This is a genomic window from Streptomyces pilosus, from assembly GCF_014649835.1.
Classification (GTDB): domain Bacteria; phylum Actinomycetota; class Actinomycetes; order Streptomycetales; family Streptomycetaceae; genus Streptomyces; species Streptomyces pilosus.
In genome coordinates this window covers 113,178-170,028 of the sequence record NZ_BMTU01000005.1, presented here as the reverse complement: position 1 = coordinate 170,028, position 56,851 = coordinate 113,178, and the positions used below count along the sequence as shown (strand labels likewise).

Below are 56,851 nucleotides of genomic sequence, written 5' to 3'. Positions count from 1 at the left end.
AGCAGCTCCAGGGAGAGCACGTGACGGGAGAAGGAGCCGGAGACGTGGTGGTTCTTGCCGTGGATGTCGGCGCCGATCGCCCCGCCGACGGTCACGTAGCGGGTGCCGGGCGTCACCGGCACGAACCAGCCCAGCGGCAGCAGCACCTCCATCAGCCGGTGCAGGGAGACGCCCGCGTCGCACAGCACGGTGCCGCCGTCGGCGTCGATCGCGTGGACGTGGTCCAGGCCGGTCATGTCGAGCACCGCGCCGCCCGCGTTCTGCGCCGCGTCCCCGTACGCCCGCCCCAGGCCCCGCGCGATGCCTCCGCGGGCCCCGCACTCCCGGACGGCCAGGGCGGCCTCCTCGTACGTCCGGGGGCGGATCAGCCGGGCGGTGGTGGGAGCGGTGCGGCCCCATCCCGTGACGGAAACCGTGTCGGCAGACATGACGGCGACCGTATCGCCCCCTTGTGACGCATTGGTTTTGAAACGTCATCGCCGTCCCTGAAACGGGTGATTAATGGGATGTCGCACCGGCAGGGCGGAATTCCGGCCCGCCGAGGGTGAACAGTGGGTCCACATGGACGACCACCACGACCTGCCGCACCCCCGCGGTCTCCGCGGCCTGGACCACCGGATCGTCGCCGCGCTCAGGGCCCGCGGCGCGGACCCGCGCGTGGCCGGGGCCGCGCGGGCCCTGTCCTGGGCGGGGGAGCACGGGGCGCTGTGGCTCGCGGCCGGCCTCACCGGAGCGGCCGTGGACCGGCCGCGGCGCGGTGCCTGGCTGCGCGGCACCGCGCTCACCGCGGGCGCCCACGCCGTCAGCATGGGGGTGAAGCGGATCGTGCGCAGACCCCGCCCCCGCCACGTGGAACCCCTGGTCGGCACCGTCGGCCGGCACTCCTTCCCCAGCTCGCACGCCACCTCCGCGGCGGCCGCCGCCGTCGCCTTCGGCGCGCTGGGCGCCCGCGCGGTGCCCCCGCTGGCCGCGGCCGTGTGCGTCTCCCGGCTGGTGGCCGGCGTCCACTACCCCTCGGACGTGGCGGCCGGCGCCGTCCTGGGCGCGCTCACCGCGCGGCTCGGCGCCCGCTGGATGGCGGGAGGTCCCGCGTGACCGGCACCGCCCTCCTGCGCGACCGCACCGGTCAGCGGCAGGCGCCGCCGCCCTCCGGCGGCGGTCTCCTCACGGGGCTGCTCAGGACCGCGCGCCCCAAGCAGTGGGTCAAGAACGTCCTGGTGGTCGCAGCGCCGGCCGCCGCCGGCGAGCTGTTCTCCGCCGGCGCCCCGGCCCGCCTCGCCCTGGTCTTCGTCCTCTTCACCGCCTGCGCCGCCGCCGTCTACCTGGTCAACGACGCCCGGGACGCCGAGGCCGACCGCGCCCACCCCACCAAGTGCCGCCGCCCGGTCGCCGCCGGCCAGGTCCCGGTGCCGGTCGCCTACACCGCCGGCGTCGTCCTCGGTGTCCTCGCGCCGGTCGCCGCGGCCCGGCTGTGCCCGCCGGAGGTCGCCGCGCTGCTGACCGCCTACCTGGTCATGCAGCTGGCGTACTGCGTCAGCCTCAAGCACGTCCTCGTCGTCGACCTCGTCGTCGTCACCACCGGTTTCGTGATGCGCGCGGTGGCCGGCGGGCTCGCCCTCGGCATCCCGCTCTCGCGCTGGTTCCTGATCACCACCGGGTTCGGCGCGCTGTTCATGGTCGCGGCCAAGCGCTACTCCGAGGCCGTCCAGCTGGCCGGGAAGGAGGGCGCCACACGCGCGTTGCTCACCGAGTACACCACCGGCTACCTGCGCTTCGTGTGGCAGCTCGCCGCCGCCGTGGCCGTCATCGGCTACTGCCTGTGGGCCCTGGAGGACGGCGGGGTGCCGCACACCGGCCTGCTGCCCTGGCGGCAGCTGTCCGTGGTCGCCTTCGTCCTCGCCGTCCTGCGCTACGCCGTCTTCGCCGACCGGGGGAGCGCCGGCGAACCGGAGGACGTGGTCCTCGGCGACCGCGCGCTCGCCGTCATCGGCGTGGTGTGGGCGGCGATGTACGCGCTCGCGGTGGCCGACTGGTGAGGGACCGACTGCGCCGGCACCGCCGGGAACTCGTCGGTTTCGCCACCGCCGGTCTGCTCGCCTACGCCGTCGACCTCGGCCTCTTCGTGTACCTGCGCGGCCCGGGCGGGCTCGACCCGCTGACCGCCAAGGCCCTGTCCTTCGTCGCCGGCTGCGCGGTCGCCTACGCGGGCAACGCGCACGGCACGTACCGCGCCACACGGGTGCGCGGCGCCCGTCCCCTCGCGATGTTCTTCGCGGTCAACCTCGCCGGTGCCGCCGTGCAGCTGCTGTGCCTGGCCGTCAGCCACTACGGGCTCGGTCTCACCTCGCGGCGCGCGGACATCGTGTCCGGTGCCGTGGTCGGCATGGCACTGGCCACCGGTGTCCGGTTCTGGGGCACGAGAACATTGGTCTTCCGCAATGCGGGCAGAGTCCGCTCATGGACTGGCTGAAAAGGCTCCCGGTCGTGGGGCCGTGGGTGACCAGGGCGATGCTCACCCACGCGTGGCGGTCGTTCGAGCGTCTGGACCGCGTGCACTGGACGCGGCTGGCGGCGGCGATGACGTTCCGCAGTTTCGTCGCGCTGTTCCCGCTGCTCACCTTCGCGGCCGCGATCGGCGCCGCCACCCTCGGCCAGGACCAGCAGAAGGCCCTCCAGGACAAGATCACCGAGCAGGTGCCCGGCATCTCCGACCAGATCGGCGACCTGGTGCAGAACGCCGGCACCGTCGGCCTCATCGCCGGTGCCGCCCTGCTGTTCACCGGCGTCAGCTGGGCCGGCGCCATGCGCGACTGCCTGCGCGCGGTGTGGGAGCTGCCCGAGGAGGACGAGAACCCCTTCCTGCGCAAGGGCAAGGACACCGGTGTCCTCGTCGGGCTCGGGGGCGCGCTCCTGCTCACCCTGGTCGCCTCCGCCGTCGCCTCCGCCCTGGTCGGCCGGATCAGCGACGCCATCGGTCTGGAGGAGGGCGGCTGGGGCGGCGTCGTCCTGCACGTCACGGCGTTCGCCGTCGCCGTGGGCGCCGACTTCCTGCTCCTGCTGTACGTCCTCAGCCTGCTGCCCGGCGTCGAACCCACCCGGCGCCGGCTGACCGTCGCCGCGCTCACCGGCGGGGTCGGCTTCGAACTGCTGAAGCTGCTGCTCAGCGGTTATGTGCAGGGCGTGGCCGCGAAGAGCATGTACGGCGCCTTCGGTGTCCCCGTGGCCCTGCTGCTGTGGATCAACTTCACCACGAAGCTGGTCCTGTTCTGCGCCGCCTGGACGGCGACGCCCGGCAAACGGGACGAGGGCCCGGAGGGCGCCGCGGTCACGGACGCGGGCGACGGCGCACCAGGTCCGGCAGCGGCCAGCGCCGGTTGACCAGGAACCCGCCGCCCGCGAGCAGCAGGAGCACCCCGCCCGTGATGCCCAGCGCGGTCCCGATGCCGTCGGTCCCGCCGCCCGCCGGGGCGCTCGCCACCGGCTTCGACCCGGCCACCACACCCCCGGCCTCACCCGGGGAGGCGGACGGACCCGGCTGCGCACCCGCCTGGACGGCGCTCTTCGGCGGCACCAGCTCACCGACCGGTTCGACCTTGCCGGCCGCCCGGAAGCCCCAGTCGAGGAGCCGCGCGGTCTCCTTGTAGACCTCGTTGGACTCGTCCTTCTGCGGGTTCATCACGGTGACCAGCAGCACCTTGCCGTTCCGCTCGGCGACACCGGTGAAGGTGGCGCCGGCGTTGGTGGTGTTGCCGTTCTTCACGCCAGCTATGCCCTGGTAGACGGGGACGTCGGAGTCGCCGCTCAGCAGCCGGTTGGTGTTCTGGATCTCGAAGGACCCCCGGACCTTCTTGCCCTTCTTGTTCTTCTTCGTCTCCCCCGGGAACTTCGCCCGGACCGTCGAGGCGTACTCCCGGAAGTCCTTCTTCTGCAGCCCCGAGCGGGCGATCAGCGTCAGGTCGTACGCGGACGACACCTGTCCGTCGGCGTCGTAGCCGTCCGGGCTGACCACCTGCGTGTCGAACGCCTGGAGTTCGCCGGCGTGCGCGTTCATGTCCCGGACGGTGTTCTCGACGCCCCCGTTCATCGCCGTCAGCACGTGCACGGCGTCGTTGCCGGAGCGGAGGAAGACACCCAGCCACAGTTCGTGGACGGTGTACGTCTCCTCCTCCTTGATCCCGACCATGCTGGAACCGGAGCCGACCCCGGCCAGGTCGGAGACCTCCACCTTGTGCTGCGTCGTCTTGGGCCACTTCGGCAGCAGCGTGTCGGCGAACAGCATCTTCAGGGTGCTCGCCGGGGCCAGCCGCCAGTGCGCGTTGTGCGCGGCGAGGACCTCACCGGACTCCGCGTCGGCGACGATCCAGGACCGGGCCGACAGCTCCTTCGGCAGCACCGGCACCCCGCTCGCCAGGTTGACCTGCGTGCCCGGCTGCCCGAGCCGCGCGCCGCCCACCGTGGACATCCCGGCGGGGGGTGTGACCGACGGTGTCGGCGAGGGCTTCGGGGCCGCCAGGGCGACGGGCGCGGTCAGCGCGGTGGACAGCAGGACCGTGGCAGCGACCAGCAGGGAGCGCCGGACGGTGTTCTTGGGTGCGGGCACGGTCGGAAACGTACATGCCACGCCCGAGGATGTCCCGCCCCGGTCCCCACCCCGGGAAAGGAACCGGACAGGGGCCGGTGATACTGGACGCATGCCGTGCTCATCCGGGGGACAACCCCTGGTCCCCCGGCCGCCCGCGGGAGCCCGGTGCCGCGACGAAAGGTCCTGTTCGGTGAAGCTCAGCCGCCCCGTCTCCTGGTTCCTGCTCGCCTTCGGGGTGTGGAGCTGGATCATCTGGATCACTTTCGTCAAGAACCTGGTCAAGGACAGCAGCGGGCTCGCGTTCGAAAACGGGAATCCGACGGCGTACTTCTTCGTTCATCTGACGCTGGCCGTCGTCTCCTTCGTATGGGGGACGGTCATCGGGGGCATCGGGTTGCGCGGACTGCGCGCATTGAGCCGGACGTCACGGACGACGTCGTAACGAAAAGCAGGGGAACACCGCACCGTGGCCATCGTCGTCTTCGTACTCGTCGCGCTCCTGGTCCTGGCCGTCCTGGTCACGGGCAACTGGTACCTGTGGCGACGCCTGTTCCGGGACACCACACAGGGCCCGGGCGCGGTGCGCCGCGCCGGCGCGGTGGTGATCGTCACGGGCTGGGCGCTGACCGTCGGCGCGTTCGTCACCTCGCGGTCCGACGTGCCCTTCTGGCTCAAGCAGCTGCTGGCCTGGCCGGGGTACCTGTGGCTGGCGCTGAGCCTGTACCTGCTGCTGGCGGTGCTCGCGGGTGAGCTGGTGCGGCCGGTGCTGCGCGGAGTCCTCCAGCGGCGGGACCGGTCCGCGGAGACGACGGCGGCCCCGGCGGCCCCGGCGGCCCCGGCGGAGGCGCGGGCGGACGTGCCGGCGGAGCCGGAGACCGTACCGCCGGACCGGGGTGCGGGCGCCGCGCGGGACGCCGGACCGGGTGGCGGCGGAGCGTCCGCGGCGCCGGAGGCCCCGGCGGCCGGGCCCTCGCGCCGGCTCTTCGTCTCCCGGGTCGTCGGCGGGGCCGCCGCCGCGGCGGCCGTGGCGACGGTCGGCCACGGGACGTACGGGGTGCTGCGCGGTCCGGGCGTGAAGCGGGTCACCGTGCCGCTGGCCAAGCTGCCCCGGGCGGCGCACGGTTACCGCATCGCGGTGGTCAGCGACATCCACCTCGGGCCGGTGCTGGGGCGGGGGTTCGCGCAGAAGGTCGTCGACACGATCAACTCGACCCAGCCGGACCTGATCGCGGTGGTCGGCGACCTGGTGGACGGCAGCGTGAAGGACCTCGGACCGGCCGCGGCGCCGCTGGCGCAGCTCAGGGCACGGCACGGGTCGTTCTTCGTCACCGGCAACCACGAGTACTTCTCGGGCGCCGAGCAGTGGGTCGAGGAGGTCCGGCGGCTGGGGCTGACCCCGCTGGAGAACGCGCGCAGGGAGCTGCCGCACTTCGACCTGGCCGGGGTCAACGACGTGGCCGGCGAGGACGAGGGGCAGGGGCCGGACTACGCACGGGCGTTGGGCGACCGGGACCGGGGACGGGCCAGTGTGCTGCTGGCGCACCAGCCCGTGCAGATCCACGAGGCCGTGGAGTACGGGGTGGACCTGCAGCTGTCCGGTCACACGCACGGGGGCCAGCTGTGGCCCGCGAACCTGCTCGCCGGTGCCGCGAATCCGACGCTGGCGGGTCTCGACCGGTACGGGGACACGCAGTTGTACGTCAGCCGCGGTGCGGGGGCGTGGGGGCCGCCCACCCGGGTGGGCGCGCCGTCGGACATCACGGTGATCGAGCTCGCGTCGCGGGAGGCGTGAGAGGCGCCGGCCGGCGCCGGGGCGGCGGGGGCCCCGCTCCCGTGCCGGTCCGGTGCGGGACAGCCGGTGCGGGACCGGGACCGTGCGGGCCCGGTCCTGTCCGGCTTCACCGCCCCGGCCCGCCCGGGGCGCCGTCGTGTCCGGGTCGGGGCGCTGTCGCGCGGGCCCGGGGAAGTCCGGGCTCGTCGTCCCCGTCCGCCGGGGCCGTCGCCGGGTCCGGTGCCCGGTGGTTCGGGAGGGTCACCGTGACGGCCAGGCCCTCGCCCGGTGCCGTGGTCACCGCCACCTCGCCGCCGTGCGCCCGCACGACCCCCTGCACGATCGCCATGCCCAGCCCGCTGCCCGCGCCCCCGCCCACCCGGAAGAAGCGGTCGAAGACCCGGGCGGCGTCCTCGGGCGCGAGCCCCGGCCCCTGATCCGTCACGGACAGCCGGACCTCCCCGTCGCCCCGGGCCACCTCCAGCAGCACCGGCACGTCCGCCGGGGTGTGCGTGCGCACGTTGCCGAGCAGGTTGCCCAGGACCTGCCGGAGCCCCGCCTCGTCCGCGTGCACCAGCACCGAGCCGCCGGCGTCCACGGTCACCGGACGGCCCGGCTGCTGCACCCGTACGTCCTCCGCCGCCTCCCGCACCAGCCGGCACACGTCGACGTTCCGCAGCCGCAGTTCGGGGCGCTGGTCCAGCCGGGCCAGCACCAGCAGCTCGTCGACCAGCCGGGCCATCCGCTCGGACTCCGTCATCATCCGGTCCCAGGCCCGCTTGCGCTCCACCGGCTCCCGCAGCATCCCCCGGTCGTACAGCTGGAGGTAACCGCGTATCGCGGCCAGCGGTGTGCGCAGCTCGTGCGAGGCGTCGGCGACGAACCGGCGCAGCTGGGCCGCGCTGCGCTCGCGCGTGCGGTACGCCGACTCCACCTGCTGGAGCATCGAGTTGAGCGCGAGCCGCAGCTGCTCCACCTCGAGGATCGGGTCCCGGCTGGAGGGCACCCGCCGAGTCAGGTCGCCCTCCGCGATCGCCGACGACGTCTCCACCATGTCCTCCAGCGGCCGCATCCGGCGCCGCACACTGAACATGGTGAGACAGGCCAGCAGCGACAGCAGCAGCGTGCCGATCGCCAGGTCGAACTTGACCGCCTTGGCGACCACGTCGTGCACCGCCTCGGTGGAGGCGGCGATCATGACGTACGTGCCGTCCGCGAGCCGGGTGGCGGTGACCCGGTAGGCGGAGCCGCGCACGGTGACGTCGCGCGGCTCCGGGTCCCGCAGCAGCGTCCGCACGTCGCCCACCGCGTCCGCCAGGGCCCGCTGGGAGTCGGTCGGCGCGAAACCGAGGATGCCGACGGGCTCGCCCCGGGCGTCCACGGCGGCGAAGATCGAGTCGGGGTCGGCCTCCCCCTTCCAGTCCGGGTCCACCCGGTCGCGGAAGAAGCTCAGCACGCTCAGTGAGTCGATCTGCCGCAGCGTCAGCTCCGAGCCGCCCAGCGAGTCCCGGGTCCGGGTCAGCTCGGCGTCGATCTGGTCGAGCAGGTAGTAGCGCATGCCCAGCACGCTCACCACGGTGGCGGCGACGATGCCCAGCGCCAGCAGCACCACGTTGGCCAGGGTCAGTTGGCCGCGCAGCGAGTGAACGCCCCGCATCCGGCCCGGCTTCCGTGCGGGAAGCCTCACGTCAGCCCGTACCCGACCCCGCGCCGGGTGGTGATCACCGGCGGGCCCAGGGTGTCGAGTTTGCGCCGCAGGTAGCTGATGTAGGTCTCGACGACGGTCGACTCGGCGGGCGCGTGCTCGTACTGCCAGACGTGGCGCAGGAGTTGCTCCTTGGGCACGATCCGGCCGCCGTTGCGCACCAGGAAGCGCAGCAGCGCGTACTCGGTGGGGGTGAGTTCCACCGAGCGGCCCGCGCGGCGCACCGAGTACGTCGTCTCGTCCAGTTCGAGGTCGCCGTGGCGCAGCGGCGCCCGCTGCGGGAGCACGTCGGCGGGGCGGGTGCGGCGCAGCACGGCGGTGATCCGGGCGACCACCTCGTCGATGTTGAACGGCTTGGTGATGTAGTCGTCGCCGAAGCCGAGCGCGCCGACGATCTCGGCGGGCGCGTCCCGTGCGGTGAGGAAGACCAGCGCCAGCTCCGGCCGCCGGGCGCGCAGTTCGCGGCCGAGGGCGCGGCCGTCCCCGTCGGGCAGCATCACGTCGAGCAGGGCGGCGTCGGGGCGGGTGTGCTCGGTCAGCGCGAGCGCCTCGCGGACCGTGCCCGCGGTCATGACCTCGAAGCGGTGGTAGCGCAGGGCGATGGCGAGGACGTCCGCGATGCTCTCCTCGTCCTCCACGACCAGCACGGTGCCGGGAGCTGTCGTCATGCCCCCAGTATCGGCGCGGCCGCCCGCCGCCGTACGGGTTGCCGCCTTGGAGTTCCTTGAGAGTCCGGCGCCGGTCGTGTCGCCGGACGGGCCCCGCCGTCGATTCTGCTGCCAGGACCTGGGGGACCGACCGATTCGACGAAGGAGCTGGAACGTGGCGGCATTGGCACGCTGGTGCTATCGGCATCGGCTGGTGGTCCTGTTGCTGTGGGTGGGGGCGCTGCTCGGACTGGGGGTCTCGGCGAGCAGCGCGGGCACGAACTACGCGGAGGTGTTCTCCCTCCCGGACACCGACTCCAAGCGCGCGTACGACCTGATGGAGCGGGCGTTCCCGGACCGCGCGGGCGACACCGACACCGTGGTGTGGAAGGTCGAGGAGGGATCGGTCCGCGACGACTCCGTACGGTCCCGGATCGAGCCGGCGCTGGCGGAGATCGGACGCATGGAGGGCGTCGGCGACGTCGCCGGCCCGTACGGCGAGCGGGGCGCCGCGCAGGTCAGCGAGGACGGGCGGATCGCCTACGCCCAGGTCACGTTCGCCGAACAGGCGGACGCCGTGCCGAAGGAGCTGGTGCGGGACGTCGTCGACACCGCGCAGGGCGCCGCACGCGACGGGCTCCAGGTGGAACTGGGCGGCCAGGCCATCACGCGCGTGCAGGAGCCGCCGACGGGCACGGCCGAGCTGGTCGGCATCCTGGCCGCCGCCGTCGTGCTGTTCGTGGCCTTCGGATCGCTGTTCGCGATGCTGCTGCCGATCGTGGTCGCCGTCTTCGGCGTCGGCACCGGCATGTTCGGCACCCAGCTGATGGGCCACGTCACCGACGTCCCCGAACTCGCCTCCCTGCTCGCCACGCTGATCGGCCTCGGCGTGGGCATCGACTACGCGCTGTTCATCGTCACCCGGCACCGGCGCGGCATCCTGCGCGGCGCCGACCCGGAGGAGGCGGCGGTCACCGCCCTCGACACCTCCGGCCGGGCGGTGCTGTTCGCGGGCGGCACCGTGTGCATCGCGCTCGCCGGGATGCTGGTGACGAACCTGCGCTTCCTGGACGGTGTGGTCATCGGCACCTCGCTGACCGTCGTGCTGAGCGTGCTGGCCGCCGTCACCCTGCTGCCCGCGCTGCTCGGGCTGCTGGGCCACCGGGTGCTCAGCCGCCGCCAGCGCCGCCGGCTGGCGGCGCGGGGCCCGCAGGCCGAGGAGGTGAGCGGTCTCGCCGCGCGCTGGTCCGCCACCGTCGAACGCCGTCCGCGGTCCGTCGCCGTGCTGGCCGTCGTGCTGATGGCCGCGCTCGCGCTGCCGCTGCTGTCCCTGCGGCTGGGCACCGTGGACCAGGGCAACGACGACGCCTCCCTGACCACCCGGCAGGCCTACGACCTGCTCGCCGAGGGCTTCGGGCCCGGGTTCAACGGACCGCTCCAGGTGGTCGTGGACGGCGAGGCGTCCGACGCGCTGGTGACGGCGGTGCGGGAGACCGAGGGCGTCGCCCAGGTCGCCGCGGTGCCGCCCGCCAACGGTGTGAGCGTCATCCAGGTGATCCCCGAGACGTCACCGCAGGACGTGGAGACGGACCGGCTCATCGACGCGCTGCGCGAGGACGTCATCCCGGAGGCGGGTGTCGAGGCGCACGTCGGGGGCGTGACCGCGGTGTCGAAGGACTTCGCGTCGGTGACCGGCGACCGGCTGCCGCTGTTCATCGCCACGATCATCGGCCTGGGCTTCCTGCTCCTGCTGCTGGCGTTCCGTTCCGTCGTGGTGCCGCTGACGGCCGCCCTGATGAACCTGCTCGCGGCGGCGGCGTCCTTCGGCGTCCTCGTGGCGGTCTTCCAGTGGGGCATCGGCCTGGACGTGCTGGGCCTCGGCCAGGAGGGCCCCATCGCGTCCTTCCTGCCGATCATCATGCTGTCGCTGCTGTTCGGCCTCTCCATGGACTACCAGGTGTTCCTGGTGAGCCGGATGCACGAGGAGTGGGTGCACACCCGGGACAACGCCCGCGCGGTGCGCGTCGGCCTCGCGGAGACCAGCCGGGTCATCAACTCCGCCGCCCTGATCATGGTCTGCGTCTTCCTCGCCTTCGTGCTCAGCGGCGACTACGGAGCGGCCATGGCGGGCGTGGGCCTGGCCGCGGCGGTCGCGCTGGACGCGTTCATCCTGCGCACCGCGCTGGTCCCGGCCGTGATGCACCTGCTCGGCCGCGCCAACTGGTGGCTGCCGGCCGGACTCGACAAGCGGCTGCCGCACCTGGCGGTGGAACCCCGGGAGGACGCCGCCGCGCAGCCCGGCGCCGGGACACCGGCGGGGGAACCCGGCGGGCGCGACGGCGGCTCCTCGGTCGTCCACGGGTTCGTCCGCACCGTCGACGGCGAGCCCGTCGAGGGCGCGGACGTCACCCTGCTGACCTCGGGGGGCCGCAGGCTGGACCGGGTGGTCTCGCTCGCCGACGGCGCGTACATCGTCTCCGTACCGGCACCGGGCACCTACCTGCTCGCGGCCGCGGCGGACCCGCACGGCTCCCGCGCGACCCGCGTGACGGTGACGGACGGGCCGCTGGTGCACGACGTGGAGCTGGCGCCCGGTGAGGTGGACGCCGTCAGCTGACGGTGCCGGGGCGCTCGTCGTCGACGGGCGCCCCCTTCTCCGCGGGCGCCGCCTTCTCGGGCGCCTCCTGCCTCGCGGGGTCGGGAAGTGCCTTCGTCATCCCGGGCAGGAACTCCGTGAACAGTTCGTGCACCTCCCGGACCAGGGGCCGCAGCACCCGGAACCGGGCCAGGGCGACACCCCGCGCCGTGATCCGGGCCCCCCGCTCGGCGAGCCGGTAGCTGCGCTCGCGGCCCTCGGTCCGGTCGAAGATCCAGTACAGGCACAGCCCCATCTGCGACAGCCACATCAGCTCCGGCAGGATGTCGCGCAGCTCCTCGGGGACCTTGGTCCTCGTCCCGGCCAGCACCGCGCGGTGCACGCTGATCGCCTCCTGGCGGGCGTGCTCCGACTCGGGGGAGAAGGGGCTGAGCGGGCTGTCCGGGTCGGCGGCGTTCTTGAAGAACTGCACGGCGAACTCGTGGTACGGGGTGGCGATGTCCAGCCACGCCTTCAGCACGCCCGCGAGCCGGGCCTCCAGGTCGGTCTCCCGGGCCAGGACCTCCCGGGTCGCCACCTGGTGCTCGGCGGCGATCCGGTCGTAGAAGCCCTGGATCAGGTGCTCCTTGCCCTCGAAGTAGTAGTAGGCGTTGCCGACGGAGACCCCGGCCTCCTGGGCGATGGCCCGCATGGTCGTCCTGTCGTAGCCGCGCTCCTGGAACAGCCGCATGGCCGTCTGGAGGATGAGGGCGCGGGTCTGCTCGGACTTGCTGAGAGTGGCGCCGTCGTCGGGGCCGTCGTTCTTCGCGGGCACGGGAAGAGAGCCTAACGCCAGGGGAGGACGCCCCACGGCGCGGTGCGGGTGCCGGCGGCACAGCCGGGCGGGGTGCGGCTCCGGGGTCGCGCGGGTCCGCGCCCCTGGCGGCGGACCGGTGCCGGACGCGAGGTGGGAGGGGACTGCGGCACGGATCAGCCGCGGCCCGGGCCCCGCCTCAGTCGGCCTTGCGGGGCTGCCCGGCCTCCAGGATCCCGGCCACGTCCAGGGTGACCTTGGCGCCGATGGAGTCGGGGAGGGTGACCTGCTGGCCGGGGGAGTGGAAGCGGTGGGTGGCGTACTCGTTGCCGACCGGGTCGGTCAGGACGTGAACGCGCTGGTGCTCGCGGTCCACGACGACGTAGACGGGGACCTTGGCCTCGGCATAGGAGGCGACCTTGATCTTGAGATCGGTCTTCCAGTTGCTGGAGGTGACCTCCAGGACGAGGCGGAAGCAGGCCGGGTCGTAGGAGTTGTTCTCGATGAGGTGATCGTGGAAGTCCGCGTCCACCACCGCGAGATCAGGGATTGCGTAGTCCTCGGTGCCGGACGGCAGCCAGAGGCCGATACCCTGGACCACCTTCGCATCCGGGCCGTGCAAGCCGGCGGCGGCGAACGGCAACATGAGGTCGGTCAGGACTACGGCGTGCGGGCCGTCCGGGGGCGGGGTCACGAGGAGCTGGTCTCCGATGATCTCGACGCGGTAGCCCGGAAGGCGGTCCATGAGAAGGTTCGCCTCCGCGATCAGCGGACGCTCGTCGTGGGACCGGTCGACGTGGGGCCGCTCGACGGATGCTGCGGACATCGCGTGCCTCCTGGGGGCTGGTGTCGAGACCATCATCGTAGGGCGGATGCCGCTCCCGCGTCCGTCCCGGGCCCGTTCACCCCATCGGGTGGCATATGCCAGAGGGCCCCGTCTCCAGCGGAAACGGGGCCCTCGCGGGTACTGCGGCGTACCTCAGTAGCGGCGCGTGATCAGCGCACGCTTCACCTCGGCGATCGCCTTCGTGACCTCGATGCCGCGCGGGCAGGCGTCCGTGCAGTTGAAGGTCGTGCGGCAGCGCCAGACGCCGTCGCGGTCGTTGAGGATCTCCAGGCGCTGCTCCCCGGCCTCGTCACGCGAGTCGAAGATGAAGCGGTGCGCGTTGACGATCGCGGCCGGGCCGAAGTACTGCCCGTCGTTCCAGAACACCGGGCACGACGACGTGCACGCGGCGCACAGGATGCACTTGGTCGTGTCGTCGAAGCGCTCGCGGTCCTCGGCGGACTGCAGCCGCTCGCGCGTCGGCTCGTTGGTCTCCTTCGTGATCAGGAAGGGCATCACGTCCCGGTACGCCTGGAAGAACGGCTCCATGTCCACGACCAGGTCCTTGAGGACCGTCAGGCCCTTGATGGCCTCGATCGTGATCGGCTTCTCCGGGTTGATGTCCTTGATCAGCGTCTTGCACGCCAGGCGGTTCTTGCCGTTGATCCGCATGGCGTCGGAGCCGCAGATGCCGTGGGCGCAGGAACGGCGGAACGTCAGGGTGCCGTCCAGATCCCACTTGATCTTGTGCAGACCGTCGAGGACGCGCTCCTTGGGGTCGATCTCCATCTGGAAGTCTTCCCAGGTCGCCTCCGCCGAGACCTCCGGGTTGAACCGGCGGATCCGGAAGGTGACGGTGATGTAGGGGGAGTCGGCGGCGCCGGGCTCGGGGGAACCGGCCGCGTCCGCCTTGTCCAGAACAGGGGTAGCCATCAGTACTTACGCTCCATCGGCTGGTAGCGGGTCTGGACGACCGGCTTGTAGTCCAGACGGACGGTCTCGGTGCCGTCGGCGCCGACCTCGCGGTACGCCATCGTGTGGCGCATGAAGTTGACGTCGTCGCGGTTCGGGTAGTCCTCGCGGTAGTGACCGCCGCGGGACTCCTTGCGGGCCAGTGCCGAGACGGCCATGACCTCGGCCAGGTCGAGCAGGTTGCCCAGCTCGACAGCCTCCAGCAGGTCGGTGTTGAACCGCTTGCCCTTGTCCTGGATGGCGACGTTCTTGTAGCGCTCGCGCAGCTCGGCGATCTTCTCGACCGCCGTCTTGATCGTCTGCTCGGTGCGGAACACCATGACGTTGGCGTCCATGGTCTCCTGCAGCTCGCGGCGGAGCTCGGCCACCCGCTCGCTGCCGGTGGAGGAGCGCAGCCGCTCGATCTGCCCGACGACGAGGGACTCCGGGTTCTCCGGCAGCTCGACGAAGTCCGCGCTCTGCGAGTACTCCGCCGCCGCGATGCCCGCCCGCTTGCCGAACACGTTGATGTCCAGCAGCGAGTTGGTGCCCAGACGGTTGGCGCCGTGCACCGACACGCACGCGACCTCGCCGGCCGCGTACAGGCCGGGGACGACGGTGGTGTTGTCCGCCAGCACCTCGCCCTGGACGTTGGTCGGGATGCCGCCCATCGCGTAGTGGGCGGTGGGCTGGATCGGGATCGGGTCCGTGTAGGGCTCGATGCCGAGGTAGGTCCGCGCGAACTCCGTGATGTCGGGCAGCTTGGCGTCCAGCTGCTCCGGCGGGAGGTGGGTGAGGTCCAGGAAGACGTGGTCGCCCTCGGGGCCGCAGCCGCGGCCCTCGCGGATCTCCGTGTAGATGGAGCGCGAGACGACGTCGCGCGAGGCGAGGTCCTTCATGACGGGCGCGTACTTCTCCATGAAGCGCTCGCCGTCCTTGTTGCGCAGGATGCCGCCCTCACCGCGGGCACCCTCGGTGAGCAGGATGCCCATCCGCCAGATGCCGGTCGGGTGGAACTGGAAGAACTCCATGTCCTCCAGCGGCAGCCCGCGACGGTAGACGGCCGCCTGGCCGTCACCGGTCAGCGTGTGCGCGTTCGACGTCACCTTGAAGAACTTGCCGGTGCCGCCGGACGCGTAGATCACGGCCTTCGCCTGGAAGACGTGGATCTCGCCGGTGGCCAGCTCGTAGGCGACCACGCCGGCGGACTTCTTGACGCCGTCGACCTCGGTGATCAGCTGGTCCAGGACGTAGAACTCGTTGAAGAACTCCACGCCCTCCTTGACGCAGTTCTGGTACAGCGTCTGGAGGATCATGTGGCCGGTGCGGTCGGCCGCGTAGCAGGAGCGGCGGACCGGGGCCTCGCCGTGGTTGCGGCTGTGACCGCCGAAGCGGCGCTGGTCGATGGTGCCGTTCGGGGTCCGGTTGAACGGCAGGCCCATCTTCTCCAGGTCGAGGACCGAGTCGATGGCCTCCTTCGCCAGGATCTCGGCGGCGTCCTGGTCGACCAGGTAGTCACCGCCCTTGACCGTGTCGAAGGTGTGCCACTCCCAGTTGTCCTCCTCCACGTTGGCCAGCGCGGCGGCCATGCCGCCCTGCGCGGCGCCCGTGTGGGAGCGGGTGGGGTAGAGCTTGGTCAGGACGGCGGTGCGGCTGCGCTTCGTCGACTCGATGGCCGCGCGCATGCCCGCGCCGCCGGCGCCGACGATGACGGTGTCGTACTTGTGGATCTTCATATCTCTCGCAGCCCCGTGCCTAGCGGATGTTCGGGTCGAAGGTGAAGATCACCAGCGTGCCCAGCAGGATGGTGAACACCGTGGCGGTGTAGAGCAGGCCCTTGAGCCACAGCCGGGTGTTCGGCCGCTCCGCGTAGTCGTTGATGACCGTGCGCAGGCCGTTGGCGCCGTGCAGCATCGCCAGCCACAGCATCAGCAGGTCCCAGACCTGCCAGAACGGCGAGGCCCAGCGGCCGGCCACGAAGGCGAAGCCGATCTTGGAGACGCCGCCGTCCAGCACCAGCTGGATCAGCAGGTGGCCGATGACGAGGACGACCAGGACGACGCCGGACAGGCGCATGAACAGCCAGGCGGCCAGCTCGAAGTTGCCCCGGGTGCTCTTCGGGGTCTTCTTCGTCCGCTTCCGCGGCGGCTCGATGACCGGCGCCGGGTTGTCGACGGAGTAGAGCGAGGCGCCCTCGACGGGGCCGACGCCCGAGGCGTTGGTTTCAGTGGTGGACATGGGCGTCAGCTCCCGAACAGTTCACGAGCGGCGTGGCCGAGGACGGGGTAGATCGCCCCGAGCATCAGCACGGCCCACAGGGCGACGACGGTCCAGAGCATCTGCTTCTGGTAGCGGGCGCCCTTGACCCAGAAGTCGACGGCGATGACACGCAGGCCGTTGAGCGCGTGGAAGAGGATCGCGGCGACGAGGCCGTACTCCAGCAGCGCGACGATCGGCGTCTTGTACGTGGCCACGACGGTGTCGTAGGCCTCGGGGGACACGCGCACGAGAGCGGTGTCCAGCACGTGAACGAACAGGAAGAAGAAAATGAGGACGCCGGTGACTCGGTGAGCCACCCAGGACCACATTCCTTCCCGGCCGCGGTACAGCGTTCCAGCCGGCACGGAAATTTCCTCCGGGAGCGGGGGTCGGGGCCGCGCCGGCTTTCCTTGTCGGTCGGGCCCGGCCGGGTACGGTCCACCGGCCCCCAGCATGGTAGCGACGAGTGTCCGTGGTGCTTACAGGGGGCCTGCCGGTGTGATCAAACTTGCACTCGAAGGGGTGCGGAGCGCCGCTCCCGGAGGCGGCGGGCGCGGTCGGGGAGCGCCGGCGGCGGCCCGGGGCGGCGGGCGCGGTCAGTGGCCGGGCACGGCGCGGTGAGGGCTGTTCGCGCAGTTCCCCGCGTCCCCGAGCATGGTCTCCAGCCGCCCTCTGGCCAGCCGGCGGAGCTGCTCCGCGGCGACCACCCGCTCGTCCTCGGGATCGTTCGCCAATCGTGACCGGATGTCCTCCAGGACGCGGTCCAGGGTTTCCTCCTCGGGCACGCCGTCCAGGGAGATGACGAACACGTGTCCGAACTTGGTCTCGTAGGCCGCGTGGGCCGCGCTCAGGGCGGTGTGGGCGGCCGTGTAGGTGCCCTCGGGGAGGGCGGGCAGGGATTCCGCCGTCAGGGCCTCGGCGAGCTCCTTGGCGGAGAGGTCGTACGCGGCCTCGTCCGCGGCCGCCAGGAGGGAGGCGGTATCCGGATAGGGGCGGTGGCCGGCGACGCGCAGCGCCCAGCGCAGGCTGTGCAGACAGGCCAGCAGGTCGCGCTCGGCGTCCTGGGCGGGTGCGGCGTTGAACCGCTCCAGCGGGGACGGGGTGCCGGGCGCGCCGCGGGCCTGCACGGGTATGGCGACTCGGCCGGGGAGGTCTGGGAGACGGTGCACGGGCAGCGTGGTCCTCGTGGGCGTCGCGTGTGTGTCGGTGGAAGATGCTGTGAGAGTTGTGACGACACGTTACCGAGTACGCCCGCGACGTGTCCGATCGGTACCCGATGTTCACCCGCACGGTGGGGTTTGGGGCCGGCTCGTGGACGCCTCTCACCCGAACGGGTCGTACGTTGGCGGAGTGAGTCAGCACAGGCAGCGCAGGCAGAGTCAGCACCGGCGTCGCTCGGTGGCGGGGGCGGCACGGGGGCGGCGGGTGCCGGTCGCGGCGGTCGCCGCGGGCGTGCTGGTGGCCGCGTCCGGCCTGGGCATCGGGCTGTGGGCGACCTCGGGCGACGGCGGCCCCTCCGCGGACTCGGCGGCGGCGTCCTCCACCCGGAGCCCGAGCCCCACCCGCTCCTACCCGCTGTCGCAGGCGCCGCGCACCATACCCGCGGTCCGCGAGCACACGGCGGAGCGCGGCCCGGGCTGGCGTCCGGCGCGCGGGCACCGGGTGGTCGTGGCCGATCCGGCGCTGGCCGACGAGGGCCGGCTGATAGCCGGCGAGCTGGGACTGACGTACGCGGGGGAGCGGGACGACGAGCGGGACGGGGACCTGCGGCTGGAGCTGAACCGCGACGCGGGCGCGAACCCCGAGTCGTACACGATGACCGTACGGGGCGGACGGGTGACCGTGGCCGCCCCCGCGGAGGCGGGCGTCTTCTACGGCACCCGCACGCTCAAGCAGGAGACGAAGGGCGCCGGCACCGCCCCCGAGGGCGTGGTGCGCGACGAGCCGGCCAAGCAGCGGCGCGGGTTGATGCTGGACATCGCGCGCAAGCACTACAGCGCCGACTGGATCGAGGACCGGGTCCGCGAACTCGGCGACCTGAAGTTCAACGAGCTCGGCCTGCACTTCTCCGACGACCAGGGCTTCCGCATCGAGTCCGGCACGCACCCGGAGATCGTCTCCGCGCAGCACCTGACCAAGGCGCAGGTGAAGAGGATCGTCGACCTGGCGGCGAGCCGGCACATCACCGTCGTCCCCGAGATCGACTCGCCCGGGCACCTCGGCGCGGTCCTCGCCGCCCACCCCGACCTCCAGCTCCGCGACGCGAGCGGCCGTGCCGTGCGCGGCGCGATCGACATCTCGAAGCCGGCGTCCGCGGAGATCGTCGACGACCTGCTGGAGGAGTACGCCGGGCTCTTCCCCGGCGGGCGGTGGCACCTCGGCGGCGACGAGTACCAGGCCCTGGTGGTGTCCGACCCCGAGGCGTCGTTCCCGGGCCTGGCCGCCGCCGCACGGAAGAAGTACGGCTCCGGCGCGACCGTCGAGGACCTGACCACGGGGTGGCTGAACGACCGGGCCGCCACCGTCCGTGCCCTCGACCGGGTGCCCCGCGCCTGGAACGACGGGTTCTTCCGGGGCGGTTCGGTGCGGGCCGCCGAGGACATCGAGGTCGCCTACTGGACCGGCAAGGAGATCGGCGCCCGGCAGCCGGCCGAGTACCTGGCCGAGGGCCGCCAGGTGATCAACTACAACGACGAGTTCCTCTACTACGTGCTCGGCGAGCCGCTGACCTTCGTGTACCCGACGGGAGAGCGGATCTACGAGCAGTGGACGCCGCTGGTGCTGCGCGGCACCACCCCCGTCCCGGAGCGGTACGACGACCGGATCCTCGGCGGCTCCTTCGCCATCTGGGGCGACCTGCCCCGCTCCCAGACCCAGGAGCAGATCGCGGCCGGCATCCGGATGCCGCTGCGGGCGACGGTGCAGAAGCTGTGGGACCCGGACGAACCCGAGCTGTCCTGGGCGGAGTTCCGCGGGCTGGCGGACCAGCTGGACTGACCCCGGTGCTCCCGCGCGCCCCCGGACGGGGCCGCGGATTGCCGGATATGCCTGCGAACCCCCGTACGACTGTGGTGGTGTTTCGGGTGATCGGAACCGACGCACCGGGGGGAACACCAGCACATGGGCTACTGGGGGTATTTCGTCGTGGGCCGCGGGGAGCGGCCGCTCGCCGAGCTGGACGCGCTGGCCGGCGCGGCCGACGGCATGACCCTGCGCACCTCCGCGCCGGACGGGTGGCAGGTGTGGGAGTACCCGGGCGGTGGGGGCGACATCGGCAACATGAACGACCTGGCCGGCGAGACCGGGGCGCCCGCGCTGTTCGGGTACGTCATGGACAGCGACTGCGTGGTCGTGGAGGCGGCGTCGCCGGAGAGCGGGGCGTGGACGACCTGCCTGGCGCGGACCGCCATGGCCGGTTACCTCGAAGGGCAGCAGGAGGGGCTGACCGTCGACGACTACTTCCTGGAGCCCGCGGACGCCGCCGAGCGGGCGGTCTTCTGGGCCGAGGAGGCGGGGCACACGGTGTCCGCGGCGGAACTCGCCGAGGTGCTGGCCGCCGACCCCGACCCCGTGGCCGAAAACCTCTTCTTCCGTCTCCTCGACCGGCTCGGTGTGGTGCCCGAGTGACACTCCCGGCCCGTCGCACGCAGTAAGGGGAAATGCGGGCTCCGTGAGGCGTGAGGCCCGTACAGGGCCTCATCGGGGGGCCTGTGACGACCCGCAGAGGGAGGCGTGGATGAGCCTGGTGGAGTTGATCGCGCAGGCCGACGAGCGCGGGCTGACCGTGAGCGGGTTGGCTTGTTTGGATCGGTGCGTGCCGTTGCTCGGTGGCGACGACGAGGCGGTACGCCCGCTGTGGGCGAGCCTCGCGGAGGACGCCGCCCCCGGCGACTGGGCCGAGCGGCTGGAGCAGACGCGCGTCAGGCTGGACGCGACGGCCGACGGCGCGCGGGACTGCGTGGCGGAAGCGCGGCGGATGCTCGCCACCGCCCCCGCGGAGCGCTCCGGTGCCGGGCTGCGGGAGTGGGCCGACGCCTGCTCCCTCGGCGCGCTGCGCATCCACCGGCTGCTGGACGGCGCCGTCGCCGGTGACGCCGGGCTCGCGGACGCCTGCCGTGAGGGTCCCGCGGACGGCCTGTCACCGCTCCTCGCCGCCGAACTGCGCCGCCAGACCGCTGTCCTGGAACTGATGTCCGCCCATGGTCCGGCGGGACTGCGCGGCGCGCTGGAGGTGTCGACGGAGGGCCGGCGGGTGCTCCGCGCCGCGGTGTCCCGCCGCAGCCGCAGGGACGGCTGAGGCGCGGCGGGACCGTCACGGCCGGCAGGTCCTGTGACCGTGCCGGGGTGGTCCTGCACCCGTGGGGTCACCTCCCGGAATCCGGGTGACGAAACGGTTCGCCGCAGCGCTCTTGAAGATGTGACGACTGCGACGACTGTGACGACACAGCAGGAGACCAGGCCCTCGGCCGCGACGAAGCCGGTCCGCTGGGCGGCGGACGCGGTGGCGGCGATGCGCGAGGGGGCGCGGCTGCGCCTCGACTACTCGGCGCGCAGCCTGTGGAGCGTCGACCGGATGATCGAGGACATCCGCCGGGAGGCCGCCCCGTACGCCGCCGTGGAACTGGTGCTGCGCGGATTCGGCGCCTACGCGGGGGAGGTGATCGCCCGTCAGGCCGGAGCCGAGTGGTGGGCCTCCGGCGGCGACCACTGGATCCGCACCCCGGACGGGCGCCTCTGGGACCCGATCGACGAGGCCCGCCGCTGCTACACGGGCGAGGGGTCCCTGCGGCTGCTGTGCCGTGACGCCTGTGACGGGGAGCAGCGGCCGTGATCCCCTGACCCGCCGCACGAGGCGTCTGACGAGCTGTGACACATTCGTCGCGCCCGACGCTGATGACCGTGGGGGTGTGAGGCCGTCGGACGTGCTCACGCCAAGCGAGCTCGACGCGCTGCCCGCTCGGTACGGACAAGGACGGTTCTTGGGCCACGGAGGGGAATCCCGCCGCACACAGGCGTACGACGGGGAACTGGGCGCGGCCGTCGCGCGGGCCCAGAAGGGGGACGAGTCCGCCTTCGCCACGGCCTACCGGCTCGTCCATCCGGGGCTGCTCGGCTACGTGCGCGGGCTGGTCGGGGACGACGCCGAGGACGTGATGTCGGACGCCTGGCTGGAGATCGCCCGGGACCTGGGGAGGTTCCGGGGCGACGGGGCCGGCTTCCGGGGCTGGACGGCGACCATCGCCCGGCACCGGGCCCTGGACCACCTGCGCCGGCAGCGGGCGCGGCCCCGGCCGTCGGCGCTGGAACAGGACGTCCTGGACCTGCCCGGACCGCAGAACACCCATGACCAGGCCATGGAGGCCCTGTCCACCGAGTACGCGCTCGAACTGGTCGGCGGCCTGCCGCGCGACCAGGCCGAGGCGGTGCTGCTGCGCGTGGTCGTCGGCCTCGACGGCCCCGCCGCCGCGCGGGTCCTCGGCAAGCGGCCGGGCGCAGTACGGACGGCCGCGTACCGGGGGCTGAAACGGCTGGCGCGGCAGCTCGGCGTCGACGGTGTGACGGATGAGGCGCCGAAGACGCTGGGTGGATCGGCATGAACGTCGGCCGGCCCGCGACCCCCGGAGGGCGGCGCGGCGACACGCGGCCCGGGCCGTCCGGGCCCGGCGGCCCGCGGCGGCCCCCGCGGGCCGGGCGCTGAACAGGCCGGACACGCGGGACGTATCCGTCGGTCCGGGCGGGCACCACCTGCGCGGCCCGGGCCGGAAGCGGCCGCCCGGGCCGGGAGTCCCGGACGGGCCGGGCAGGGCCTCGCGGGACCGGACAGGATCGAGCAGGGACGGGAACGGACATGGGTGAACGGCGGAGCGACGACGACGGCGGACGGACCGGCCGTCGGCGTGTGCACCCCGGGAGCACACCGGCCGCGCGGAGCGGTCCCGGCCCCGCGCCCGGCGGTGGGGCCGCCGTCGACGATGCCGGCCTGGAGGCGCTGCTCGCCGCCGCCCTGATCCGCGAGGGCGTGGACGCCGGGGCGGAACAGCGGGCCGTCGCCGCGTTCCTGGCGGCGCGGGACACCGGAGCGCACGGCGGGCGCACCCGGCGCCGGGACGACTGGCGGGCCCGCCGGCGCCGGCTCGGCGGCGTCCCGCTGAAGACCACGCTCTCCGTCCTGGCCGCCGGCTTCACCCTGAGCGGTGTCGCGGTCGCCGGGATCGGCGCGACCGACCCGTCACCGGACCGCCCCGCGCGCGACACCGGGAACACCCACGCGTCCCCGGGCGCCACCACCCCGCCCGCCCCCGGCTCCGCCGCCCCGAACGCCGGTTCCGGCCGGGCGGAAACGGGCCGCCCCGCGAGCTCCCGGGACACCGAGGCCGAGTGCCGCACCCTCGGGCGGGCGGGGGAGCGCGGCGGGGCCCCGGCGTCGGCGGCCGGGAAGCGGCTCGCGGAGGCCGCGGGCGGGCCGGCGCGCGTCGAGGCCTACTGCGCGGAACTGCTGGAAACCGCGCGGCGGGAGGCCGAGCGGCCCGCACAGGACACGGCGCGGCAGTCCGGGAGTCCGGCGTCGCCGGGGAGGCAGGGCACCGGCCGGCCGGGCGGGACCGGAAACGGTTCCTCCGGCGACGCGGGCCGCGAGGCGAACGGGGGCCAGGGCGGTGCCCCGGGCGGCGGTCAGGGCAACGGATCGGGCGGCGGTGCGGGCGGACCCGCCGAGCCGGGCACCGGGAACCCGTAACGTGCGCCGCCTCACGGCGGTTACCGGGAAGACAGGAAAAGACGCGCTCACGCCGCCGTCGCCGAGGCAACGGCCGAGGCCGCCACCCCCCACAGGAGAGGCCCCGGCCGTCGCGCGGCACGGGCCGCGCGGCGACCCGTACCCTCTACAGCGCCATGAGTGCGTTTTCTGTCACACCATCCTGTGTCACGGGTTAGTTGCATCTTGGACGGACATGGACGGGGAGAGGAATCAGGCCGTAACGTGCCTTTCGCGCCAGGCCGCGACGGACACCTGACCACGAACCGGTCCGCGGCCCACGACCGCAACCACTGATCGAGCAACCACGACGGCGAGCAACCCGGTCCGCGTAAGCGGCGCCGGATGAGGCGCAGAAGGGCGCGCGCGGGTGCTGGGGGACGACGCGGAGCTGACCGCCGCGGTGCGTGCGGCACAGCGGGGGGACGAGACCGCCTTCCGGACTGTGTACCGCGCGGTGCATCCGCGGCTGCTGGGATACGTCAGGACACTGGTCGGCGAGCCCGACGCGGAGGACGTGACGTCCGAGGCCTGGTTGCAGATCGCCCGTGACCTGGAGCGGTTCACCGGGGACGCGGACCGGTTCCGCGGCTGGGCCGCCCGCATCGCCCGGAACCGGGCCCTGGACCACATACGGATGCGGGGGCGCCGCCCCGCGATCGGCGGCGACGAGACCGAACTGACCGGGCGCCCCGCCGAGTCCGACACCGCCGGCGAGGCGATGGAGGCACTGGCCACCGACGGCGCGTTCTCGCTGATCTCCCGGCTCCCCCACGACCAGGCAGAGGCCGTCGTGCTGCGGGTGGTGGTGGGCCTCGACGCCAAGACCGCCGCCGAGACGCTGGGCAAACGCCCCGGTGCCGTCCGTACCGCCGCGCACCGTGGCCTGAAACGACTGGCCGAGTTGCTGGGTGACGATCCGGAAGCCCAACCGGAATCCGCCGGGGTTCTCGACGCCCTTCCGCCCCAGCGAGAACCACGCCGTCGTACGGTGACGTCCGCGAGTGTGACGCAGATGCGAGCGAGGACGCAGAAGGACATGTGATGGCCGATGAGCAGCACCGGTGGCTGGACCGAGGGACGGCGGAGCGTCTGCTGAACGGAGAGCCACCAGAAGCTGCCGACCCCGCCACCCGTGACCAGGCCGAACGGCTCGCCGGAACACTCCGCGCGCTCTCCGCCCCACCCCCTTCGGCCGACGGCGAGCTCCCCGGGGAAGCGGCCGCGCTGGCCGCCTTCCGCGCACACCGGAGGGAACGCCGGGAACCGGCCCACCCGGACACCACGGACGGGGCGGCGGGCTCCGACGTCGCGCTGGTCCGTCTCGGCGCCCCCCACGGCGATGGTTCCGGAACGCCGGGGGGACGCCGCCCGCCGCGATCCCTGCGGCTCGGTCTTGCCGCCGCACTCGTCGCCGGCACGGTCGGCGGCGCCGCCGTCCTGGCCGGTGCCGGGATCCTGCCCACGCCGTCCGGCGGCACGGGAGGGGACCCGGCCGCCTCCACGAGCGCCCCGCATCCCGAACAGCCCCTGCTGTCGCCCCCGCCGCACGCCGGCCGGGCGACACCCGGGGGAAGGCAGCCGCAGGGGCCGTCCGGCCCGGGCGAGGACGGCGCGGGGGTCCGGCCGGACGCCGACCCCGGTACGGGCGGGCCGCTCACGCCCGGGCAGCCCGGCCCGGACTCCGGCGATCCGGCGGCCCGTTCCGGCCGCGGTGGGAAGCAGCTCCTCGCGGCCTGCCGTGCCTGGCGGGACGGGAAACACCTGAACGGCGAACGCCGACGGCTCCTCGAGGAGGAGGCGGGCGGTCCCGCCCGGGTCGGCGGGTACTGCCGGGCCACGCTGGCGGACGGCAACGGCAACGGCAACGGCAACGGCAATGGCGCCGGCTCCGGCACCGGATCCTCGGTCCGCGAGGGCACGGGCGACACCCGCGAAGCCGAGGCCGGGACCGACGGCAGGGGCCAGGGGAACAAGAACGACGGCGGCAGCACGGACAACGGCAAGAACAACGGCGGCAGTACGGACAACGGCAAGAACACCGGCGGCAACCAGGGCAAGAGCGACAAGAAGGGGCAAGGCGCCAGCCAGGGGAAGGGATCCGGGAAAGCCCAGGGAAACGGCTCGTGACCTGCGCTTCAACCGTTCGCTGAGATCCCTTCGCCGCCAGGTGTGACACTTCCGGCCCGTGTGACGCAGTAATGAGTGAGCCGACTGGTCATCGGCCGTCGCACGGAGCCGGGGTTCCCCCCGTACCCACGGCTCGTGCACCCGGCGCGGGCGGGACACGTTCCCCCGGTCCCGCCCGCGCCCATCTCACCGGTGGACGACGACCCGGTCGCCGTCCCTCACCTGCTCGTACAGCCGTGCGATCGCCTCCTCGTCCCGTACGTTGACGCAGCCGTGCGAGGAACCGGCGTACCCCCGCGCGGCGAAGTCCGCCGAGAAGTGCACGGCCTGGCCGCCGCTGAAGAACATGGCGTACGGCATGGGCGAGTCGTAGAGCGTGGACACGTGGTGCCGGGACTTCCAGTAGATCCGGAAGACGCCCTCGCGGGTCGGCGTGTACTCGGAGCCGAAGCGCACCGGCAGCGTCGACACCGTCCGCCCGTCGACCATCCAGCGCAGGGTGCGGCTCGTCTTGCTGATGCACAGCACCCGGCCGGTCCGGCACCGGGGATCGGGCGCGTCGGCCGGCTGACCGCCCATCAGGTACAGCTCCCACCGGCCCGGCTCGCGCGTCATCGCGACCAGCCGCTGCCAGGTGGCCCGGTCGGTCACCCCGGTGGCCGGCAGCCCGCGCCGGCCCTGGAAGCCCCGGACCGCCTTCGCCGTCAGGTCGTCGTAGGTCCCGGTGGGCCCGTGGAAGATCCAGGCGACCTGCCGCAGCCGCGCCTGGAGCTCACGCACGTCCCGTCCGGAGTCCCCCGGTGACCACAGCACGCGCGAGGCCGGGCGCGGCGAGGCCGGACCGCCGCGGGCGGACGGCTTCCCGGCGCCGTCCGGCGCCCGCGACGGCGCCGGCGCGCCGGACGGCGTCCGGCTCGGCACCTCGATCCGCACCGGCGGCCCGCCCTCCCCGTCGGCGCCCGCCGGCCGCACCGTGCAGCCGGCCGCGCCCGCCGCGAGGGCGGTCAGCGCCGCGAGGACGGCGATCCCGTGCCTCCCCGTGCCCGTACCCCGCACTCGAACCCCCCTCGTCCCGCCGGCCGTGCGCCCGGTCGTCACCTGAGGTGTACCCCTGAGGTGACCGCCGCCGAACAAAGGGGCATGGTGGTGAGTGACCGGAAGACGAGGGCCGGGGTGGACCCTGTGAGCGGGGTCCCACCGCGGCTGTGAGGAAGGTCCCAGCGTGCGCCCCTCCACCGGGCCGCACGCGCACCGCTACAGTCCGTCGAAGGGTCGGCCAGTACTGGTGAGTAACTGACGGGTAACGGGCGATCAGGTCGAGCAACGCCGCTCAGCGGGAGGCATCACACCATGGCGCGCGAGTCGGGCAGTGCCCGGTCCACCGAGAGTGGACTGCCCATCGAACCGGTCTACGGGCCGGACGCCCTCGAGGGCTGGGACCCGGCCGGGAAGCTGGGCGAGCCGGGGGCGTACCCCTTCACCCGGGGCGTGTACCCGACGATGTACACGGGCCGGCCGTGGACGATGCGCCAGTACGCCGGCTTCGGCACGGCGACGGAGTCCAACGCCCGCTACAAGCAGCTCATCGCCAACGGCACCATGGGGCTGTCGGTCGCCTTCGACCTGCCCACCCAGATGGGCCACGACTCCGACGCCCCGATCGCCTCCGGCGAGGTCGGCAAGGTGGGCGTCGCCATCGACTCCATCGACGACATGCGGGTGCTGTTCGGCGGCATCCCGCTGGACCAGGTCTCCACGTCGATGACGATCAACGCCCCCGCCGCCCTCCTGCTGCTCCTCTACCAACTGGTCGCCGAGGAGCAGGGCGTGAGCGCCGACAAGCTCACCGGCACGATCCAGAACGACGTGCTGAAGGAGTACATCGCGCGGGGCACGTACATCTTCCCGCCCAAGCCCTCGCTCCGGCTGATCGCCGACATCTTCAAGTACTGCCGGGCCGAGATCCCGAAGTGGAACACCATCTCGATCTCCGGCTACCACATGGCGGAGGCGGGCGCGTCCCCCGCGCAGGAGATCGCCTTCACCCTCGCCGACGGCATCGAGTACGTCCGCACCGCGGTCGCGGCCGGCATGGACGTCGACGACTTCGCCCCGCGCCTGTCGTTCTTCTTCGTGGCCCGCACGACCATCCTGGAGGAGGTCGCCAAGTTCCGGGCGGCCCGCAGGATCTGGGCGCGGGTGATGAAGGAGGAGTTCGGCGCGAAGAACCCCAAGTCGCTGATGCTGCGCTTCCACACGCAGACGGCCGGGGTGCAGCTGACGGCGCAGCAGCCCGAGGTCAACCTGGTCCGCGTCGCCGTCCAGGGCCTGGGCGCGGTGCTCGGCGGCACGCAGTCGCTGCACACCAACTCCTTCGACGAGGCGATCGCCCTCCCCACCGACAAGTCCGCCCGCCTGGCCCTGCGCACCCAGCAGGTCCTCGCCTACGAGACGGACGTGACGGCGACGGTCGACCCGTTCGCCGGCTCCTACGTCATCGAGAGGATGACCGACGACGTCGAGGCGGCGGCGCTGGAGCTGATGGGCAAGGTGGAGGACCTCGGCGGCGCCGTCAACGCCATCGAGCACGGCTTCCAGAAGAGCGAGATCGAGCGCTCCGCCTACCGCATCGCCCAGGAGACCGACTCCGGCGAGCGGGTCGTGGTCGGCGTCAACCGCTTCCAGCTCGACGAGGAGGAGCCCTACGAGCCCCTGCGCGTCGACCCCGCCATCGAGGCCCAGCAGGCCGAACGCCTCGCCCGGCTCCGCGCGGAACGCGACCAGCAGGCGGTCGACTCGGCGCTGGCGGCCCTGCGGAAGGCCGCCGAGGGCGAGGACAACGTCCTGTACCCGATGAAGGACGCCCTCAAGGCCCGGGCCACGGTCGGCGAGGTGTGCAACGCGCTGCGGGAGGTCTGGGGCACGTACGTGCCGAGCGACGCGTTCTGATCCGCCCTCTCGCGGGCTGAGACCCCTGGCGGGAGTGCCGCACCCCCGTGCGACACTCCCTCCATGTTCGGCGTCATCGACCTCCCCACCTACCTGGCGGGCCTGGCCCTCATCATCCTGCTGCCCGGCCCCAACTCGCTCTACGTCCTGTCCGTCGCGGCCCGCAAGGGCGTCCGTACCGGCTACGCGGCGGTGGCCGGCGTGTTCACCGGCGACGCCGTGCTGATGACGCTCGCGGCGCTCGGCGCGGCCTCGGTGCTCACCACGACCCCCCTGCTGTTCCTGGTGGTGAAGTACGCGGGCGCCGGCTATCTGGCGTGGATGGCGTACGGCATGCTGCGCTCGGCGTGGAGCATGTGGAAGGCGCACGACGGGCCGGCGGCGGAGGACGGGACGCCCGAGGCCGCGCCCGCCGGCGAGGAACACCCCTACCGCCGTGCCCTGGTGGTGTCGCTGCTCAACCCGAAGGCGATCCTCTTCCTGATCTCCTTCTTCGTGCAGTTCGTGGACCCCGGTTACGCGCACCCCGCGCTGTCGTTCGTGGTCCTCGGCGTCCTGCTCCAGACCGCCAGCTTCCTGTACCTGTCGCTGCTGATCTTCGGCGGCACCCGCCTGGCCGACCTGTTCCGCCGCAGGCGGCGGCTGGCGGCGGGGGCCACCTCGGCGGCGGGCGCCCTGTTCCTGGGGTTCGCGGCGAAGCTGTCCCTGGCGGGCTCGTAGGCCCCTCCCGGCCGGCCGGGACCCGGCACGGGGCCCGCCCGGCCGGACTCAGCGCGCCGGCGTCCGGGAGAACACCGTCCGCAGCCGCGGCGTCAGCGGCTTCTCGACGAACCGGTGCAGCAGCCACGCCAGCAGCAGCATCGTCCCCACGGTCAGCGCGAACGTCGCCGCCGACGGCACGTGCAGCTCGCGGTGCAGCGCGTGGATCACCACCCAGCCCAGGTGCTCGTGGACCAGGTAGAAGGGGTACGTGAGCGCCCCGGCCACCGTGAGCCAGCGCCAGTCGGCCCGGCTCAGCCACCCGAGGGCGATCGCCGCCACCGCCGCGAAACCGGCGGCGACGACCAGGACGATGCCGAACGTGGTGCGGTGGGCGAAGGCGTCCGGGTCGGAGGCGTTCCACAGCTCGCCCACCGCGTAGTGCTGCCCGACCAGGAAGCCGGCCACCGTGATGCCCCAGCCGTGGGCGTCCCGGCGGTCGCGGTGGACCAGGTACAGGCCGATCCCGCCGATGAAGAACGGGGCGTACTCCGGCATCAGCACCAGGTCGAGCAGTGGTTCGCGGGCGGCCCGGGCGAGCACGGACGCCAGCAGCCAGCAACCGCAGAACAGCAGGACCCGCCGGCGGTTCGCGCCGGGCAGCACGACGAACAGCGCGAACAGCGCGTAGAAACGCAGCTCCACCCACAGCGTCCAGCACACGCCCAGCACCCGGTCCGCCCCCAGCGGCTGCTGGAGCATCGTCAGGTTGACGAGCGCGTCGCTCGGCGACACCGCGTCGTAGGCGACCACCGGCAGTGCGAACACGGCCGTGACCAGGACGACCGCCACCCAGTAGGCGGGCATCAGCCGGGAGACGCGGGAGGCGAGGAACGACGTCGGGGTCCGCCCCCAGCCGCTCATGCAGATCACGAACCCGCTGATCACGAAGAAGACCTGCACCCCGAGACAGCCGTAGGAGAACACCGTGTGCAGGGTCGGGAACTGCTGCTGGGCGGAACTGCCCCAGGCCTCGGTGACCTCGCCGCCGCGCCCGCCGTAGTGGTACGCCGCCACCATCAGCGCGGCCACCAGCCGCAGCCCGTCCAGGGCGCGCAACCGCGCCGGGGCGGCGACGCGCACCGCGGGGGCCGGCGTGGGGGCCGGCGCGGGGGCCTTCGCGCCCGGCCGCGCTGTCGACGTGCTGACGACCGTCTCGGTCACGCTCGTACCACTCCTCGGACCGGGGGACGGTCGGTTCTGGTGCAGCGGAATACGCGCACGGAAAGGACGGGCTGTTTTGCCGGCGGAATCGCTGAAAATCATGGCACGGAACACGGCGGCCGAGCGGTGACGGGAAAATGAACGAACAGCGGTGCGGGAAAAGGCGCGGCCGTCCGTTCACATCGGCGTCACCGGACGGCAATTCAGCGTTTCACCGAGCGCCGGATCGCCCGCGCCCGCCGCACCACGGTGCGGGCCGCGGGGCTCCGCGGCAGGAAGGCCAGCCGTTCCGGAATACCCCCGGGCAGCCCCAGCGATGTCAGCCGGCGTTTCTTGAAATACCGCCAGGTGCGGTCGTCGAGGCGGCTGCGCAGATACTCCTCGGCCGCCGGTCGCAGTTCCGGCAGGATCCTCGGCTGCATCACGAAGCCGACCGCCCGCACCAGTGCGGCGAGCGACTCGGTGTCCGTGCCGGGCCGCTCCCCGGCGCCGCCGGCGTCGGCGGGCTCCGGCAGGAGCGCGTCGACGAGGGTGACGGGGACCCGGTTGCTGTTCTCGTACGGCGTCAGCCGCTCCAGCAGCGTCCCCGTGCCCACCCGGGCCACCGGCAGCCCGTACAGCCGGGACGCGGTGAGCAGGGCGGTCGAGAAGCAGCCGACCACCAGCGCCGGGCGCATCCGCCGGTACAGCACCTCCGCCAGGACCGGTGTGTCCACCACGGTGAGGTCGACGCCGAGCCGTTCCGCCTCTCCCTCCAGGGTGCGGGCGTACCGGGCCGGGGCGGTGGGGTGCGGCTTGAAGACCACCCGCCGGTGGCCCAGGCCGGCGGCGCCCCTCAGCATCCGTACGTGCAGGTCCTCCTCCTCCTCGGCGGAGAGGATGCCCAGCGCCGACAGGTACTGGCCCAGCAGCAGCGCGGGCGCCTCGACACCGGGCAGTCCGGCACCGGTGCCGTCCAGTTCGGCCAGCACCCGCAGGAACGCCTCCGTCGGGACCAGTTCCGGCTCCACCCCGAACTCCGTCAGGAGCAGCGGCCGCAGCCCCGGCACCAGATCGAGGTGGAGCAGCCGCTCCACGCGCGTGCCGACCAGCGGGTCGATCTTGTTGCGGGTGGGGCCGTAGCTCATCAGGCCGTCCGCGTAGACGGTCACGGGCGCGTCGGTGAAGATCTGCGCCACCCCGAGCGCCGGATGGACCTGTATCGACTCCACGGCGAGCGACACGTCGTCCCCGCCCAGACCCCAGGCCAGCCGCAGGTGCCGCTCCCACATCGGGAGGTCGTCCTGGCGCGGGGCCCAGCCGCCGGGGTGGTGGGGGAAGATCGTCTCGTTCCACGACACCACGTCGTCGAACCGGTCGCGCAGGTGCTCGAACCCCGGCATCGCGTCCACGGCCGGCGTCGTCTCCGGCGTCGCCGCGTTGTTGGACACCAGCAGCACGCGCCGGTCGGCGGGCGCGAAGCGGCCCGCGTCCAGGGCGGCGGCCAGCGTGGCGGTGCCGTACAGCGTCGACGCCAGGAAGATCTGTGTGGTCATGCCGCGACCTCCGCGGCCCGCACGGGACGGCGGCGCAGCCGGCGCAGCCGGGTGGCCCGCGCGGTGTCCATCGACGCCAGCGCCTCGTCGAGCACGTCCTGGGGCATCCGCCGCAGCGCGGCCGTGCTCATCGCCTTCAGTTTCCGGGCCACGGGTGCCTCGAACCTCTCCACGGAACCGAGATGGTGGGCGATGATCGCGCAGTAGGTGCGCACCGCCTTCGGCAGCAGACGCGCCGCGTCGGGGTCGGCGGCGGTCTCCTCCACCACCTGGTCGAAGGCGCGGACGAAGTCGAGCTGACGGTCGTCCCCGATCTGCGTCAGCGACGAGGACACCCCCCGCCGGTAGAACACGCCGAGCAGACCGGTCACCGCGAAGGACTCCGCCTCCCGGTGCAGCCTCCAGATCCACGGACGGTCCTCCGCGGTGCGCAGCCCGTCCGTGAAGTGCAGCAGGCCGCGGTCGGCCAGCCGGCGGTGGTAGACGCCGGCCCAGGCGTACGCGTAGTCGACGGAGGTGGGCCGGTGGGCGGGCAGGATGGCCTCGCGCGGGGACAGCACCACGTTCCGGCGGCCGTGCGGCACCCGCTGCACGGAGCGGCTGCGCGCCGTGCACTGCACGTGGTCCGTGCGCACGAAGTCGCAGCCGAGCCGCTCGATCACGCCGACCAGCCGGTCGTAGTGGCCGGGCGCCAGCCAGTCGTCGCCGTCCAGGAACGTCAGGTACTCCCCGCGGGCGGCGTCGATACCGGTGTTGCGGGCGGTCGCCAGCCCGCCGTTCCGTTCGTGTCTGACCAGTACCGCCCCCGGCAGTTCGGACTCCGCGCGCGCGAGGAGATCCGCGGTCCCGTCGGTGGAGCAGTCGTCGACGAGAACGAATTCGAAGTCGTCACGCGCGTTCGCACGCAGACTGCGCAGGGCATCGGGGACGTATTGCCGGACGTTGTAGAACGGCACGATGACGGAGAGCTTGGGCACGCCCCAGACATTAGAAGACGGCCCGGCCCGTGGATTTACCCGCTCCTTGATTTCCGGTGAACGGCACATGGTGAAGCGGTGAAGCGCGCCCCGTTTCGCGGTCCCGGCGGCCCGATTCGCCATTCGGCGTTGCGCTGTTAACCCTTTGTTGTGTTCGGGTTGGGCCGTTTATCGGAATCGATTCCTAGCGTCTTCGGCGTGCCAGCAAGTGCAACGAAGCCTCTCAGGGTCGCGGTTCTCGCGGATTCCGACACCCGGTGGAAATGGGGCGCGCTCACCGCGTCCCGCGTCGCGCCGCGGGACATCCGGACGGACGGATACCTCCTGCGGGGCCGCGCCACGCCCACCGCCCGCCAGCTCGGCGAGGTCGGCGTCCGCGCGGACTCCCTCCGCGAGGTCACCGCGGCCGGGTTCCTGCGCGCCGTGCGCGAGGAGCCGTACGACCTCCTCGTCCTCGCCCTGGTCGGCGGCGGTGTGCAGGCGATGCTGCACGGGCTGAAGCGTGTGTGGGAGGGCCGGGCCGACCGGCCCGTCGTCGTCACCGGCTACGTCGGCGTCGTCTACGAGAAGCTCGCCGACGGTCTGCTGCTGCGCCACGGCGCCGACCTGGTGCTCGCCAACTCCCGCCAGGACGCGGAGCGTTTCCGTGCCGTGTACGAAGGGGTGGGCGCCGACGCCGGCTCGGTCACCGAGGTGGCCCTGCCGTTCCTCGGCGGTGCCCCCTACACCGGCGGACACGAGCGGTACACGGTGGTGTTCGCCGCCCAGCCGTCCGTCCCGGGCAGCCGCGCGGACCGGACGTACCTGCTGGACCGGCTGGTCGGGCACGCCCGTCTGCACCCCGGGCGCGAGGTGCTGCTGAAGCTGCGCTCCAAGCCCGGCGAACACACCACCCACATCGAGGAACTGCCCTACCAGAAGCTCGCCCGGCGCCACGACCTCCCGCCCAACTTCCGTCTGGTGTACGGGCACATGGGTGAGGTGCTCGACCGGACCGACCTCCTCGTCACCGTCAGCTCCACGGCCGCCCTGGAGTCGCTGCACCGCCGCATCCCCACCGCGGTCCTCACCGACCTCGGCGTCCGGGAGTCGCTCGGCAACCACCACTTCGTCGGCTCCGGATGCCTCGCCTCCTGGGACCGGCTCGACGCCGGCCACCGCCCGGAGCCGGACGAGGAGTGGGTGGCCCGGCAGGGCGTCGCCGGCGGGGGAGACGCGTACGAGAAGGCCTTCGACACCGCCCGCGCCCGCATCGCCGCTCTCCTCGCCCGCCCCGGCGGACTCCCGCCGCTGACCCCGTACTACACACCCGGCACCGCGCCCGGCTACCTGCCCGGCATCCTCGCCCGCCACCACCTCGCCCCCGACGGCACACCCCTGCCCGGCGCGCCCGCCGCCGGCGGGGAGCCGGGACCGGTCCGGCAGATCGTGCGCCGGGCGGCGCGCGGCGCCTACCGGCACGGAGTGCAGCGCGTGGCCCCGGTGATCCGCCGGATGGGCGAGCTGTGACCGCCCCCGCCGCCGACCCCCGCCCCGACCGAGGAGCCGATCCCATGTCCCACCCGCCGGCCGCACCCCGGGTGCTCGCCGTGATCCCCGCGCGCGGCGGCTCCAAGGGCGTGCCCGCGAAGAACCTCGCCCCCGTCGGCGGCGTGCCCCTGGTGGCGCGCGCCGTGCGCGAGTGCCGGGCCGCGCGGCACGTCACGGACGTCGTCGTCTCCACCGACGACCCGGCCATCGCCGCCGCCGCCCGGCAGGCCGGCGCGGAGGTCGTGCTGCGGCCCGCCGCCCTCGCCGGCGACACCGCCACCTCGGAAGCGGCCGTCCTGCACGCCCTGAACGCCCACGAGGCCCTGCACGGCGCCCCCGTCGACGTCGTCCTGCTCGTGCAGTGCACCAGCCCGTTCCTGCTCCGCGAGGACGTCGACGGGGTGGCCGCCGCGGTCGCCGGCCGGGGCGCCGACACCGCGGTCACGGTAGCTCCCTTCCACGGCTTCCTCTGGCGGGACGCGGCGGACGGCGCCCCCGCCGCGGGGCCCGCCCACGACGGCGGTGGCGCCGCCACCGGTGCCGCGGGGCCCGCCCACGACGGCGGTGGCGCCGCAACCGGAGGCCACGGCGTCAACCACGACAAGTCCTTCCGCCCCCGCCGCCAGGACCGTCCCCAGGACTTCCTGGAGACCGGCGCCGCCTACGCCATGGACGCGGCCGGCTTCCGCGCGCACCGGCACCGCTTCTTCGGCCGCACCGAACTCGTCCGCACCGACCCGGCCCGCGTGCTGGAGATCGACGACCCGCACGAGCTCGCCCGCGCCCGCGCCCTCGCGCCGCTCCTCGACACGGCCCTCCCCCACGCTCCCCTTCGCCCGGGCGGGGGGACCCCCGCCGGCGCCCTCCCGACCGCCGACGACATCGACGCGGTCGTCCTCGACTTCGACGGCACCCAGACCGACGACCGGGTGCTGATCGACTCCGCCGGACAGGAGTTCGTCGCCGTGCACCGCGGCGACGGGCTCGGCATCGCCGCCCTGCGCAGGAGCGGACTGAAGCTGCTCGTCCTGTCCACCGAACAGAACCCGGTCGTCGCCGCCCGCGCGAACAAGCTCCGGCTGCCCGTGCTGCACGGCGTCGACCGCAAGGACCTCGCACTCAAGCAGTGGTGCGAGGAGCAGGGCATCGCGCCGGAGCGCGTGCTCTACGTCGGCAACGACGTCAACGACCTCCCGTGCTTCGCCCTCGTCGGCTGGCCCGTGGCGGTCGCCAGCGCCCACGACGTCGTACGCGGCGCCGCCCGTGCCGTCACCACCCTGCGCGGTGGCGACGGCGCGATCCGGGAGATCGCCGGCTGGATCCTCGGCCCCTCCCTCGATTCCCTCCCCACGTAAGGAAACCCCGGTCATGAGCACCAACTCCCGCATCCGCACCCTCGGCCCCCGCGAGGCCGGACCCGGCCGCCCCGTGTACATCACCGGCGAGATCGGCATCAACCACAACGGCGACATCGAGAACGCGTTCAAGCTGATCGACGCCGCCGCCGAGGCCGGCTGCGACGCCGTCAAGTTCCAGAAGCGCACGCCTGAGATCTGCACCCCGCGCGACCAGTGGGACATCGAGCGCGACACCCCCTGGGGCCGGATGACGTACATCGACTACCGCCACCGCGTGGAGTTCGGCGAGGAGGAGTACCGCCAGATCGACGCCTACTGCAAGAAGAAGGGCATCGACTGGTTCGCCTCCCCGTGGGACACCGAGGCCGTCGCCTTCCTGGAGAAGTTCGACGTCCCCGCCCACAAGGTCGCCTCCGCCTCCCTCACCGACGACGAGCTGCTGCGCGCCCTGCGCGCCACCGGCCGCACCGTCATCCTGTCCACCGGCATGTCGACGCCCCGGCAGATCCGGCACGCCGTCGAGGTCCTGGGCAGCGACAACATCCTGCTCTGCCACGCCACCTCCACCTACCCGGCGAAGGCCGAGGAGCTCAACCTCCGGGTCATCAACACCCTCCAGCAGGAGTACCCGAACGTCCCGATCGGCTACTCCGGCCACGAGACCGGCCTGCAGACCACCCTCGCCGCCGTCGCCCTCGGTGCCGCGTTCGTCGAGCGCCACATCACCCTCGACCGCGCCATGTGGGGCTCCGACCAGGCCGCCTCCGTCGAGCCGCAGGGCCTGAGCCGCCTGGTCCGCGACATCCGCACCATCGAGGCGTCCCTCGGCGACGGCGTGAAGAAGGTCTACGAGTCCGAGCGGGGCCCGATGAAGAAGCTGCGCCGCGTCACCGGCGTGGTCGCCGAGGCGGAGATCGCCGCGGCCGCGGGCGAACCGCTCTCCGTCTGACCCGCCCCACCTCCCCACCCCCACGACGACGGGAACGGTCGTACGTCGATGAGCCCCCGCGCCGGCCGGCCCGGCCCCCACACCCTCGCCTTCGTCGAGAGCCCGGTACAACTGCTCAACGTGCTGGAGTGGGCGCACGCGCACGCGCCCGGAGTGGGGCTCACCCTCGTGGTGCTGTCCCCGGTCGACCCGATGACCCGCGGCCAGCTGCGCCGGATGGCGGAGCTGGCCCGCGAGGAGGGCCACCGGGTCCGCTGGGAGGAGGCCCGCGCGGGAGCGGCCGCTCCGCTGCACACCGTCGGCGGACTGACCGGGCCGCTGCGCCGCGCCACCCGCGTCGTCCTCGGCGACCCCTTCTCGCGCTACGTCCAGCTGCTGCTGACGATCACCCGGGCCCGGGACGTCGTCGTGGTCGACGACGGCACCGCGACCATGGAGTTCGTCGGCCAGCTGGCCCGCGGCGAACGCCTGGTGCGCTGGCACCGCAAGGGCGGCCGCCGCGGTCCCCGGGACCTGCTGCTCGCCCCCGTGTCCGCCGCCGCCCGGCGCCGGCTCACCCCGGGCGGGGGACGCACCGTGGAGGTCTTCACCTCCATGCCCATGGCGGACACCCCGCCCGGGGTCACCGTCCGCGCCCACACCTTCGCCTGGACCCGGGCCCGCTTCGGCCCGCCCCGCATCATCCGGGGCGCCGACCTGGTCGGCACGTCCCTGGTGGAGACCGGCGTGGTGGACGGCGACGCCTATCTGGAGGCCGTCCGCTCGCTGGCGGGGACGCACGGCGCCCGGCGCTACTTCGCGCACCGCCGCGAGAGCGCGGTGAAACTCCACCGGCTCGCGGTCGAGACGGGACTGGAGATCGTCCGTCCCGAGCTCCCCCTGGAGCTGATCGCCCGTCGCGGGCCCATCGGCCGCACCGTCCTCAGCTTCCCCTCCACGGTCGTCCACACCCTGCCGCTCGCCCTGACCGGCACGGAGGTCCGGGTGACGGTCTGCGACATCGACCCGGCCTGGCTGACCCGGACGGCCTCCCCCCGCGCCCAGGGCTTCCTGTCCGGTGTGACGGACTCCGCGCGGGCCGTGCACCGGCTGCCGTCGGCGGCGCCCGTCCGGCCGTAGGACCCCCGCCGCCGGCCCCGCACCCGCCCGCCCCCCGGACGGCCCCCCGGTGTCCGCCAGATGAACCGGTCCGCGTGGGCTGGGCCGGGCGTGGTATCCGTGAAGAGGTGGGTGGGTGCCGGAGCCACTGGTGCGGCAGTGGCGGACGTCACGTTCCGGCAGGTCACAGGGCCTCGACCTCCGCAAAAGGGCGGCGAGTTTACCCATCCCGATGGACGGCTATGCGTAGGGCGGCGGATTTTTCTTCCCCTGACGGACTGATTTTTCTTGATCGAGGGTCAGTGGTCGGCTCCGGCGCCCTACTCTTCAAAGGGTGAAACCACTGATGTCACTGGAGTCCGAGGTCGACCTCCCCGGCGGAGCGGTGCTCCCCGGAGCGTTGCCCGAGGCCCTGCGTGCCGAGCTCGTCGCGTTCCGCCGCGACCTGCACATGCACCCGGAGCTCGGCAACCAGGAGTTCCGCACCACCGCCGCGATCAAGGAACGTCTGGAGCAGGCCGGTCTCCGGCCGCGCGTACTCTCCAGCGGGACCGGCGTGATCTGTGACATCGGGGCCGACGACGAGGCGGGCACCGACGCGGCGATGCTGGCCCTGCGCGCCGACATCGACGGCCTGCCCATCCCCGACACGAAGACCGGGTGCCCCTACCGGTCCACCGTGCCGGACCGCGCCCACGCCTGCGGGCACGACGTGCACACCACCGTGGTGCTCGGCACCGGTCTCGTCCTCGCCGAGCTGCACCGGCAGGGACTGCTGCCCCGCCCCGTCCGGCTGATCTTCCAGCCCGCCGAGGAGGTGCTGCCCGGCGGCGCCGCCGAGGCCATCGCGGACGGCGCCCTCGAAGGCATCGGCCGGATCCTCGCCGTGCACTGCGACCCCCGCGTCGACGCCGGCAGGATCGGACTGCGCCAGGGCCCCATCACCTCCGCCTGCGACCGGCTGGAGATCGCCCTCGACGGCCCCGGCGGTCACACCGCCCGCCCGCACCTGACCACCGACCTGGTCACCGCCGCCGCCCGCGTCGTCACCGACGTGCCCGCGCTCGTCGGCCGGCGCGTCGACAGCCGCAGCGGACTCGCCGTGACCTGGGGCAGGATCGAGTCGGGCCACGCCCCCAACGTCATCCCGCAGCACGCCGAACTCTCCGGCACCGTGCGCTGCCTGGACCTGGAGACCTGGCGGCAGGCCCCCGACGTGGTGGTGGCCGCCATCGACGAGGTGGCCAACCTGCACCGCGCCAAGTCGGAGATCAACTACGTGCGCGGCGTCCCGCCGGTCGTCAACGAGGCCGGCGCCACCGAGCTGCTGCGCGACGCCATGATCGCCCGGCGCGGGGTGGACTCCGTCGAGGGCACCGAACAGAGCCTCGGCGGTGAGGACTTCTCCTGGTACCTGGAGCGCGTCCCCGGCGCGATGGCCCGCCTCGGCGTCCGCCCGCCCGGCGAGCGCACCGTGCGCGACCTGCACCAGGGCAACTTCGACGTGGACGAACACGCGATCACCGTCGGCGTGGAGCTCTTCACCGCCGCGGCCCTCCTCGACGCCCTCCGCTAGGGGTGTCTGACCGATGCCCTCACCGTCACCTCCCCCGCCCGCTCCGCTTGCGGGCGCGGCGGGGGAGGTGCAGCGTGGGGCGCGTGCAGGCACGCGCGTCATGCCGGTCGTCCGGTTCGGTCCCCTACGGCCCCCTGGTTCACAAGGGCGTAACCGGCCATCGGCACGAATGGATAACGGCCCCGCGGAACCCCGTTCCCAGGAGGTTCTACGCGCGTTAATGTGCGCCGAACCGAGCGCCCGCTGCGGGGCTTTGGAGAATGGGGACTTCAGATGCGTCGGATATCCACACTGACCCGCGCCGCGGTGGGGGTCGCCTCGCTCGCACTCGCCGCCACCGCCTGTGGCGGAACCAGCAGTGACAGCAACGACAGCGGTGGCTCCAAGGAGGACCTCGGCGTCGCCATCGCCTACGACATCGGCGGCAAGGGCGACCAGTCCTTCAACGACGCCGCATACGCGGGTCTGACCAAGGCCAAGGACGAGTTCGGCTACAAGACCGCGGACGTGGAGCCCACCGAGGGCGAGACCGACGCGGACAAGGAGCAGCGCCTGTCCTCGCTGGCCAAGCAGGGCTACGACCCCGTCATCGGCGTCGGCTTCGCCTACGGCCCCGCCATGGAGGCCGTGGCGGCCAAGTACCCCGACACCACCTTCGGCATCGTCGACTCCGTCGTCGAGGGCGACAACGTCGCCTCCCTGGTCTTCGCCGAGGAGCAGGCCTCCTACCTCGCCGGTGTCGCCGCCGCCAAGGCCACCAAGACCAAGACCGTCGGCTTCGTGGGCGGCGTGGACATCCCGCTGATCCACAAGTTCCAGGCCGGCTACGAGCAGGGCGTGAAGGACACCGACCCCGCGGTCAAGGTGATCCCGCAGTACCTGACGCAGACCGCCGAGGAGGGCGGCTTCTCCAGCCCGGACAAGGGCAAGGCCGCCGCCGAGGGCCAGATCGAGAAGAAGGCCGACGTCATCTACCAGGCGGCCGGCCTGTCCGGCCAGGGCGTCATCGAGGCCGCCGCCAAGGCGAAGGTCTGGGCGATCGGCGTCGACTCCGACCAGTACAAGCAGGAGGCCCTCGCCCCGTACAAGGACTACATCCTCACCTCCGCCCTCAAGGACGTCGGCGGCGCGGTGTACGCCCTGTCGAAGTCGGTCCAGGACGACAAGCCGCTGACCGGCACCCAGGTCTTCGACCTCAAGGTGGACGGTGTCGGCCTCTCCGACAGCAACCCGAAGATGGCCGAGGTCGCCGGTCTGACGGACGCCGTGGCCAAGGCCGAGGAGGGCATCACCTCCGGCTCCATCAAGGTCAGGACCGAGTAGTCACCCCGACACGGACCTTCCGTACGAAGCGGGCGGGCGCCCCGGGCGCCCGCCCGCTTCGCCGTTCCCGCCCCCGCTCACCCACCGCCACCCTCCGTTCGCGAACGGCAAGGCCCTGACCACGGCTCGGGGCCGGGTTGGGCACGGGCGGATAACAAGGTGGACAGAAGGGGTTTTCAGGCAGGTCTACGCGCGTTAATCTGCGGCAAAGCCAGCGCCGTAGCTGAACCGTCCCGGCGCTTTGTACGACTAGGAGCACCACACATGCGCCGGATTTCCCGGATCACGGTCGCAGGCGCAGCGACCGCCTCCCTGGCCCTCGCCCTCTCCGCCTGCGGCGGCACCTCCACCTCCTCGGACTCCTCCTCGGACGCCAAGGGCGACAAGGGCCTCGCCATCGCCTACGACGTCGGCGGCAAGGGCGACCAGTCCTTCAACGACGCGGCCTACGCGGGCCTGGAGCTGGCGAAGAAGGAGTTCTCGTACGAGACGGCCGACGTCGAGCCCACCGACGGTGAGACGGACGCCGACAAGGAGCAGCGCCTGGCCTCGCTGGCCAAGCAGGGCTACAACCCGGTCATCGGTGTCGGCTACGCCTACGCCTCCGCCGTCAAGGGTGCCGCCGAGAAGTACCCGGACACCACCTTCGGCATCGTCGACGACGCCACGGTCGAGGCCGACAACGTGGCGGACCTGGTCTTCTCCGAGGAGCAGGCCTCCTACCTCGCCGGTGTCGCCGCCGCCGAGTCCACCAAGACCGACGTGGTCGGCTTCGTGGGCGGCGTGGACATCCCGCTGATCCACAAGTTCCGCGCCGGCTTCGAGCAGGGCGTCAAGGACACCGACCCCAAGGTCAAGGTCATCTCGCAGTTCCTGACCCAGACCGCGGAGGAGGGCGGCTTCTCCAGCCCCGACAAGGGCAAGTCCGCCGCCGAGGGCCAGATCGAGAAGAAGGCCGACGTCGTCTACGCGGCCGCCGGTCTGTCCGGCCAGGGTGTCATCGAGGCCGCCGCCGCCAACAAGGTGTGGGCGATCGGTGTCGACTCCGACCAGTACAAGCAGGAAGCCCTCGCCAAGTACAAGGACTCGATCCTCACCTCGGCGATGAAGGACGTCGCCAAGGCGGTGTACAACCTGGCGAAGTCGGTCGAGGACGGAAAGCCCGCGACCGGTATCGTCAAGGGCGATCTCAAGACGGGTGAGGTGAGCCTGTCGAACTCCAACCCGAAGTTCGCGGACGACGCCGAGCTCCAGGAAGCCATCAAGACGGCCAAGGAGAAGATCATCAGCGGCGAGATCAAGGTCAAGTCGAGCTGATCAACCCCCTGAACCACCGCGGGGTCGCGACCACTCGACGGGGTACGAGGAGCCAGGCTCCTCGTACCCCGTCGGTCAGGGGCGCCACCCCTTTGTATGCCGTAGGGGCGCTACGCGCGTAGACGGCCCCCGTCCCCAGGAGAGTGCGTCATCAACGCGTCCAGCAGCCCTCCGGCCGGAGCGGCGGTCAACGATTCGGTGACCGCCGTGGAGCTCGCCGGGATCACCAAGCGGTTCCCCGGTGTCGTCGCCAACCACGACATCCACCTCACGGTCCGCAAGGGCACCGTCCACGCCCTCGTCGGTGAGAACGGCGCCGGCAAGTCGACCCTGATGAAGATCCTCTACGGCATGCAGAAGCCGGACGAGGGCACCATCACGGTCCACGGCGAACAGGTGAGCTTCTCCTCGCCCGCCGACGCCATCGCCCGCGGCATCGGCATGGTGCACCAGCACTTCATGCTCGCCGACAACCTCACCGTGCTCGAGAACGTCGTCCTCGGCAGCGAGAAGCTCCACGGCATCGGCGGCAGGGCCCGCCGCCGGATCAAGGAACTCTCCGAGCGCTACGGCCTCGACGTCCGCCCCGACCTGCTGATGGAGGAGCTGGGCGTCGCCGCCCGCCAGCGCGTGGAGATCCTCAAGGTCCTCTACCGCGGCGCCACCACCCTGATCCTCGACGAGCCCACCGCCGTCCTCGTGCCGCAGGAGGTCGACGCGCTCTTCGACAACCTGCGCGAGCTCAAGGCCGAGGGCCTGTCGGTCATCTTCATCTCCCACAAGCTGGGCGAGGTCCTCTCCGTCGCCGACGAGATCACCGTCATCCGCCGCGGCACGACGGTCGGCACCGCCGTACCCGCCGAGACCACCCCGCGCCAGCTCGCCGAGCTGATGGTGGGCAGCGAACTGCCGACGCCGGAGACCGCCGAGTCCACGGTCACCGACCGCCCCGTCATCACCGTCGACAAGCTGCGCCTGGCCGCCCCCGGCGGCAAGGCCCTCCTGGACGACATCACCTTCACCATCCACGAGGGCGAGATCCTCGGCATCGCGGGTGTCGAGGGCAACGGCCAGACCGAACTGGTCGACGCCCTCATCGGCCTGCGCCCGGCCGACTCCGGTGTCATCCGGCTGGCCGACGAGGAGATCACCTCCTGGGCCACCCGCAAGCGCCGCGAGCAGGGCATCGGCTACATCCCCGAGGACCGCCACCGCCACGGCCTGCTCCTGGAGGCCCCCCTCTGGGAGAACCGCATCCTCGGCCACGTCACCGAGCGGCCCAACGCCAAGGGCGTCTGGCTGGACCCGAAGGCCGCCCAGGAGGACACCCGCCGCATCGTCCAGACGTACGACGTCCGCACCCCGGGCATCGACGTCACCGCGGCCTCGCTGTCCGGCGGCAACCAGCAGAAGCTGATCGTCGGCCGCGAGATGAGCCACAAGCCGCGCTTCCTGATCGCCGCCCACCCCACCCGCGGTGTGGACGTCGGCGCGCAGGCCGCGATCTGGGACCACATCCGTGAGGCCCGCCGCGAGGGCCTGGCCGTGCTGCTGATCTCCGCCGACCTGGACGAGCTCATCGGTCTGTCCGACACCCTCCGGGTGATCTACGACGGCAAGCTGGTCGCGGACGCCGACCCCGCCACCATCACCCCGGAGGAACTCGGCACCGCCATGACCGGCGCGGCCGAGGGCCACCTCGAACACGACGAGACCCCCGAGACCCCGGCCGACCTGTCCAAGTCGGCCGAGTCTCCGGAAGACGAGGCCCGCTGATGAAGAAGTTCGACAAGGAGCGCGTGCTCCTCGCGGTGGCCGGGCCGGTCATCGCGCTGGCCGTGGCCTTCGTGCTCAGCGCGATCGTGCTGCTCGCCTCCGGCAAGAACCCGGTCGAACCGTTCGCCCTGATGTTCGAGCAGGCCGGTTTCTCGGACATCCAGGTCCTGATCATCAACCAGGCGTCGATGTACTACATCGCCGCCCTCGCGGTCGCCATCGGCTTCCGGATGAACCTGTTCAACATCGGCGTCGACGGCCAGTACCAGCTCGGCGCCATGATGGCCGCCATCGTCGGCGCCCACGCCGCCCTGCCGGCCGCCCTCCAGGTCCCGCTGCTGCTGCTCACCGCCGTGCTCACCGGCGCCTTCTGGGCCGGCATCGCCGGTGTCCTCAAGGTCACCCGGGGCGTCAGCGAGGTCGTCGCGACGATCATGCTCAACGCGATCGCGACCTCCGTCATCGGCTACCTGTGGCTGCCCACCGTCTTCGGCGTCAAGGTCGGCAACAACAACACCACCGGCGAGATGAACGAGTCCGGCTGGATCCCCGGCATCGACATGGGCGCGGCCGGCGAGATCTACGGCCTGGTCGTCCTCGCCGTCCTGCTCGGCATCGCCTACTGGGTCGTCCTCAACCGCACCCGCTTCGGCTTCGACCTGCGCGCCTCCGGCGCCTCCGAGTCCGCGGCCTCCGCCAGCGGTGTCGACCCCAAGCGCATGGTGCTCACCGCCATGCTGCTCTCCGGCGCCATCGCCGGCCTCGCGGGTCTGCCGATCCTCCTCGGCGACTCCCACACCTACAACCTGAACTTCCCCACCGGCATCGGCTTCCTCGGCATCGGCATCGCCCTCCTCGGCCGCAACAGCCCGGTCGGCATCGCCTTCGCCGCCCTGCTGTGGGCGTGGCTCGACAAGGCCTCGCCCGAGCTGGACTTCCACGGCTACGACAAGGAGATCGCGGTCATCATGCAGGGCCTGATCGTCCTCTCGGTCGTCGTCTCCTACGAGGCCGTCCGCGAGTGGGGCCTGCGCCGCCAGCAGCGCCGGGTCGGGGCCGAGCTCGCCGCAGGACACGTCCTCGGCGCCAACAACACCACGAAGGAGGTGGCCGGCCGATGACCGCTCCGACCACAGCGACCGACGTCAACCAGCCGTCGCTCGAGCACGCACCGCCGACCGGCCGCCGCATGTCGTGGCCCGTCCTGGCCCTGGTCGTCGCCGGAGCCCTGGCACTGGTCTCGATCGTCCGCCTGATCACCGGCGCGGACGGCATCACCAACGTCAGCCAGATGTCCACCGCCCTCCAGCTCGCCGTCCCGATCGGCCTCGCCGGCCTCGGCGGCCTGTGGGCCGAGCGCGCGGGCGTCGTGAACATCGGCCTCGAAGGCATGATGATCATGGGCACCTGGTTCGGTGCCTGGGCCGGCTTCCAGTGGGGTCCGTGGACCGGCATCCTCGTCGGCCTCATCGGCGGCGCGCTGGGCGGCCTGCTGCACGCGATCGTCACCGTCACCTTCAACGTCAACCACATCGTCTCCGGTGTGGCCATCAACATCCTCGCCCTCGGCGCCACCCGCTACCTCGCCCCGCTGGCCTTCGAGGGCCACCAGGGCGGCTCCGCCAAGCAGTCCCCGGCGGTCGAGTCCCTCGGCCACTTCACCGTGCCCGGACTCTCCGACGCGCTGAGCGACCTCAACGCCAAGGGCTGGTTCTTCGTCTCGGACGTCGCCGGCCTGCTCGGCGGACTGGTCACCAACGTCTCCTGGCTGACCCTGATCGCCGTCGCGCTCATCCCCGCCACCTGGTGGATCCTGTGGCGCACCGCGTTCGGCCTCAGGCTGCGCTCCTGCGGCGAGAACCCGGTCGCCGCCGAGTCCCTCGGCGTCAACGTCTACAAGTACAAGTACATCGCCGTGGTCATCTCCGGTGCCCTGGCCGGCCTCGGCGGTGTCTTCCTCTCCATCGTCGCCAACCCCTTCTACCTGGAGGGCCAGGTCAGCGGACGCGGCTTCATCGGCCTCGCCGCCATGATCTTCGGCAACTGGATGCCGGGCGGCCTCGCCATCGGCGCCGGCCTCTTCGGCTACACCGACAGCCTCAACCTGCGCGGCGGCTCCGCCAACGTGCACGCCCTGCTGCTGCTCGGCGCGCTGCTGCTGCTCATCGGCGCCATCTGGCTGGTCATCCGCAAGAAGTACGTCCACGCGGCCGTCACCCTGGTCATCGGTGGCCTCGTCTTCGCCTGGTACGCCGGCACCAACGAGGTCCCCAACCAGGTCGTCGCCGCCACGCCGTACGTCATCACCCTCGTGGTGCTCGCCCTCTCCGCCCAGCGGCTGCGCATGCCCAAGGCCAACGGCATGCCGTACCGGAAGGGGCAGGGCAAGTGACCGCGGCCGGCGTCGACTGGGAGGCGCTGCGCGCCGTGGCACGGGACGCCATGTCCCACGCCTACGCCCCCTACTCGGGCTACCGGGTCGGGGTCGCCGCCCTGGTCGACGACGGACGCACGGTCTCCGGCTGCAACGTGGAGAACGCCTCGTACGGACTCGGCCTGTGCGCCGAGTGCGGCATGGTCTCCGAACTGCACCGCACCGGGGGCGGCCGGCTCACGCACTTCACCTGCGTGGACGGCGACGGCCAGATCCTCGTCCCGTGCGGCCGCTGCCGCCAGCTGCTGTACGAGTTCGGCGGCCCGGCACTGCTGCTGGAGACCCCGGCGGGGATCGTGCCGCTGTCGGAGATGCTGCCCCAGGCCTTCGGCCCGCAGCACCTCACCAAGTAATGCCCGTGCGGCCCCTCCGGCCGACCGCCGACACCGTCGGCACGCCGGCCGGAGGGGCCGCGCCCTTCGCACCTCCGGAAGGAACGCCAGCCATGGCCATGGACGTCATCTCCGTCATCCGCACCAAGCGGGACCGCGGCGAACTCAGCGACGAGCAGATCGACTGGGTGATCGACGCGTACACCCGCGGGGAGGTGGCCGACGAGCAGATGTCGGCGCTCGCCATGGCGATCCTCCTCAACGGCATGAACCGGGGCGAGATCGCCCGCTGGACGGCCGCGATGATCGCCTCCGGCGAGCGCATGGACTTCTCGTCCCTGTCCCGCCCCACCGCCGACAAGCACTCCACCGGCGGTGTCGGTGACAAGATCACCCTTCCGCTGGCCCCCCTCGTCGCCGCCTGCGGCGCGGCCGTCCCGCAGCTCTCCGGGCGCGGCCTCGGCCACACCGGCGGCACCCTCGACAAGCTGGAGTCCATCCCCGGCTGGCGTGCCCTGCTCTCCAACGAGGAGATGCTGTCCGTCCTCGACGGCACCGGCGCGGTGATCTGCGCGGCCGGCGACGGCCTGGCCCCCGCCGACAAGAAGCTGTACGCGCTGCGCGACGTCACCGGCACGGTCGAGGCCATCCCGCTGATCGCCTCCTCGATCATGTCCAAGAAAATCGCCGAGGGCACCGGCTCCCTGGTCCTGGACGTGAAGGTCGGCACCGGCGCCTTCATGAAGACCATCGAGGACGCCCGCGAGCTGGCCCGCACGATGGTCGGCCTGGGCACCGACTCGGGCGTCAAGACGGTCGCCCTGCTCACCGACATGTCCACCCCGCTCGGCCTGACCGCGGGCAACGCGCTCGAGGTCCGCGAGTCGGTCGAGGTCCTGGCCGGCGGCGGCCCGGCGGACGTCGTCGAACTCACCCTCGCCCTGGCCCGCGAGATGCTCGACGCGGCCGGCCTGAAGGACGCCGACCCGGAGCGGGCCCTGGCCGACGGCTCCGCGATGGACGTCTGGCGCCGCATGATCGCGGCCCAGGGCGGCGACCCGGACGCGGAGCTGCCGGTCGCGCGCGAACAGCACGTCGTCAAGGCCCCGTCCTCCGGTGTCCTGACCCGCCTCGACGCCTACGACGTCGGCGTCGCCGCCTGGCGCCTCGGCGCGGGCCGCGCCCGCAAGGAGGACCCGGTGCAGGCGGGCGCGGGCGTCGAACTCCACGCCAGGCCCGGCGACACCGTGACCGAGGGCCAGCCCCTGCTGACCCTCCACACCGACACCCCGGACCGCTTCGACTACGCCCTGCGGGCGGTGGAGGGCTCCTACGACATCGCCGCTCCCGGCACGGACTTCACGGCCACCCCGGTCGTCCTGGAGCGCATCGCCTGACCAGGGCCATCCCCGCAGGCGTGCACGGGACCGGTGGACCCCCGCCGGTCCCGTGCGGCTCACCCGCGGCGACTCACCCCAGCAGCGCCGCCACCACCACCAGGACGGGCACCGACAGCACCGTCGACACCAGGACGGCCTCCCGGGCCAGGGTCTCGCCCACGCGGTAGCTGCTCGCGTAGGTGAAGAGGTTCTGCGCGGCGGGCAGGGCCGCGGTCACCACCACGTCCAGCAGGTGTGCGCCGCGCAGACCGAAGACGCCCACCGCCAGCGCCCAGGCGACGAGCGGCTGGCCCACCGCCTTCAGCCCCACGGCGAGGAGGACGGCACCCCGGTCACCGCCGCGCAGCGGCAGGCGGCTGCCCCGCAGCGAGATGCCGAAGGCGAGCAGCACGGCGGGCACCGCCATGTTGCCGATCAGGGTCACCGGGTCCCAGACCGGCCCGGGTATCTCCACTCCGGCCGCCGACACCGCCACCCCCGCCAGCGACCCCACCGCGATCGGATTGCGCAGCGGCGTCAGCAGGCGCCGCCACAGCGGCTGCTTCTCGCCCGCCGTCGACAGGTCCAGGATCGTCAGCGCGACCGGGGTGACCCCGATCAGCTGGAACAGCAGCACCGGCGCCACGAGCGAGGCGTCCCCGAGGACGTACACCGCGATCGGGATGCCCAGGTTGCCGGCGTTGACGTAGCTGGCGCACAGCGCGCCGACGGTGGTGCGGCCCACCCCCCAGCCGCGTACGGCCCCCACCGCGACGAAGACGCCCGCCACCGCCGCCGTGCTCAGCGCGGTGACCAGCAGCCGGCCGGAGAAGACCACCGACAGGTCGGCCCGGGCCAGCGTGGTGAACAGCAGGGCCGGGGACGCCACGTGGAACGCCAGCTTCGTCAGGACGTCACGTCCCTGCGCACCGAGGTGCCCCCGGCGGCCGATGACGTAGCCGACGCCGATGACGACGGCGATCACCAGGAACCCGCTCACCACGCCCTGCACGTCGGCTCCTCGCGACGGCGGAGGACACCGGACACCGGGGGTGGCGGGGATGATCTGTGACGCATACAGCCAACCCTCCGGGGGAGGCCGCGCCCGGGTCAATGTGATCCTTCCGGCGCCCCCTCACCGCTCGCGATGAGTTGCGGGGCCGCGGCCGGTCTACCGGTCGTGGACGCCATCACACCGCCCGTACTCGTGCTCAGCGGCCCCCTCACCCGGGACGAGGTGAGCGGCCCCTGCGACGCCCTGCGGGCGCTGCTGGACAGCGGCGGCGCGGAAGGCGCGGCCGCCGGTGTGGTGGTGTGCGACGTCGGCGGACTGGGGCCGCCCGGTCTCGCCGCCGTCGAACTCCTGGCACGGCTTCAGCTCACCGCCCGCCGCACGGGAGGCCGCATACGGCTGCGCGATCCCTCCCGGGCGCTATGCGCCCTGCTCGACCTCGTCGGCCTCCGCTTCGAGATGGAGGGGCAGCCCGAACAGCGGGAACCACCGCTGCGTGTCCAGGAAGCAGTGGAACCCGGTGATCCGGCCGTCTGAGATCTCCAGCACCTGGACCGCCCACGGGGTGAAGCCGCCGGCCTCCGGATCGGGCTTGTACTGCGCGAAGCCCGGCAGCCCGTTGACCTCCACCGGCAGCAGCCGGGAGCCCGCGCAGGGGGCGCCGAGCGTCGTCATGAAACCCGTGATGTCGTCGGCGCCGGTCAGCCACAGGTCGAACGGCGGCATCGTCATGACGGCGTCCTCGTGCAGCAGCGCGGTCAGGGCCGACATGTCATAGCCCTCGAACGCCGTCACGTAGCGCTCGAGCAGCTTCTGCTGTCCCTCGTCCAGCGGATCGGACACCGACGCCTCGTCGCCCGGCTGCCGCCGCTCGGCGAGGGTGGCCCGGGCCCGCTGGAGCGCGCTGTTGACCGACGCGACCGACGTGCCCAGCAGCTCGGCCACCTCGCTCGCCTTCCACGCCAGCACCTCGCGCAGGATCAGCACCGCACGCTGCTTGGCCGGCAGCTGCTGGAGCGCGGCCATGAAGGCCAGCCGCACCGACTCCTTGGCGACGGCGGCCTCCGCCGGGTCGGCGGGTGTGGGCAGCACCCGGGAGTCGGGCATCGGCTCCAGCCAGGTGCTGTCCGGGCGGGGGGACAGCGCGGCCTGCGCCAGCGGGGTGGACTCCGTCAGGTCCATCGGACGGGCCCGCTTGTTGCCCGCGGTGAGCATGTCCAGGCACACGTTGGTCGCGATGCGGTAGAGCCAGGAGCGCAGGCTGGAGCGGCCCTCGAACCTGTCGTGGCTGCGCCAGGCGCGGATCATGGTGTCCTGCACCGCGTCCTCCGCCTCGAAGGACGAGCCGAGCATCCGGTAGCAGTAACCGGTCAGTTCGACCCGGTACTTCTCCAGCGTGGCGTCCAGGTCGGTCGTCGTCGCCGTGCCGTTCGTCATCGTCCACCCACCCCATGTGGCGTCCCGTGGCGCGCCGTCGCACCCACTCCTCCGGAAGCTACCGCAGCCCACTGACAACGGCCCGCCGGCCGGGCGAAACCGCAGGTGAGAGGCTGTCCCCGCCGAGGTGGGGCGGGGTGTGCCGAGGTGCGCCGAGGCCGGGGCGAGGCGCGTCGGGCCGGGCGCGGGGCGTCAGGCCGTCCGTGCCACGGCCGCCCGCGCCGCCGCCCGCGTCCCGGCCAGGGTGATCGCCGCGACGCCGGCCACGGCCACCAGCCCGACCGCCACCGTCCCGGCCCAGCCGCCCGCGTGGAACGCCATGGCCCCCACCGCGCTCCCCGCGCTCGATCCGACGTAGTACGCGGACTGGTACAGCGCCGCCGCCTGCGCCCGCCCCTCGTCCGCCGTCCTGCCCACCGCCGACGACGCCACCGCGTGCCCCGCGAAGAACCCCGCCGTGATCAGCACCAGTCCGAGCAGCACCACCGGCAGCGACCCCGCCAGCGACAGCACCAGTCCCACCGCCGTGGTCCCGCCGCCCGCGTACAGCGCGCCCCGGCGCCCCAGCCGCCCCACCAGCCGCCCGGCGGCCGAGGCGGACACCGTGCCCACCAGGTACACCAGGAAGACCGACCCGACGACCCCCTGCGGCAACGAGAACGGCGCCTCCGTCAGCCGGTATCCGATGACCGTGTACACGCCCCCGAACACCGTCATGAACAGGGCGCCGATCGCGAACAGCCGCCGCAGCAGGGGGTTGGCCAGATGACGGCGGACCGTACCCGCCAGCACCCGCGGCCGCAGCGAGCCCGGCCGGAAGTGCCTCGGCGCCGGCAGCAGCAGCCGGAACGCGACCGCGCAGACCACGGCGAGCAGCCCGATCGCCCCGACGGCGACCCGCCAGCCCCACTCCTGCGCCACCCAGCCGGTGATCACCCGGCCGCTCATCCCGCCGACGCTGTTCCCGGCCACGAACAGCCCGATCGCCGTCACCAGCGCCTTCGGCGTGACCTCCTCCGCCAGATAGGCGGTCGCCGAGGCGGGCAGTCCGGCCAGGGCAGCGCCCTGCAGCGCCCGCAGCGCCACCAGCGCCCCGAGCGACGGGGCGAACGGCACCAGCAGGCCCAGCGTCACCGCGACGGCCAGCGACACGGTCATGACCGTACGCCGTCCGAACCGCTCCGACAGCGCGCTCATCGGCAGCACGAACAGCGCCAGGCCGCCGGTCGCCGCGGACACCGTCCAGCTCGCGTCGCTCGCGCTCACCGCGAAGTCGCCGGAGATCAGCGGCAGCAGCGCCTGGGTGGAGTAGAGCAGCGCGAAGGTCGCGACACCCGCGAGGAACAGGGCGAGACTCATCCGGCGGTAACCGGGCCCGCCCGGGGACATCCGGGTCGCGGAGACGGGCGGCAGGGCGGCGGAGGAAACGGATGCGACGGCGCCCACGCTGGTGGACGCCCCGGTACTGGCGGGAGTCATGCCTCAAAGCTACGTACGCCCCCGCTCATCCGTCCAATGCACGGAATCGTCATAATCGTTCCCATGGTGCATCAGCAAAGGTCACGGGGCCGACTGTCACAGACCGGTGACACACACGACACGGACGACATGGTGCGACTGCTCGCCCCGCGCCTGGCCTGGTTCGCCGGCGTCGCCCGCACCGAGCACGTCACCCGCGCGGCCCAGGAGATGCAGGTACCGCAGTCCACGCTGTCGCGGGCCATGGTCCGCCTCGAAGAGGACCTGGGCGTCGACCTGTTCGCCCGTCACGGCCGCACCGTCTCCCTGACCCCCGCGGGCCGCACCTTCCTCGCCTCCGTCGAGCGCGCCCTCGCCGAGATCGAGCGCGCCGCCGACGACGTGCGCGCCGACGCCGACCCCGCCACCGGCAAGGTCGCCTTCGGCTTCCTGCACACCATGGGCGCCGAGACGGTGCCCGGCCTGCTGCACGCCTTCCGCGCCGACCATCCGCGCATCCGCTTCAGCCTCGTCCAGAACTACGGCGAGGCCATGCTGGAGCGCCTGCGCGCGGGCGACCTCGACCTGTGCCTGACCTCCCCGGTGCCCGACGCCCCCGACCTCGTCGCCCGCCGCCTCGACGAGCAGAAGCTCCGTCTGGTGGTGCCCGCCGACCACCGCCTCGCCGGGCGCCGCCGCATCCGCCTGGCCGAGGCCGCCGAGGAGAACTTCGTGACCCTGGAACCCGGTTACGGGCTGCGCCGCATCACCGACGACCTCTGCGCGCAGGCCGGCTTCACACCGCGCGTCTCCTTCGAGGGGGAGGAGGCCGAGACCCTGCGCGGCCTGGTGGCGGCGGGCCTGGGCGTGGCCCTCCTGCCGCCGCCCCCCTTCCCCCGCCCCGGAGTCGTGGAACTGACGGTCACCGCCCCCAGGGCGGCCAGGGAGATCGGCGTGGCCTGGCTGGCCGGCCACCCGGACACCCCGCCGGTGGCGGCCTTCAAGAAGTTCCTGCTCTCCAAGAGGGGCACCCTGCTGCCGCACTGAGGCGGGTGCGACGGCGCTACCGCCGCAGCGACTTCCCGAACCCCGCCGCGAGCGGCATCCGCAGCCCCAGTGGCGGAGGCGCCGCCAGGGCGTCCCGCACGGGCCGTGAGAACGCCTGCCCGAACAACGTCCCCATCACGAAGTCCTCGGCCAGCGCCAGTACTTCGTCGCGGTACTGGCTCAGCCCGTGCCCGTCCGCGTGCACCTCGAACCGGCACACCTCCCGGTTCGCCTTCTTCGCCCGCGCCGCGAGCCGGAACGACAACTCCGGGTCGGTGCGCGCGTCGTTCGTGCCGTGCACGATCAGCACGTGCCGGCCGGCGAGCTGTTTCACCGGTTCGGGTGGTGCCGCCACGTCCTCCTCGGGCAGCCAGGGGGCCAGCGCCAGCACGGAGCCGACGGCCTCGTGTCCCCCCGCGCGCAGCGCGGCCCTGCCGCCCATGCCGAGACCGGCCAGGCACACGGGGACGTCCCCGTAGCGCCGTACGGCCTCGTCGGCGGCCCAGGCGGCGTCGTGCGCGAGATGCGCCTCGCTGCCGTTCCAGCCCCGGTAGCGGTAGTGCACGACATGCGTGGCGAGGCCGCGGTCGCGCCCCGCGCGGGAGAGGCGGCGGCCGAGACCCCGTACGGACGCGGCCGCCACCATGGGGGAGGGTCTGCGGCCGGAGACCTCCTCGCCGCCGGGGAGCAGCAGCACCACTCCGCCCACCGCCGTCGGCTCCGGACCGAGCGCCCGCCCCAGCCGGGCCGTGCGGACCGGCGTCGCTTGCTGTGCCATGACAGAACATTCTCAGAAGCGGCGGGGTACCCGCCCCGTGCGTGCGGTCACCGTTACGTATCGACGCACGCGCCCACCGGTGATCTACGCGCGTAGGAGTTAGGGTGCGGCCATGACGAGCCAGACCAACGCGAACACCCCGACGACGGACCAGATCCGCCGGGCGCCCAAGGTCCTGCTGCACGACCACCTCGACGGCGGCCTGCGCCCCGGCACCGTCGTCGACCTGGCCCGCGAGACCGGCTACACCGGCCTCCCCGCGACCGACCCCGACAAGCTCGCCCTCTGGTTCCACCAGGCCGCCGACTCGGGTTCCCTGGAGCGGTACCTGGAGACCTTCTCGCACACCGTCGGCGTCATGCAGACCCGCGACGCGCTCGTGCGGGTCGCCGCCGAGTGCGCGGAGGACCTCGCCGAGGACGGTGTCGTCTACGCCGAGGTGCGCTACGCGCCCGAGCAGCACCTCGAGGGCGGGCTGACCCTCGAGGAGGTCGTCGAGGCGGTCGACGAGGGCTTCCGGCAGGGGGAGCTGCGCGCGAGGGAGAACGGCCGGCGCATCCGCGTCGGCGCCCTGCTCACCGCGATGCGGCACGCCGCCCGCGCCCTGGAGATCGCCGAACTCGCCAACCGCTACCGGGACCATGGCGTCGTCGGCTTCGACATCGCCGGCGCCGAGGCCGGCTACCCGCCCACCCGGCACCTCGACGCCTTCGAGTACCTGAAGCGGGAGAACAACCACTTCACCATCCACGCCGGCGAGGCGTTCGGCCTGCCGTCCATCTGGCAGGCGCTGCAGTGGTGCGGTGCCGACCGGCTCGGTCACGGGGTGCGCATCATCGACGACATCCACGTCCGTGACGACGGCACCGTCGAGCTGGGCCGGCTCGCCGCCTATGTCCGGGACAAGCGCATCCCGCTCGAACTGTGCCCGAGTTCCAACCTCCAGACCGGTGCGGCGGCCTCCTACGCCGAGCACCCCATCGGCCTGCTGCGCCGGCTGCACTTCCGGGCCACCGTGAACACCGACAACCGCCTCATGTCCCACACCAGCATGAGCCGGGAATTCGAGCACCTGGTCGAGGCTTTCGGTTACACGCTCGACGACATGCAGTGGTTCTCCGTCAATGCGATGAAATCAGCGTTCATTCCTTTCGATGAACGACTGGCCATGATCAATGACGTCGTCAAGCCCGGATATGCCGAGCTGAAATCCGAATGGTTGTTCCGTCAGACCGCCTCCACCAGCGGTTCTGCGGAATCGGAAGACTGAGCGCCGCGTTCTCGGGGAAACGTGGACACGGGCGGCGTCCACCATTCGTCCGCATTTCGCTGTTTGCGGTGACCGGCATCTCGTGTTTACGGTCGCAGCACCGCTCACATCCCCGTTTCCCATTTCGAGGACGCATTTTCATGAAGCAGTCTGCTGCCAAGACCCTCGGTGTCGCCGCTCTCGGTGCCGCCTTCGCCGCCGCCGGGGCGGGCGCCGCCAACGCGGCCCCTGCCGTCCCGGACGCCGCCCAGGCGCTGGACACCGTCACGCAGGCCGTCCCGGCGGAGCGGGTCGCCGGCGCGGTGCCGGGTTCGTCCGACGCGCTGTCGAAGGGCCAGGGCCTGACCGGCACCGGCATGTCGGCCGTGCAGCCGGTGGCCGAGAAGGCGGGCCCCGGCGTCCCGGCCGCCGGTCTCCTCGGCGGCCTGCCGCTGGGCCAGGTGCCCACCCAGGGCCTCAACGTCAACGGCGTACCGCTCGGCGGCTGACACCCACGGACACGGCCGATGGGGCGCACCCGGCAAGCGGGGTGCGCCCCATCGGCGTACGCGCGGGGAGACGGTCGGGCGGCGGTCACCAGGCGGTGCGGGCCTTGTCCTCCGAGGGCAACAGGATCCACAGCGCGATGTAGAGCAGGAACTGCGGTCCGGGAAGCAGACACGACGCCAGGAAGATCACCCGCATCGTGGTCGTGGAGGTGCCGAAGCGCCGGGCCAGCGCGGCGCACACTCCGCCGATCATCCGGTCGTTGGTGGGGCGGGCGGGGCGGCTCATCACGGGCTCCTTCGTCAGCGGGGAGGCCTCCTTGCCGGCTGCCTCTGTGCCCTCCACGTTACGGAGACGACGGTGGGAACGCGTCGCTCCACGGAGCGATGCCGACCCTGGGAATCGTCGGGGTCCGCCCCTGAGCCGGCTCCTCCGGGAGGAGGGCGGCGGCGATCCTGCGCGCGGCCCGACGGCGCAGCCAGGCCCGGCCCGCGGGCACCACGGCCGCGTGCGCGAGTGCCGCGCCGGCCGTGTTCAGCAGTACGGAGTCGACGTCCACCACCTGGCCGGGCACCACCGTCTGCAGCAGCTCGACGGCGAGCGAGACGAGGGCGGTCGCGGTCATGGTCCGGATCAGCGAACCCAGCCGGGACACCGCCAGCCGGCCCCCGGCCATCGGCAGCAGCACGCCCAGCGGCGCCAGCAGCGCCATCGCCTCGGCGGTCCGGCGCAGCCCCGTCGTCCAGCCCAGCGCGAAGTCGCCGCGGATGCCGTCGAACGGCCGGAGATTGGCGGGCATCACCCAGGGGACGTCCAGCGGGCGCAGCGTGTACCAGGCGACGAACGCGAGGTGCGCGGCCAGGAGGAGCCCCCCTGTCACACGGATGCGGGATGCGGCGGTGCCGCCGATGAAGCCTTGACGCTGCACGCTCCCCAAGACGCGGCGTTCGGCACGATCGGTTCCGGGATGTCACCCGTTCCCCGCGTGAGGCACGCGCCACGGCCCCGGCACGGGCACCGGGGCCGGGTGACGCCGCCGGTCAGCTCCCGGCGGCCTCCGTGGAGGGGGGCTCCCGGTCGCCCGGACGCGCGCGGACCTCGTCCGTGCACTTGTAGCGGCGCGGCGGACCCGCGTCCGGGCCGCCCAGGATGACCGAACCGTCCCCCTCGGCCGCCGCGGAGTCGGAGAAGGTGCACACGACCTGGGCCAGCCCGGCGGGCGACAGGCTCCCCGGTGCGGTGCTCAGCCGCAGGGTGTCCTCCGGGTCGCCGGGCCGCGGACCCGCCACCGTCGTCCCGCCCCGCACCCGGGTGGTGTACCCGGCCTCCCGCTCGGCCTCCGGCGGCTGCTCCGACACCTCGTCCAGCAGTCCCTGCGCCATCCGCACCCGCCGTGTCTCCGCGGCCCCGTCCGGCACCCGGACCGTCCGGTCCACGGCGACCAGTGACGATCCGCACAGCAGGAAGACCCGCATCGGCAGGTCCCGCCCGGCCTGCGTCGACACCTCCGGCTCGGCCAGCGAGCAGCGCACCCGCGAGGGCGCCGGACCGAAGTCGGTCGGCACATCCGTGGCCCGGATCCCGCACCCGGCCAGCAGCGTCCCGAACGCCCCCAGCACCAGCAGCCCCCGCGCACCGCGCACGGCCGCACGTCGTCCGTTCATCAGGCGTCCCCCTCGGCGCCTTCGTCCCCGGCGTCACCGGTCTTCTCCCCGGAACCGCGCGCGGACACGTCCCGCGGCAGCCGCAGCGTGAACACGGCGCCGCCGTCGGGCGAGTTGGCCGCCGTGATCTCACCGCCGTGGATGTGCGCGTTCTCCAGCGCGATGGACAGCCCCAGTCCGCTGCCCTCCGAACGCGGCCGGGAGGCACTCGCCTTGTAGAAGCGGTCGA

At 72.8% G+C, this 56,851-nt stretch carries 56 protein-coding genes (2 of these 56 only partly in view); 33 read left to right on the top strand and 23 right to left on the bottom strand.

The annotated features are described in order from the left end of the window. Positions 1–428: the beginning of a decaprenylphosphoryl-beta-D-ribose oxidase gene (gene dprE1 / locus IE118_RS14580; RefSeq protein ID WP_189558314.1), read on the bottom strand. The gene continues 928 nt to the left of window position 1, outside the view; the window shows 428 of its 1,356 coding nt (coding positions 1–428); its start codon is at positions 426–428; its stop codon lies off the left edge, out of view. A 133-nt stretch (positions 429–561) separates the two neighbouring features. Here dprE1 and IE118_RS14575 point away from each other — a divergent pair, with 133 nt between their 5' ends. Genes IE118_RS14575 through IE118_RS14560 form a run of 4 tightly spaced genes read left to right on the top strand, consistent with a single transcriptional unit; the run spans position 562 to position 3,378 of the window. Beyond that, positions 562–1,095, top strand: coding sequence for a phosphatase PAP2 family protein (locus IE118_RS14575; RefSeq protein ID WP_189558313.1), 534 nt, complete (start codon positions 562–564; stop codon positions 1,093–1,095). Continuing rightward, positions 1,092–2,036 (top strand): decaprenyl-phosphate phosphoribosyltransferase, encoded by a 945-nt coding sequence (locus IE118_RS14570; RefSeq protein ID WP_189558312.1) that lies wholly within the window; start codon positions 1,092–1,094, stop codon positions 2,034–2,036. Before IE118_RS14575 ends, IE118_RS14570 begins: the two co-directional genes overlap by 4 nt. Then, on the top strand, positions 2,033–2,470 hold the full coding sequence (locus tag IE118_RS14565) for a GtrA family protein (RefSeq protein WP_229846812.1): 438 nt from the start codon (positions 2,033–2,035) through the stop codon (positions 2,468–2,470). The genes IE118_RS14570 and IE118_RS14565 overlap by 4 nt, the downstream gene beginning before the upstream one ends. Then, positions 2,458–3,378 (top strand): YihY/virulence factor BrkB family protein, encoded by a 921-nt coding sequence (locus IE118_RS14560; protein WP_189558311.1) that lies wholly within the window; start codon positions 2,458–2,460, stop codon positions 3,376–3,378. The genes IE118_RS14565 and IE118_RS14560 overlap by 13 nt, the downstream gene beginning before the upstream one ends. Here the strand turns inward: IE118_RS14560 and IE118_RS14555 are convergent. Next, positions 3,326–4,600: a D-alanyl-D-alanine carboxypeptidase family protein gene (locus IE118_RS14555; protein WP_229846811.1), complete on the bottom strand. Its 1,275-nt coding sequence runs from the start codon at positions 4,598–4,600 to the stop codon at positions 3,326–3,328. The genes IE118_RS14560 and IE118_RS14555 overlap by 53 nt on opposite strands. A gap of 172 nt (positions 4,601–4,772) precedes the next feature. Here IE118_RS14555 and IE118_RS14550 point away from each other — a divergent pair, with 172 nt between their 5' ends. Beyond that, entirely contained in the window at positions 4,773–5,024 is a 252-nt protein-coding gene (locus tag IE118_RS14550) for an SCO4848 family membrane protein (protein WP_189558309.1), read from the top strand. A 24-nt stretch (positions 5,025–5,048) separates the two neighbouring features. Beyond that, on the top strand, positions 5,049–6,374 hold the full coding sequence (locus tag IE118_RS14545; RefSeq protein ID WP_229846810.1) for a metallophosphoesterase: 1,326 nt from the start codon (positions 5,049–5,051) through the stop codon (positions 6,372–6,374). Between the two features lie 106 nt (positions 6,375–6,480). On the opposite strand, the gene IE118_RS14540 is transcribed toward IE118_RS14545, so the two are convergent. Together IE118_RS14540 and IE118_RS14535 are read right to left on the bottom strand one after the other, a co-directional pair. Continuing rightward, the gene (locus IE118_RS14540) at positions 6,481–8,010 is read right to left on the bottom strand and encodes a sensor histidine kinase (RefSeq protein WP_189558308.1); all 1,530 of its coding nucleotides are present in this window, start codon (positions 8,008–8,010) and stop codon (positions 6,481–6,483) included. A gap of 26 nt (positions 8,011–8,036) precedes the next feature. Further along, complete coding sequence (locus IE118_RS14535) at positions 8,037–8,726, bottom strand: response regulator transcription factor (protein WP_189558307.1); 690 nt, start codon at positions 8,724–8,726, stop codon at positions 8,037–8,039. 163 nt (positions 8,727–8,889) lie between these two features. On the opposite strand from IE118_RS14535, the gene IE118_RS14530 reads away from it, so the two are divergent. Beyond that, positions 8,890–11,322, top strand: coding sequence for an MMPL family transporter (locus IE118_RS14530; protein ID WP_189558643.1), 2,433 nt, complete (start codon positions 8,890–8,892; stop codon positions 11,320–11,322). Here the strand turns inward: IE118_RS14530 and IE118_RS14525 are convergent. From IE118_RS14525 to IE118_RS14495, 7 genes are all read right to left on the bottom strand, one after another. Then, positions 11,315–12,115 carry a TetR/AcrR family transcriptional regulator gene (locus tag IE118_RS14525; RefSeq protein ID WP_189558306.1) on the bottom strand — a complete coding sequence of 267 codons (801 nt, stop codon included), beginning with the start codon at positions 12,113–12,115 and terminating at the stop codon, positions 11,315–11,317. The two genes, IE118_RS14530 and IE118_RS14525, sit on opposite strands and share 8 nt — an antisense overlap. 178 nt (positions 12,116–12,293) lie before the next feature. Beyond that, on the bottom strand, positions 12,294–12,920 hold the full coding sequence (locus tag IE118_RS14520) for a Uma2 family endonuclease (protein WP_189558305.1): 627 nt from the start codon (positions 12,918–12,920) through the stop codon (positions 12,294–12,296). A gap of 153 nt (positions 12,921–13,073) precedes the next feature. Then, positions 13,074–13,853: a succinate dehydrogenase iron-sulfur subunit gene (locus tag IE118_RS14515; RefSeq protein ID WP_189558304.1), complete on the bottom strand. Its 780-nt coding sequence runs from the start codon at positions 13,851–13,853 to the stop codon at positions 13,074–13,076. After that, the gene (gene sdhA, locus IE118_RS14510; RefSeq protein ID WP_189558303.1) at positions 13,853–15,607 is read right to left on the bottom strand and encodes a succinate dehydrogenase flavoprotein subunit; all 1,755 of its coding nucleotides are present in this window, start codon (positions 15,605–15,607) and stop codon (positions 13,853–13,855) included. The genes IE118_RS14515 and sdhA overlap by 1 nt, the downstream gene beginning before the upstream one ends. A 19-nt stretch (positions 15,608–15,626) precedes the next feature. After that, complete coding sequence (locus IE118_RS14505; protein ID WP_189558302.1) at positions 15,627–16,109, bottom strand: succinate dehydrogenase hydrophobic membrane anchor subunit; 483 nt, start codon at positions 16,107–16,109, stop codon at positions 15,627–15,629. Positions 16,110–16,114: 5 nt separating this feature from the next. Beyond that, a complete protein-coding gene (gene sdhC / locus IE118_RS14500) occupies positions 16,115–16,495 on the bottom strand; it encodes a succinate dehydrogenase, cytochrome b556 subunit (RefSeq protein ID WP_189558301.1) in 381 nt (126 codons plus the stop codon). Between the two features lie 231 nt (positions 16,496–16,726). Continuing rightward, positions 16,727–17,299: a 2-oxo-4-hydroxy-4-carboxy-5-ureidoimidazoline decarboxylase gene (locus IE118_RS14495; RefSeq protein WP_229846809.1), complete on the bottom strand. Its 573-nt coding sequence runs from the start codon at positions 17,297–17,299 to the stop codon at positions 16,727–16,729. Between the two features lie 256 nt (positions 17,300–17,555). Here IE118_RS14495 and IE118_RS14490 point away from each other — a divergent pair, with 256 nt between their 5' ends. From IE118_RS14490 to IE118_RS14455, 8 genes are all read left to right on the top strand, one after another. Further along, positions 17,556–19,127 (top strand): beta-N-acetylhexosaminidase, encoded by a 1,572-nt coding sequence (locus IE118_RS14490; RefSeq protein WP_229846834.1) that lies wholly within the window; start codon positions 17,556–17,558, stop codon positions 19,125–19,127. 123 nt (positions 19,128–19,250) lie between these two features. Beyond that, a complete protein-coding gene (locus tag IE118_RS14485; RefSeq protein WP_189558299.1) occupies positions 19,251–19,757 on the top strand; it encodes a hypothetical protein in 507 nt (168 codons plus the stop codon). Between the two features lie 109 nt (positions 19,758–19,866). Further along, on the top strand, positions 19,867–20,427 hold the full coding sequence (locus IE118_RS14480) for a hypothetical protein (RefSeq protein WP_189558298.1): 561 nt from the start codon (positions 19,867–19,869) through the stop codon (positions 20,425–20,427). 138 nt (positions 20,428–20,565) lie between these two features. After that, positions 20,566–20,961 (top strand): hypothetical protein, encoded by a 396-nt coding sequence (locus IE118_RS14475; RefSeq protein ID WP_189558297.1) that lies wholly within the window; start codon positions 20,566–20,568, stop codon positions 20,959–20,961. 148 nt (positions 20,962–21,109) lie between these two features. Continuing rightward, the gene (locus IE118_RS14470) at positions 21,110–21,727 is read left to right on the top strand and encodes an RNA polymerase sigma factor (protein ID WP_189558296.1); all 618 of its coding nucleotides are present in this window, start codon (positions 21,110–21,112) and stop codon (positions 21,725–21,727) included. Positions 21,728–21,978: 251 nt separating this feature from the next. Next, positions 21,979–22,866, top strand: a complete 888-nt coding sequence (locus IE118_RS14465; RefSeq protein ID WP_189558295.1) for a hypothetical protein — start codon at positions 21,979–21,981, stop codon at positions 22,864–22,866. A 388-nt stretch (positions 22,867–23,254) separates the two neighbouring features. Further along, positions 23,255–23,929: an RNA polymerase sigma factor gene (locus IE118_RS14460; protein ID WP_189558294.1), complete on the top strand. Its 675-nt coding sequence runs from the start codon at positions 23,255–23,257 to the stop codon at positions 23,927–23,929. Beyond that, positions 23,929–25,014 (top strand): hypothetical protein, encoded by a 1,086-nt coding sequence (locus IE118_RS14455; RefSeq protein WP_189558293.1) that lies wholly within the window; start codon positions 23,929–23,931, stop codon positions 25,012–25,014. The genes IE118_RS14460 and IE118_RS14455 overlap by 1 nt, the downstream gene beginning before the upstream one ends. A gap of 186 nt (positions 25,015–25,200) precedes the next feature. Here IE118_RS14455 and IE118_RS14450 read toward each other — a convergent pair whose 3' ends face one another. Beyond that, entirely contained in the window at positions 25,201–26,070 is an 870-nt protein-coding gene (locus IE118_RS14450; RefSeq protein ID WP_229846808.1) for a L,D-transpeptidase family protein, read from the bottom strand. Between the two features lie 294 nt (positions 26,071–26,364). Here IE118_RS14450 and IE118_RS14445 point away from each other — a divergent pair, with 294 nt between their 5' ends. Further along, positions 26,365–27,963 (top strand): acyl-CoA mutase large subunit family protein, encoded by a 1,599-nt coding sequence (locus IE118_RS14445; RefSeq protein ID WP_189558292.1) that lies wholly within the window; start codon positions 26,365–26,367, stop codon positions 27,961–27,963. A 63-nt stretch (positions 27,964–28,026) separates the two neighbouring features. Further along, entirely contained in the window at positions 28,027–28,683 is a 657-nt protein-coding gene (leuE, locus tag IE118_RS14440) for a leucine efflux protein LeuE (protein WP_189558291.1), read from the top strand. Between the two features lie 48 nt (positions 28,684–28,731). On the opposite strand, the gene IE118_RS14435 is transcribed toward leuE, so the two are convergent. The 3 genes from IE118_RS14435 to IE118_RS14425 all read right to left on the bottom strand — a co-directional run bounded on the left by IE118_RS14435 (position 28,732) and on the right by IE118_RS14425 (position 32,398). Beyond that, entirely contained in the window at positions 28,732–29,886 is a 1,155-nt protein-coding gene (locus IE118_RS14435) for an acyltransferase family protein (RefSeq protein WP_189558290.1), read from the bottom strand. 203 nt (positions 29,887–30,089) lie between these two features. Further along, positions 30,090–31,421, bottom strand: a complete 1,332-nt coding sequence (locus IE118_RS14430; protein ID WP_189558289.1) for a polysialyltransferase family glycosyltransferase — start codon at positions 31,419–31,421, stop codon at positions 30,090–30,092. After that, entirely contained in the window at positions 31,418–32,398 is a 981-nt protein-coding gene (locus IE118_RS14425; protein WP_189558288.1) for a glycosyltransferase family 2 protein, read from the bottom strand. Before IE118_RS14425 ends, IE118_RS14430 begins: the two co-directional genes overlap by 4 nt. 198 nt (positions 32,399–32,596) lie before the next feature. On the opposite strand from IE118_RS14425, the gene IE118_RS14420 reads away from it, so the two are divergent. From IE118_RS14420 to IE118_RS14365, 12 genes are all read left to right on the top strand, one after another. Next, positions 32,597–33,907, top strand: coding sequence for a DUF6716 putative glycosyltransferase (locus tag IE118_RS14420; RefSeq protein ID WP_189558287.1), 1,311 nt, complete (start codon positions 32,597–32,599; stop codon positions 33,905–33,907). A 44-nt stretch (positions 33,908–33,951) separates the two neighbouring features. Beyond that, entirely contained in the window at positions 33,952–35,283 is a 1,332-nt protein-coding gene (locus IE118_RS14415) for an N-acylneuraminate cytidylyltransferase (protein ID WP_189558286.1), read from the top strand. A gap of 13 nt (positions 35,284–35,296) precedes the next feature. After that, the gene (locus IE118_RS14410; protein WP_189558285.1) at positions 35,297–36,235 is read left to right on the top strand and encodes an N-acetylneuraminate synthase family protein; all 939 of its coding nucleotides are present in this window, start codon (positions 35,297–35,299) and stop codon (positions 36,233–36,235) included. Positions 36,236–36,283: 48 nt separating this feature from the next. Beyond that, the gene (locus tag IE118_RS14405; protein ID WP_189558284.1) at positions 36,284–37,354 is read left to right on the top strand and encodes a hypothetical protein; all 1,071 of its coding nucleotides are present in this window, start codon (positions 36,284–36,286) and stop codon (positions 37,352–37,354) included. Between the two features lie 325 nt (positions 37,355–37,679). Beyond that, positions 37,680–38,909: a M20 family metallopeptidase gene (locus tag IE118_RS14400; protein WP_189558640.1), complete on the top strand. Its 1,230-nt coding sequence runs from the start codon at positions 37,680–37,682 to the stop codon at positions 38,907–38,909. A 273-nt stretch (positions 38,910–39,182) separates the two neighbouring features. Continuing rightward, the gene (locus IE118_RS14395) at positions 39,183–40,232 is read left to right on the top strand and encodes a BMP family lipoprotein (protein ID WP_189558283.1); all 1,050 of its coding nucleotides are present in this window, start codon (positions 39,183–39,185) and stop codon (positions 40,230–40,232) included. Between the two features lie 264 nt (positions 40,233–40,496). After that, entirely contained in the window at positions 40,497–41,549 is a 1,053-nt protein-coding gene (locus IE118_RS14390) for a BMP family lipoprotein (protein WP_189558282.1), read from the top strand. 198 nt (positions 41,550–41,747) lie between these two features. Then, on the top strand, positions 41,748–43,325 hold the full coding sequence (locus IE118_RS14385) for an ABC transporter ATP-binding protein (RefSeq protein WP_189558281.1): 1,578 nt from the start codon (positions 41,748–41,750) through the stop codon (positions 43,323–43,325). Beyond that, the gene (locus tag IE118_RS14380; protein WP_189558280.1) at positions 43,325–44,446 is read left to right on the top strand and encodes an ABC transporter permease; all 1,122 of its coding nucleotides are present in this window, start codon (positions 43,325–43,327) and stop codon (positions 44,444–44,446) included. The genes IE118_RS14385 and IE118_RS14380 overlap by 1 nt, the downstream gene beginning before the upstream one ends. Beyond that, the gene (locus IE118_RS14375; protein ID WP_189558279.1) at positions 44,443–45,717 is read left to right on the top strand and encodes an ABC transporter permease; all 1,275 of its coding nucleotides are present in this window, start codon (positions 44,443–44,445) and stop codon (positions 45,715–45,717) included. The genes IE118_RS14380 and IE118_RS14375 overlap by 4 nt, the downstream gene beginning before the upstream one ends. Continuing rightward, on the top strand, positions 45,714–46,112 hold the full coding sequence (locus IE118_RS14370) for a cytidine deaminase (protein WP_189558278.1): 399 nt from the start codon (positions 45,714–45,716) through the stop codon (positions 46,110–46,112). Before IE118_RS14375 ends, IE118_RS14370 begins: the two co-directional genes overlap by 4 nt. A gap of 98 nt (positions 46,113–46,210) precedes the next feature. Then, positions 46,211–47,488 (top strand): thymidine phosphorylase, encoded by a 1,278-nt coding sequence (locus IE118_RS14365; RefSeq protein ID WP_189558639.1) that lies wholly within the window; start codon positions 46,211–46,213, stop codon positions 47,486–47,488. Positions 47,489–47,561: 73 nt separating this feature from the next. Here IE118_RS14365 and IE118_RS14360 read toward each other — a convergent pair whose 3' ends face one another. Continuing rightward, positions 47,562–48,482 carry an AEC family transporter gene (locus IE118_RS14360; protein WP_189558277.1) on the bottom strand — a complete coding sequence of 307 codons (921 nt, stop codon included), beginning with the start codon at positions 48,480–48,482 and terminating at the stop codon, positions 47,562–47,564. A 135-nt stretch (positions 48,483–48,617) separates the two neighbouring features. Here IE118_RS14360 and IE118_RS14355 point away from each other — a divergent pair, with 135 nt between their 5' ends. Then, positions 48,618–49,019 (top strand): STAS domain-containing protein, encoded by a 402-nt coding sequence (locus tag IE118_RS14355; protein ID WP_189558276.1) that lies wholly within the window; start codon positions 48,618–48,620, stop codon positions 49,017–49,019. Here the strand turns inward: IE118_RS14355 and IE118_RS14350 are convergent. Together IE118_RS14350 and IE118_RS14345 are read right to left on the bottom strand one after the other, a co-directional pair. Continuing rightward, positions 48,903–49,919, bottom strand: coding sequence for a sigma-70 family RNA polymerase sigma factor (locus IE118_RS14350; RefSeq protein ID WP_189558275.1), 1,017 nt, complete (start codon positions 49,917–49,919; stop codon positions 48,903–48,905). The two genes, IE118_RS14355 and IE118_RS14350, sit on opposite strands and share 117 nt — an antisense overlap. Before the next feature lie 192 nt (positions 49,920–50,111). Then, a complete protein-coding gene (locus IE118_RS14345) occupies positions 50,112–51,398 on the bottom strand; it encodes an MFS transporter (protein ID WP_189558274.1) in 1,287 nt (428 codons plus the stop codon). Positions 51,399–51,461: 63 nt separating this feature from the next. Between IE118_RS14345 and IE118_RS14340 the strand changes: the two genes are divergently transcribed. Continuing rightward, positions 51,462–52,424, top strand: coding sequence for a LysR family transcriptional regulator (locus tag IE118_RS14340; protein ID WP_189558273.1), 963 nt, complete (start codon positions 51,462–51,464; stop codon positions 52,422–52,424). A gap of 16 nt (positions 52,425–52,440) precedes the next feature. Here IE118_RS14340 and IE118_RS14335 read toward each other — a convergent pair whose 3' ends face one another. Continuing rightward, positions 52,441–53,202, bottom strand: coding sequence for an alpha/beta hydrolase (locus IE118_RS14335; RefSeq protein WP_189558272.1), 762 nt, complete (start codon positions 53,200–53,202; stop codon positions 52,441–52,443). 112 nt (positions 53,203–53,314) lie between these two features. Here IE118_RS14335 and IE118_RS14330 point away from each other — a divergent pair, with 112 nt between their 5' ends. Together IE118_RS14330 and IE118_RS14325 are read left to right on the top strand one after the other, a co-directional pair. Next, complete coding sequence (locus tag IE118_RS14330) at positions 53,315–54,472, top strand: adenosine deaminase (RefSeq protein WP_189558271.1); 1,158 nt, start codon at positions 53,315–53,317, stop codon at positions 54,470–54,472. 140 nt (positions 54,473–54,612) lie between these two features. Then, complete coding sequence (locus IE118_RS14325) at positions 54,613–54,960, top strand: ATP-binding protein (RefSeq protein WP_189558270.1); 348 nt, start codon at positions 54,613–54,615, stop codon at positions 54,958–54,960. An 85-nt stretch (positions 54,961–55,045) separates the two neighbouring features. On the opposite strand, the gene IE118_RS14320 is transcribed toward IE118_RS14325, so the two are convergent. From IE118_RS14320 to IE118_RS14305, 4 genes are all read right to left on the bottom strand, one after another. Next, positions 55,046–55,246, bottom strand: a complete 201-nt coding sequence (locus IE118_RS14320; RefSeq protein ID WP_189558269.1) for a PspC domain-containing protein — start codon at positions 55,244–55,246, stop codon at positions 55,046–55,048. A 58-nt stretch (positions 55,247–55,304) separates the two neighbouring features. After that, entirely contained in the window at positions 55,305–55,886 is a 582-nt protein-coding gene (locus tag IE118_RS14315) for a VanZ family protein (protein WP_189558268.1), read from the bottom strand. Positions 55,887–55,998: 112 nt separating this feature from the next. Next, positions 55,999–56,622 (bottom strand): hypothetical protein, encoded by a 624-nt coding sequence (locus tag IE118_RS14310; RefSeq protein ID WP_189558267.1) that lies wholly within the window; start codon positions 56,620–56,622, stop codon positions 55,999–56,001. Further along, positions 56,622–56,851: the end of an ATP-binding protein gene (locus IE118_RS14305; RefSeq protein WP_189558266.1), read on the bottom strand. The gene runs 1,378 nt beyond the window's last position; only the last 230 of its 1,608 coding nucleotides appear in the window; its start codon lies beyond the right edge, outside the window; the stop codon is at positions 56,622–56,624. Before IE118_RS14305 ends, IE118_RS14310 begins: the two co-directional genes overlap by 1 nt.

Coding starts and splice junctions, on each gene's coding strand:
- IE118_RS14575 (WP_189558313.1), top strand. CDS start 562: ATGGACGACCACCACGACCTGCCGCACCCCCGCGGTCTCCGCGGCCTG.
- IE118_RS14560 (WP_189558311.1), top strand. CDS start 2,458: ATGGACTGGCTGAAAAGGCTCCCGGTCGTGGGGCCGTGGGTGACCAGG.
- IE118_RS14540 (WP_189558308.1), bottom strand. CDS start 8,010: ATGCGGGGCGTTCACTCGCTGCGCGGCCAACTGACCCTGGCCAACGTG.
- IE118_RS14535 (WP_189558307.1), bottom strand. CDS start 8,726: ATGACGACAGCTCCCGGCACCGTGCTGGTCGTGGAGGACGAGGAGAGC.
- IE118_RS14520 (WP_189558305.1), bottom strand. CDS start 12,920: ATGTCCGCAGCATCCGTCGAGCGGCCCCACGTCGACCGGTCCCACGAC.
- IE118_RS14515 (WP_189558304.1), bottom strand. CDS start 13,853: ATGGCTACCCCTGTTCTGGACAAGGCGGACGCGGCCGGTTCCCCCGAG.
- sdhA (WP_189558303.1), bottom strand. CDS start 15,607: ATGAAGATCCACAAGTACGACACCGTCATCGTCGGCGCCGGCGGCGCG.
- IE118_RS14505 (WP_189558302.1), bottom strand. CDS start 16,109: ATGTCCACCACTGAAACCAACGCCTCGGGCGTCGGCCCCGTCGAGGGC.
- IE118_RS14485 (WP_189558299.1), top strand. CDS start 19,251: ATGGGCTACTGGGGGTATTTCGTCGTGGGCCGCGGGGAGCGGCCGCTC.
- IE118_RS14480 (WP_189558298.1), top strand. CDS start 19,867: ATGAGCCTGGTGGAGTTGATCGCGCAGGCCGACGAGCGCGGGCTGACC.
- IE118_RS14465 (WP_189558295.1), top strand. CDS start 21,979: ATGGGTGAACGGCGGAGCGACGACGACGGCGGACGGACCGGCCGTCGG.
- IE118_RS14455 (WP_189558293.1), top strand. CDS start 23,929: ATGGCCGATGAGCAGCACCGGTGGCTGGACCGAGGGACGGCGGAGCGT.
- IE118_RS14445 (WP_189558292.1), top strand. CDS start 26,365: ATGGCGCGCGAGTCGGGCAGTGCCCGGTCCACCGAGAGTGGACTGCCC.
- leuE (WP_189558291.1), top strand. CDS start 28,027: ATGTTCGGCGTCATCGACCTCCCCACCTACCTGGCGGGCCTGGCCCTC.
- IE118_RS14430 (WP_189558289.1), bottom strand. CDS start 31,421: ATGACCACACAGATCTTCCTGGCGTCGACGCTGTACGGCACCGCCACG.
- IE118_RS14415 (WP_189558286.1), top strand. CDS start 33,952: ATGTCCCACCCGCCGGCCGCACCCCGGGTGCTCGCCGTGATCCCCGCG.
- IE118_RS14410 (WP_189558285.1), top strand. CDS start 35,297: ATGAGCACCAACTCCCGCATCCGCACCCTCGGCCCCCGCGAGGCCGGA.
- IE118_RS14405 (WP_189558284.1), top strand. CDS start 36,284: ATGAGCCCCCGCGCCGGCCGGCCCGGCCCCCACACCCTCGCCTTCGTC.
- IE118_RS14400 (WP_189558640.1), top strand. CDS start 37,680: ATGTCACTGGAGTCCGAGGTCGACCTCCCCGGCGGAGCGGTGCTCCCC.
- IE118_RS14395 (WP_189558283.1), top strand. CDS start 39,183: ATGCGTCGGATATCCACACTGACCCGCGCCGCGGTGGGGGTCGCCTCG.
- IE118_RS14390 (WP_189558282.1), top strand. CDS start 40,497: ATGCGCCGGATTTCCCGGATCACGGTCGCAGGCGCAGCGACCGCCTCC.
- IE118_RS14380 (WP_189558280.1), top strand. CDS start 43,325: ATGAAGAAGTTCGACAAGGAGCGCGTGCTCCTCGCGGTGGCCGGGCCG.
- IE118_RS14375 (WP_189558279.1), top strand. CDS start 44,443: ATGACCGCTCCGACCACAGCGACCGACGTCAACCAGCCGTCGCTCGAG.
- IE118_RS14365 (WP_189558639.1), top strand. CDS start 46,211: ATGGACGTCATCTCCGTCATCCGCACCAAGCGGGACCGCGGCGAACTC.
- IE118_RS14355 (WP_189558276.1), top strand. CDS start 48,618: ATGAGTTGCGGGGCCGCGGCCGGTCTACCGGTCGTGGACGCCATCACA.
- IE118_RS14350 (WP_189558275.1), bottom strand. CDS start 49,919: ATGACGAACGGCACGGCGACGACGACCGACCTGGACGCCACGCTGGAG.
- IE118_RS14345 (WP_189558274.1), bottom strand. CDS start 51,398: ATGACTCCCGCCAGTACCGGGGCGTCCACCAGCGTGGGCGCCGTCGCA.
- IE118_RS14340 (WP_189558273.1), top strand. CDS start 51,462: ATGGTGCATCAGCAAAGGTCACGGGGCCGACTGTCACAGACCGGTGAC.
- IE118_RS14335 (WP_189558272.1), bottom strand. CDS start 53,202: ATGGCACAGCAAGCGACGCCGGTCCGCACGGCCCGGCTGGGGCGGGCG.
- IE118_RS14330 (WP_189558271.1), top strand. CDS start 53,315: ATGACGAGCCAGACCAACGCGAACACCCCGACGACGGACCAGATCCGC.
- IE118_RS14325 (WP_189558270.1), top strand. CDS start 54,613: ATGAAGCAGTCTGCTGCCAAGACCCTCGGTGTCGCCGCTCTCGGTGCC.
- IE118_RS14320 (WP_189558269.1), bottom strand. CDS start 55,246: ATGAGCCGCCCCGCCCGCCCCACCAACGACCGGATGATCGGCGGAGTG.
- IE118_RS14310 (WP_189558267.1), bottom strand. CDS start 56,622: ATGAACGGACGACGTGCGGCCGTGCGCGGTGCGCGGGGGCTGCTGGTG.